At 59.8% G+C, this 57,257-nt stretch carries 52 protein-coding genes (1 of these 52 running past the window's edge); 33 read left to right on the forward strand and 19 right to left on the reverse strand.

Translation table 11 applies throughout. The features are described 5' to 3' along the window. Positions 1–562: 562 nt before the first annotated feature. The 3 genes from HU743_RS16455 (at position 563) to HU743_RS16465 (ending at position 3,271) form a co-directional block, all read left to right on the forward strand. Positions 563–2,008 carry a cytochrome ubiquinol oxidase subunit I gene (locus HU743_RS16455; protein ID WP_186649837.1) on the forward strand — a complete coding sequence of 482 codons (1,446 nt, stop codon included), beginning with the start codon at positions 563–565 and terminating at the stop codon, positions 2,006–2,008. A 3-nt stretch (positions 2,009–2,011) separates the two neighbouring features. Continuing rightward, positions 2,012–3,019: a cytochrome d ubiquinol oxidase subunit II gene (cydB, locus tag HU743_RS16460; protein ID WP_186546843.1), complete on the forward strand. Its 1,008-nt coding sequence runs from the start codon at positions 2,012–2,014 to the stop codon at positions 3,017–3,019. 84 nt (positions 3,020–3,103) lie between these two features. Next, complete coding sequence (locus tag HU743_RS16465) at positions 3,104–3,271, forward strand: DUF2474 domain-containing protein (protein ID WP_095048725.1); 168 nt, start codon at positions 3,104–3,106, stop codon at positions 3,269–3,271. A 71-nt stretch (positions 3,272–3,342) separates the two neighbouring features. Here HU743_RS16465 and HU743_RS16470 read toward each other — a convergent pair whose 3' ends face one another. After that, complete coding sequence (locus tag HU743_RS16470; RefSeq protein ID WP_186649840.1) at positions 3,343–4,467, reverse strand: class I SAM-dependent methyltransferase; 1,125 nt, start codon at positions 4,465–4,467, stop codon at positions 3,343–3,345. 175 nt (positions 4,468–4,642) lie between these two features. After that, entirely contained in the window at positions 4,643–5,356 is a 714-nt protein-coding gene (locus HU743_RS16475) for an autoinducer binding domain-containing protein (protein WP_186649843.1), read from the reverse strand. Between the two features lie 298 nt (positions 5,357–5,654). On the opposite strand from HU743_RS16475, the gene HU743_RS16480 reads away from it, so the two are divergent. Beyond that, the gene (locus tag HU743_RS16480; protein ID WP_186649847.1) at positions 5,655–6,431 is read left to right on the forward strand and encodes a ferredoxin--NADP reductase; all 777 of its coding nucleotides are present in this window, start codon (positions 5,655–5,657) and stop codon (positions 6,429–6,431) included. Between the two features lie 43 nt (positions 6,432–6,474). Here the strand turns inward: HU743_RS16480 and mscL are convergent, their stop codons facing one another. Continuing rightward, entirely contained in the window at positions 6,475–6,888 is a 414-nt protein-coding gene (mscL, locus tag HU743_RS16485) for a large-conductance mechanosensitive channel protein MscL (protein ID WP_186631103.1), read from the reverse strand. Between the two features lie 285 nt (positions 6,889–7,173). On the opposite strand from mscL, the gene katB reads away from it, so the two are divergent. The 3 genes from katB (at position 7,174) to radA (ending at position 10,727) form a co-directional block, all read left to right on the forward strand. Continuing rightward, a complete protein-coding gene (gene katB, locus HU743_RS16490) occupies positions 7,174–8,715 on the forward strand; it encodes a catalase KatB (RefSeq protein ID WP_186649850.1) in 1,542 nt (513 codons plus the stop codon). A gap of 61 nt (positions 8,716–8,776) precedes the next feature. Next, positions 8,777–9,313 carry an ankyrin repeat domain-containing protein gene (locus HU743_RS16495; protein ID WP_186649853.1) on the forward strand — a complete coding sequence of 179 codons (537 nt, stop codon included), beginning with the start codon at positions 8,777–8,779 and terminating at the stop codon, positions 9,311–9,313. A 46-nt stretch (positions 9,314–9,359) separates the two neighbouring features. Beyond that, a complete protein-coding gene (gene radA / locus HU743_RS16500) occupies positions 9,360–10,727 on the forward strand; it encodes a DNA repair protein RadA (protein ID WP_003228407.1) in 1,368 nt (455 codons plus the stop codon). A gap of 119 nt (positions 10,728–10,846) precedes the next feature. On the opposite strand, the gene HU743_RS16505 is transcribed toward radA, so the two are convergent. Beyond that, complete coding sequence (locus tag HU743_RS16505) at positions 10,847–11,215, reverse strand: PilZ domain-containing protein (protein WP_186649856.1); 369 nt, start codon at positions 11,213–11,215, stop codon at positions 10,847–10,849. 159 nt (positions 11,216–11,374) lie between these two features. Here HU743_RS16505 and HU743_RS16510 point away from each other — a divergent pair, with 159 nt between their 5' ends. The 3 genes from HU743_RS16510 (at position 11,375) to yjiA (ending at position 14,795) form a co-directional block, all read left to right on the forward strand. Further along, positions 11,375–13,441, forward strand: coding sequence for a carbon starvation CstA family protein (locus HU743_RS16510; protein ID WP_186546850.1), 2,067 nt, complete (start codon positions 11,375–11,377; stop codon positions 13,439–13,441). Positions 13,442–13,456: 15 nt separating this feature from the next. After that, complete coding sequence (locus HU743_RS16515; protein ID WP_003228401.1) at positions 13,457–13,654, forward strand: YbdD/YjiX family protein; 198 nt, start codon at positions 13,457–13,459, stop codon at positions 13,652–13,654. Between the two features lie 163 nt (positions 13,655–13,817). Beyond that, on the forward strand, positions 13,818–14,795 hold the full coding sequence (gene yjiA / locus HU743_RS16520) for a GTPase (protein WP_186649859.1): 978 nt from the start codon (positions 13,818–13,820) through the stop codon (positions 14,793–14,795). A 114-nt stretch (positions 14,796–14,909) separates the two neighbouring features. Here yjiA and HU743_RS16525 read toward each other — a convergent pair whose 3' ends face one another. The 5 genes from HU743_RS16525 to morA all read right to left on the reverse strand — a co-directional run bounded on the left by HU743_RS16525 (position 14,910) and on the right by morA (position 23,394). Then, entirely contained in the window at positions 14,910–15,614 is a 705-nt protein-coding gene (locus HU743_RS16525) for a GntR family transcriptional regulator (protein WP_186649862.1), read from the reverse strand. A 17-nt stretch (positions 15,615–15,631) separates the two neighbouring features. Next, the gene (locus HU743_RS16530; RefSeq protein WP_186649864.1) at positions 15,632–16,336 is read right to left on the reverse strand and encodes an FCD domain-containing protein; all 705 of its coding nucleotides are present in this window, start codon (positions 16,334–16,336) and stop codon (positions 15,632–15,634) included. A 49-nt stretch (positions 16,337–16,385) separates the two neighbouring features. After that, positions 16,386–17,699, reverse strand: a complete 1,314-nt coding sequence (locus HU743_RS16535) for a C4-dicarboxylate transporter DctA (RefSeq protein ID WP_186649866.1) — start codon at positions 17,697–17,699, stop codon at positions 16,386–16,388. A gap of 338 nt (positions 17,700–18,037) precedes the next feature. After that, positions 18,038–19,291, reverse strand: a complete 1,254-nt coding sequence (glyA, locus tag HU743_RS16540; protein ID WP_186649869.1) for a serine hydroxymethyltransferase — start codon at positions 19,289–19,291, stop codon at positions 18,038–18,040. A gap of 254 nt (positions 19,292–19,545) precedes the next feature. Further along, positions 19,546–23,394, reverse strand: coding sequence for a cyclic di-GMP receptor MorA (gene morA, locus HU743_RS16545; protein ID WP_186649870.1), 3,849 nt, complete (start codon positions 23,392–23,394; stop codon positions 19,546–19,548). 285 nt (positions 23,395–23,679) lie between these two features. Between morA and ettA the strand changes: the two genes are divergently transcribed. Continuing rightward, a complete protein-coding gene (gene ettA, locus HU743_RS16550) occupies positions 23,680–25,344 on the forward strand; it encodes an energy-dependent translational throttle protein EttA (RefSeq protein ID WP_186623954.1) in 1,665 nt (554 codons plus the stop codon). A gap of 348 nt (positions 25,345–25,692) precedes the next feature. Further along, positions 25,693–27,030, forward strand: a complete 1,338-nt coding sequence (gdhA, locus tag HU743_RS16555; protein WP_186649873.1) for an NADP-specific glutamate dehydrogenase — start codon at positions 25,693–25,695, stop codon at positions 27,028–27,030. Here gdhA and HU743_RS16560 read toward each other — a convergent pair. From HU743_RS16560 to HU743_RS16575, 4 genes are all read right to left on the reverse strand, one after another. Continuing rightward, entirely contained in the window at positions 27,027–27,521 is a 495-nt protein-coding gene (locus HU743_RS16560) for a GreA/GreB family elongation factor (protein WP_186622423.1), read from the reverse strand. The two genes, gdhA and HU743_RS16560, sit on opposite strands and share 4 nt — an antisense overlap. Positions 27,522–27,590: 69 nt before the next feature. Next, positions 27,591–27,947, reverse strand: coding sequence for a hypothetical protein (locus HU743_RS16565; RefSeq protein ID WP_186649874.1), 357 nt, complete (start codon positions 27,945–27,947; stop codon positions 27,591–27,593). Between the two features lie 220 nt (positions 27,948–28,167). After that, on the reverse strand, positions 28,168–30,021 hold the full coding sequence (locus HU743_RS16570; protein ID WP_186649877.1) for a DUF4105 domain-containing protein: 1,854 nt from the start codon (positions 30,019–30,021) through the stop codon (positions 28,168–28,170). Between the two features lie 258 nt (positions 30,022–30,279). Then, positions 30,280–30,768 (reverse strand): DUF3015 domain-containing protein, encoded by a 489-nt coding sequence (locus HU743_RS16575; RefSeq protein ID WP_186546862.1) that lies wholly within the window; start codon positions 30,766–30,768, stop codon positions 30,280–30,282. Positions 30,769–31,067: 299 nt separating this feature from the next. Here HU743_RS16575 and HU743_RS16580 point away from each other — a divergent pair, with 299 nt between their 5' ends. Both HU743_RS16580 and HU743_RS16585 read left to right on the forward strand, forming a co-directional pair. Beyond that, positions 31,068–33,506 carry an ATP-binding protein gene (locus tag HU743_RS16580; RefSeq protein ID WP_186546863.1) on the forward strand — a complete coding sequence of 813 codons (2,439 nt, stop codon included), beginning with the start codon at positions 31,068–31,070 and terminating at the stop codon, positions 33,504–33,506. A gap of 326 nt (positions 33,507–33,832) precedes the next feature. Further along, on the forward strand, positions 33,833–34,153 hold the full coding sequence (locus tag HU743_RS16585) for a hypothetical protein (protein WP_186546864.1): 321 nt from the start codon (positions 33,833–33,835) through the stop codon (positions 34,151–34,153). Here HU743_RS16585 and HU743_RS16590 read toward each other — a convergent pair. Next, positions 34,150–35,979, reverse strand: a complete 1,830-nt coding sequence (locus tag HU743_RS16590) for a hypothetical protein (protein ID WP_186649880.1) — start codon at positions 35,977–35,979, stop codon at positions 34,150–34,152. The genes HU743_RS16585 and HU743_RS16590 overlap by 4 nt on opposite strands. A 165-nt stretch (positions 35,980–36,144) precedes the next feature. Between HU743_RS16590 and HU743_RS16595 the strand changes: the two genes are divergently transcribed. The 3 genes from HU743_RS16595 to HU743_RS16605 all read left to right on the forward strand — a co-directional run bounded on the left by HU743_RS16595 (position 36,145) and on the right by HU743_RS16605 (position 37,816). Next, the gene (locus HU743_RS16595; protein WP_090286455.1) at positions 36,145–36,633 is read left to right on the forward strand and encodes a TIGR00645 family protein; all 489 of its coding nucleotides are present in this window, start codon (positions 36,145–36,147) and stop codon (positions 36,631–36,633) included. 138 nt (positions 36,634–36,771) lie between these two features. Beyond that, a complete protein-coding gene (locus HU743_RS16600; protein WP_186649883.1) occupies positions 36,772–37,077 on the forward strand; it encodes a DUF6482 family protein in 306 nt (101 codons plus the stop codon). A 121-nt stretch (positions 37,078–37,198) separates the two neighbouring features. After that, positions 37,199–37,816: an FKBP-type peptidyl-prolyl cis-trans isomerase gene (locus tag HU743_RS16605; RefSeq protein WP_016773117.1), complete on the forward strand. Its 618-nt coding sequence runs from the start codon at positions 37,199–37,201 to the stop codon at positions 37,814–37,816. Between the two features lie 143 nt (positions 37,817–37,959). On the opposite strand, the gene HU743_RS16610 is transcribed toward HU743_RS16605, so the two are convergent. The 3 genes from HU743_RS16610 to HU743_RS16620 all read right to left on the reverse strand — a co-directional run bounded on the left by HU743_RS16610 (position 37,960) and on the right by HU743_RS16620 (position 39,917). Next, on the reverse strand, positions 37,960–38,217 hold the full coding sequence (locus HU743_RS16610; protein ID WP_186546867.1) for a hypothetical protein: 258 nt from the start codon (positions 38,215–38,217) through the stop codon (positions 37,960–37,962). Between the two features lie 204 nt (positions 38,218–38,421). Next, a complete protein-coding gene (locus tag HU743_RS16615; RefSeq protein WP_186546868.1) occupies positions 38,422–38,763 on the reverse strand; it encodes a zinc ribbon domain-containing protein YjdM in 342 nt (113 codons plus the stop codon). A gap of 185 nt (positions 38,764–38,948) precedes the next feature. Continuing rightward, the gene (locus tag HU743_RS16620; RefSeq protein ID WP_186546869.1) at positions 38,949–39,917 is read right to left on the reverse strand and encodes a polyprenyl synthetase family protein; all 969 of its coding nucleotides are present in this window, start codon (positions 39,915–39,917) and stop codon (positions 38,949–38,951) included. Positions 39,918–40,157: 240 nt separating this feature from the next. Between HU743_RS16620 and rplU the strand changes: the two genes are divergently transcribed. From rplU to HU743_RS16645, 5 genes are all read left to right on the forward strand, one after another. Then, positions 40,158–40,472: a 50S ribosomal protein L21 gene (rplU, locus tag HU743_RS16625; RefSeq protein ID WP_007950961.1), complete on the forward strand. Its 315-nt coding sequence runs from the start codon at positions 40,158–40,160 to the stop codon at positions 40,470–40,472. Positions 40,473–40,507: 35 nt separating this feature from the next. Then, positions 40,508–40,765, forward strand: a complete 258-nt coding sequence (rpmA, locus tag HU743_RS16630; RefSeq protein ID WP_003176049.1) for a 50S ribosomal protein L27 — start codon at positions 40,508–40,510, stop codon at positions 40,763–40,765. Positions 40,766–40,958: 193 nt separating this feature from the next. Further along, positions 40,959–42,182, forward strand: a complete 1,224-nt coding sequence (gene cgtA / locus HU743_RS16635) for an Obg family GTPase CgtA (protein ID WP_016773122.1) — start codon at positions 40,959–40,961, stop codon at positions 42,180–42,182. A 137-nt stretch (positions 42,183–42,319) separates the two neighbouring features. Next, the gene (gene proB / locus HU743_RS16640) at positions 42,320–43,438 is read left to right on the forward strand and encodes a glutamate 5-kinase (protein WP_186546870.1); all 1,119 of its coding nucleotides are present in this window, start codon (positions 42,320–42,322) and stop codon (positions 43,436–43,438) included. A 10-nt stretch (positions 43,439–43,448) separates the two neighbouring features. Further along, a complete protein-coding gene (locus HU743_RS16645; protein WP_186546871.1) occupies positions 43,449–43,916 on the forward strand; it encodes a CreA family protein in 468 nt (155 codons plus the stop codon). 181 nt (positions 43,917–44,097) lie between these two features. Here the strand turns inward: HU743_RS16645 and rpsT are convergent, their stop codons facing one another. After that, positions 44,098–44,370 carry a 30S ribosomal protein S20 gene (gene rpsT / locus HU743_RS16650; RefSeq protein WP_003228351.1) on the reverse strand — a complete coding sequence of 91 codons (273 nt, stop codon included), beginning with the start codon at positions 44,368–44,370 and terminating at the stop codon, positions 44,098–44,100. Between the two features lie 252 nt (positions 44,371–44,622). On the opposite strand from rpsT, the gene murJ reads away from it, so the two are divergent. The 6 genes from murJ (at position 44,623) to ispH (ending at position 52,175) form a co-directional block, all read left to right on the forward strand. Further along, positions 44,623–46,161, forward strand: a complete 1,539-nt coding sequence (murJ, locus tag HU743_RS16655) for a murein biosynthesis integral membrane protein MurJ (protein WP_186649886.1) — start codon at positions 44,623–44,625, stop codon at positions 46,159–46,161. Positions 46,162–46,290: 129 nt separating this feature from the next. Next, positions 46,291–47,229 carry a bifunctional riboflavin kinase/FAD synthetase gene (gene ribF, locus HU743_RS16660; protein WP_186622416.1) on the forward strand — a complete coding sequence of 313 codons (939 nt, stop codon included), beginning with the start codon at positions 46,291–46,293 and terminating at the stop codon, positions 47,227–47,229. Between the two features lie 13 nt (positions 47,230–47,242). Beyond that, entirely contained in the window at positions 47,243–50,074 is a 2,832-nt protein-coding gene (gene ileS, locus HU743_RS16665) for an isoleucine--tRNA ligase (protein WP_186649889.1), read from the forward strand. Next, positions 50,067–50,579, forward strand: coding sequence for a signal peptidase II (gene lspA / locus HU743_RS16670; RefSeq protein WP_186546874.1), 513 nt, complete (start codon positions 50,067–50,069; stop codon positions 50,577–50,579). The genes ileS and lspA overlap by 8 nt, the downstream gene beginning before the upstream one ends. Then, the gene (gene fkpB / locus HU743_RS16675; protein ID WP_186546875.1) at positions 50,572–51,024 is read left to right on the forward strand and encodes an FKBP-type peptidyl-prolyl cis-trans isomerase; all 453 of its coding nucleotides are present in this window, start codon (positions 50,572–50,574) and stop codon (positions 51,022–51,024) included. The genes lspA and fkpB overlap by 8 nt, the downstream gene beginning before the upstream one ends. Before the next feature lie 206 nt (positions 51,025–51,230). Next, complete coding sequence (gene ispH, locus HU743_RS16680) at positions 51,231–52,175, forward strand: 4-hydroxy-3-methylbut-2-enyl diphosphate reductase (RefSeq protein ID WP_186546876.1); 945 nt, start codon at positions 51,231–51,233, stop codon at positions 52,173–52,175. On the opposite strand, the gene HU743_RS16685 is transcribed toward ispH, so the two are convergent. Then, positions 52,132–52,701 carry a GspH/FimT family protein gene (locus tag HU743_RS16685; protein ID WP_186649891.1) on the reverse strand — a complete coding sequence of 190 codons (570 nt, stop codon included), beginning with the start codon at positions 52,699–52,701 and terminating at the stop codon, positions 52,132–52,134. The two genes, ispH and HU743_RS16685, sit on opposite strands and share 44 nt — an antisense overlap. A 130-nt stretch (positions 52,702–52,831) precedes the next feature. On the opposite strand from HU743_RS16685, the gene HU743_RS16690 reads away from it, so the two are divergent. The 5 genes in view from HU743_RS16690 to HU743_RS16710 are tightly spaced (at most 10 nt apart) and all read left to right on the forward strand, a layout consistent with a single transcriptional unit that may run on beyond the window. Beyond that, entirely contained in the window at positions 52,832–53,305 is a 474-nt protein-coding gene (locus tag HU743_RS16690; protein WP_186622410.1) for a GspH/FimT family protein, read from the forward strand. Beyond that, on the forward strand, positions 53,302–53,751 hold the full coding sequence (gene pilV, locus HU743_RS16695; RefSeq protein WP_186546879.1) for a type IV pilus modification protein PilV: 450 nt from the start codon (positions 53,302–53,304) through the stop codon (positions 53,749–53,751). The genes HU743_RS16690 and pilV overlap by 4 nt, the downstream gene beginning before the upstream one ends. Beyond that, positions 53,748–54,461 carry a prepilin-type N-terminal cleavage/methylation domain-containing protein gene (locus tag HU743_RS16700; RefSeq protein ID WP_186649894.1) on the forward strand — a complete coding sequence of 238 codons (714 nt, stop codon included), beginning with the start codon at positions 53,748–53,750 and terminating at the stop codon, positions 54,459–54,461. Before pilV ends, HU743_RS16700 begins: the two co-directional genes overlap by 4 nt. Positions 54,462–54,471: 10 nt before the next feature. Next, entirely contained in the window at positions 54,472–54,948 is a 477-nt protein-coding gene (locus HU743_RS16705; RefSeq protein WP_186649897.1) for a PilX N-terminal domain-containing pilus assembly protein, read from the forward strand. Next, positions 54,935–57,257 carry the 5' portion of a PilC/PilY family type IV pilus protein gene (locus HU743_RS16710; protein ID WP_186649900.1) on the forward strand. 767 nt of this gene lie beyond the right edge of the window, so 2,323 of the gene's 3,090 nt are visible here — the first part of the coding sequence; it begins with the start codon at positions 54,935–54,937; its stop codon lies off the right edge, out of view. The genes HU743_RS16705 and HU743_RS16710 overlap by 14 nt, the downstream gene beginning before the upstream one ends.

Raw genomic sequence — 57,257 nt, forward strand, 5'->3', positions numbered from 1 at the left:
CACAGGGGCTGCGTCGCCGGGCGGGAGCAAGCTCCCTCGCCACAGGGGCTGCGTCGCCGGGCGGGAGCAAGCTCCCTTGCCACAGGGGCTGCGTCGCCGGGCGGGAGCAAGCTCCCTTGCCACAGGGGCTGCGTCGCCGGGCGGGAGCAAGCTCCCTCGCCACAGGGGCTGCGTCGCCGGGCGGGAGCAAGCTCCCTCGCCACAGGGGACTGTATCGCCGAGCGGGAGCAAGCTCCCTCGCCACAGGGGACTGTATCGCCGAGCGGGAGCAAGCTCCCTTGCCACAGGGACTGTGTCGCCGAGCTGCTGCGGCAATGAGACAACTTGTCACGCGGCAAACGACCACGCAGTTCATCGGCGAAAATGGGACTACTCTTTTAACGTTGCTTGATCCAGATCAAGACCGCTCGCGCAATTGATCTGACGGCCAGTTGGCCAGACTCCCTGCGTTGCGATGGTTGTAAAAAAAGAACGAATCCGAATTCGCCGCACTCCATATCCGTGGGGGCAGTGGTGCAGGCCTCCGGGTCCGCCACCCGTACTACCTGACAGAGGAAGCCATATGTTCGGTTTAGAGGCTCTCGATCTCGCCCGAATTCAGTTCGCGTTTACCATCTCGTTCCACATCCTGTTCCCGGCGATCACCATCGGCCTGGCCAGTTACCTGGCGGTGCTCGAAGGCCTGTGGCTGAAGACCCGCAACGACACCTACCGTGACCTCTACCATTTCTGGTCGAAGATCTTTGCCGTCAATTTCGGCATGGGCGTGGTCTCCGGTCTGGTCATGGCGTACCAGTTCGGCACCAACTGGAGCCGCTTCTCGGATTTCGCCGGGGCGGTCACCGGACCGTTGCTGACCTATGAGGTGCTCACGGCGTTTTTCCTCGAAGCCGGTTTCCTCGGGGTGATGCTGTTCGGCTGGAACAAGGTCGGGCGCGGCCTGCACTTCTTCTCGACGGTGATGGTGGCCGTGGGCACGCTGATTTCGACGTTCTGGATTCTGGCGTCCAACAGCTGGATGCAGACGCCGCAGGGCTTTGAGATCGTCAACGGCCAGGTCATTCCGACCGACTGGCTGGCCATTATTTTCAACCCGTCATTCCCTTATCGCTTGATGCACATGGCCACCGCCGCGTTCATCGCAACGGCGTTCTTTGTCGGCTCTTCAGCGGCCTGGCACTTGCTGCGCGGCCGGGACAACCCGGCGATTCGCACCATGTTGTCGATGGCGATGTGGATGGCGCTGATCGTCGCGCCGATTCAAGCGGTCATTGGCGACTTCCATGGCCTCAACACGCTCAAACACCAGCCGGCGAAAATCGCTGCGATCGAAGGCCACTGGGAAAACATTGGCGACGAAGCCACGCCGCTGATTCTGTTCGGCTGGCCGGACATGAAAGAAGAGCGCACCAAATTTGCCGTGGAGATTCCTTACCTGGGCAGCCTGATCCTCACCCACTCGCTGGACAAGCAGGTGCCGGCGCTCAAGGAATTCCCGCCCGAAGACCGGCCGAATTCGACCATCGTGTTCTGGTCGTTCCGGATCATGGTCGGCCTTGGCTTCCTGATGATTTTCACTGGGCTGTGGAGCCTGTGGCTGCGCAAGCGTGACGCGCTCTACACCTCGCGACCGTTCCTGCATCTGGCGTTGTGGATGGGGCCGTCCGGCCTGATTGCGATACTTGCCGGTTGGTTCACCACCGAAATCGGTCGTCAGCCGTGGGTGGTCTACGGCTTGATGCGAACGGCGGATGCCTCGTCCAATCACAGCTTCATGCAGATGAGCATCACCCTGATCATGTTCGTCGTGGTGTATTTCGCCCTGTTCGGCGCGGGCCTGGGCTACATGATGCGCCTGGTGCGCAAGGGGCCGAAGATCAGCGAAGGCAGCGATACGCCGGACGGTGGTCCGGGCCAGAAACGTACACCGGCGCGTCCACTGTCTGCGGCCGACGATCCGGGCGACGGCGAACACGAAGACAACACTCGCTTGACCAAGGAGATTTGACTCATGGGTATTGATCTTCCGCTGATCTGGGCCGTGATCATCATCTTCGGCATCATGATGTACGTGGTCATGGACGGCTTCGACCTGGGCATCGGCATTCTCTTCCCGTTCGTCCCCGGCAAGACCGACCGCGACGTGATGATGAACACCGTCGCCCCGGTCTGGGACGGCAACGAAACCTGGCTCGTGCTGGGCGGCGCTGCGTTGTTCGGGGCGTTTCCGCTGGCCTATTCGGTGGTGCTGTCGGCGCTATACCTGCCGCTGATCTTCATGCTGATGGGGCTGATTTTCCGCGGCGTGGCCTTTGAGTTTCGCTTCAAGGCCAAAGATGAAAAACGCCATCTGTGGGACAAGGCATTCATCGGCGGCTCGATCGCGGCGACCTTCTTTCAAGGCGTGGCGCTCGGTGCATTCATCGACGGTTTGCCCGTGGTCAATCGGCAGTTCGCCGGTGGTTCGCTGGACTGGCTGACACCGTTCACGCTGTTCTGTGGCGCCGCACTGGTAGTGGCGTATGCGTTGCTCGGTTGTACCTGGCTGATCATGAAGACCGAAGGCAAGCTGCAAGAGCAAATGCATGATCTGGCGCGGCCGCTGGCATTCGTGCTGTTGGCGGTGATTGGTATTGTCAGTATCTGGACGCCACTGTCGCACCCGGAAATCGCCTCACGCTGGTTCAGCATGCCGAACCTGTTCTGGTTCATGCCGGTGCCGATTCTGGTGCTGGTCACCTTGTACGGCCTGATCCGCGCGGTTGCGCGCAATGCCAACTACACACCGTTCCTGCTGACGCTGGTACTGATCTTTCTCGGCTACAGCGGCCTGGGCATCAGTCTGTGGCCGAACATCGTGCCGCCGTCGATCTCGATCTGGGACGCTGCCGCACCGCCGCAAAGTCAGGGCTTCATGCTGGTTGGCACGCTGTTCATCATCCCGTTCATCCTGGGTTACACCTTCTGGAGCTATTACGTGTTCCGCGGCAAGGTCACCCATGAAGACGGTTATCACTAGTCTGCTGCTGGGCTTCCCTTGTGGGAGCGAGCCTGCTCGCGAAGGCGTCCTCAGTGACGCCTCTGCTTAACGGAGATCGATGCAATGACCGGCAAACATTCCCTGCACGACATTGAAGAAGCCGAAAAAAAACCGCTGTGGCAGCGGCTCGGCTGGTTGGCGCTGATCTGGGTCGGCAGTGTGGGCGTGCTGTTTATCGCCGCCAGCCTGATGCGCCTGTTCATGAACGCGGCCGGCTTGACCACGCACTGAAACACCCCGTCCCGGCGCCTTCGGGAACGGCTTTGCAACCCTCCTTGCGGAGGGTTTTTTTTGTCCGTGAGTTACTTGCGCGCTTTGAGAATTACGAATTTTGGCGTGGCTGCGACTTGTTCGACACCGCGGAACAGGCGCGCCAGTTTGCTGTGATAACCCAGGTGACGATTGCCGACGATGTACAGCGCACCGCCCACCACCAGCGCCTCACGCGCCTGCTGGAACATGCGCCAGGCGAGGAAGTCGCCAACCACTTGCTGTTGATGAAAGGGCGGATTGCACAACACCACGTCCAGCGATTGCGGTGCTTGCCCGGCCAGACCATCGTCAGCCCGCACGGTCACTTCGCGATCACCCAGCACGGCCCGCCAGTTTTCTGCGGCCGATTGCACGGCCATGAACGATTCGTCGACCAGCGTGTAGTGCGCCTGGGGATTGTCCAGCGCGCTGACGATTGCCAGTACCCCGTTGCCGCAGCCGAGGTCGGCAACGCGCGCACCGCCAAGGTTTTTCGGCAAATGCGCGAGAAAGGCTCGCGTGCCGATGTCCAGGCCGTCACGGCAAAATACGTTGGCATGATTGCGCAGTTCGATTGCCGGTTCGTCGAGCCGATAGGTCGAAGGGTAGGGCGAAACGGCCGGTGCCTTGGCTTCGGGTGTCGCGATCAGCAGACGGGCCTTTTTCACCGCCAGTGAGGCTTGTACCGGTCCGATATAGCGCTCCAGCAGATCGCCGGCCGCACGTGGCAGGTGTTTGACCATGGCCGCCGCGATCACTTCAGCGCCGGGGGCCAGTTGGCCATGCAGGCGGATCAATTGTTCTTCGAGTAGCGCCAGGGTTTTCGGCACGCGGATCAGCACGCGGTCGAACGGCCCGACCACGGGCTCGCTGGCGGGAATCGGGCGGATTGCATCAAACGCGTGACCGTTGCGCTGCAGGTTCTTTTCCAGCCCCAGAAACCCCAGGTACGAATCGCCACTGTTGCTGACGTCGACCTTGCCCAGCAGGCTCGCCGCCAACGCGCCGAAGCTGTCGTTGAGCACCAGAACCCGCGTGCTCGCCGGCGGTTGCTGCGCCGCCAGATAGTTGAGCAAGTATTCATCGGCCGCATCGAACGCCTGCAGCGGTTCGTTCTGCTGTTCGGGTTGGCGGATCAAATCGAGTTGGGCGAAGGGCGTATCGAGCAAAGGCATGGGGCGGGGACTCTGATAATCGGCGGGTTCGCGCAGCCAGGCTGTGGCGCGGCGCAACCTGGCCGAGTGGACTGCGATGCAAGCGGTGTGCGTCATCACTCGGAGAGGGCGTAAATGTTACTTTTTTTTCTTGGTAAATACCCGCAAGTTTTCATTTCGATGCCAGGCGCAGGGATCAGAGGAAGCCGGCTTTGGCAGCCTTGAGGACTGCGGAAATCTTGTTGCAGGCGTCGAGCTTTTCCATCAGGTTTTTCACGTGATAATTCACCGTACGCTCGCTCAGGTTGAGGATCTTTGCGATCTCGTAGGCAGTCTTGCCGACGGCTGACAGTTGCAAGACCTCCAGCTCCCTGGGCGACAGGCGTGGGTGGCAGGGCCTGGCGGGACATTTTGGCATTGACCGCATAAACAGCTCACTGAAGTGGCTGGCGGCATAAAAGATGTAGCCGAAGTGTTCATACAGCTCAAGTGCACTGATCGGACAGCTGTGTCGGGCCAGGCTGATGACGCTGCACAACCCGCTTTCTTCGTGATGAAAGGCCTGTGACCAGCCATGCTGCAAGCCATGTTGCTGTAATGCCTGCCAAAGTTCAGGCGTGCCGGAAAAAGCCGACTGCTCCCAGACGATGGGCAGCGTTGAATGATTGCAATGAGCTACTATTGGGTCGATACATTTAAAGTTCTGTTTGTCATATTGCAAGTTCCACTCTTTGGGGTAGTTGTTGATTCGCAAGGTGTCCAGAAGTACTTCCCGACGGGGTGAACTGACCGAAATTGCGCAATAGTCGAAACCGAGGTTTTCGGCGAATCTCTGCAGGATCGGGTAAGCGGCATCTATTCCCTTGGCATAAGACAGTAGTTTCAGCTGCGATTCTTTCCACGTTTCCATACCTACTCTCCATTTTTTTACAGTTGCATCTTGGATCCATTAAGCGGCACGCAACGGAGTGTAGGATGTTTCCTGCGAGTAGCTGTGGATTTTTTCGCAATTGAAACTACTGCCGTTTGGCTTAAAGGTTATGAGTCTTTCGTTAATATTTAACCTGTCATCTTAAGCTCAGGATTAAAGTCCATTCACTGCTAATCACAAACGATGCAGGCGCTGTACTGAATGCCATTACCAATCATCGGTGTTTAGGCCGGCCAATTTGCGGGACACTGTAGGCAGATCTTCGTAGGAGACGCCCATGACCGCCAGTGCAGAGAAATACACCATTCAGACCTTGCTCGATGTGCAGCCATTGACACCGGGCCTGTTCACCCTGCGCACGACCCGCGATGCGGGTTTTCGTTTTCGCGCCGGACAGTTCGCCAGGCTTGGCGTGACCAAGGCTGATGGCAGCATAGTCTGGCGGGCGTATTCGATGGTGTCGTCGCCATTTGACGAGTTCCTTGAGTTTTTCTCCATCGTGGTGCCGGGCGGTGAGTTCACCAGTGAGCTGAGTCGGCTGCAGGTGGGCGATACGCTGCTGGTCGATCGCCAGGCGTTCGGCTACCTGACCCTGGATCGCTTCAACGATGGCCGGGATCTTTGGTTATTGTCCACAGGTACGGGGGTGGCGCCGTTTCTGTCGATCCTGCAGGACTTCGAAGTCTGGGAAAAATTCGAGCGCATTATTTTGGTCTACAGCGTGCGCGAAGCTCGGGAACTGGCGTACCAGCCGCTGATCGCCGGCCTGAAGCAGCGCGAGTACCTGAGTGAATACGCCCACAAATTGCAGTTCATCCCCACGGTAACGCGGGAGGCATCGGCAGGGGCGCTGAACGGGCGTATCACTGCACTCATCGAAAACGGCGAGCTGGAGCGGGTCGCTGGCGTGGAGCTGAGCCCTGAGCATTCGCGGGTCATGCTGTGTGGCAATCCGCAAATGATCGATGACACCCGTGCGCTGCTGAAAAAGCGCCACATGAGCCTGAGTCTAACCCGTCGGCCCGGGCAGATTGCGGTGGAAAACTACTGGTAGAAAAACGGCACCTCGCGGGTGCCGTTAGCGGTTGTGACGACCTTCAGGGCTGATTGTTCTGTGCCTTGAGCAGGTCGCGAATCTCGCCCAGCAGTTCCTCTTCCTTGGTCGGCACCGGCGGCAGCGTTGGGGCTACCGCCTCTTCGCGTTTCAGACGGTTGATGGCTTTGACGCCCATGAAAATCGCGAAAGCCACGATTACGAAGTCCAGAACGCTCTGGATGAACTTGCCGTAGGCCAGCATCACCGCGGGCGCATTGCCCTCGGCAGCCTTGAGCGTGATGGCTAAATCACTGAAGTCGACCCCGCCGATCAGCAGGCCGATTGGCGGCATGATGACGTCACCGACAAACGACGAAACAATCTTGCCGAAGGCGGCACCGATGATGATACCGACGGCCATGTCGACCACATTGCCTTTGACCGCAAAGGCCTTGAACTCACTTAGCACGCCCATAGGTTATTTCCTTGTTACAGATGAGGTTGGTGTAGCAGTGTAAATCAGCCAAACGCGTCCTGCGCGAAACACCTCCTTACAATGCCCGTTTTTATCGACACATTAATTTTCGATTAGTTTGCAAAGTGCCACTAATCGCGCGCGAAATACGCCGTAACCGGCTGATCGGATAGCTATTTTTTTCAATCATGACCTTACGAACTTTCTATTTATGTTTGCCGGCTCAGCCCTCTAGCCTCTGGTTGGCGCACCTGGATGCGCCCAAAACAACCAGAGGAACCTGATATGACTCCCACTCTTGGCCTCGGGGCTTTTCCCCATCGCCGCACCCTCGGCGTACTCACCGCCAGCCTGTTGACGTTCTCCGTGCATGCCGCGCCCCTGACGCGCGATAACGGCGCTGCGGTCGGCGACAATCAGAACTCGCAAACCGCCGGTGCCAACGGCCCGGTGCTGCTGCAGGATGTGCAGTTGATCCAGAAGCTGCAGCGATTTGACCGTGAACGCATTCCCGAGCGCGTGGTGCATGCGCGCGGCACCGGTGCCCACGGCACCTTCACCGTGACCAACGACCTGAGCGACCTGAGCAAGGCCAAGGTCTTCGCCGCAGGCCAGAGCACCCCGGTGTTTGTGCGCTTTTCGGCGGTGGTGCATGGCAACCACTCCCCGGAAACCCTGCGCGACCCACGCGGTTTTGCCACCAAGTTCTACACCGCCGACGGTAACTGGGACCTGGTCGGCAACAACTTCCCGACCTTCTTCATCCGCGACGCAATCAAGTTTCCGGACATGGTGCATGCGTTCAAGCCCGACCCGCGCACCAACCTCGACGATGACTCGCGTCGATTCGACTTCTTCTCCCACGTGCCGGAAGCCACGCGCACGCTGACCGAGTTGTATTCCAACTCGGGAACGCCAGCCAGTTATCGGCAAATGGACGGTAACGGTGTTCACGCCTATAAGTTGATCAACGCCAAGGGCGAAGTGCATTACGTGAAGTTCCACTGGAAGAGTTTGCAGGGGATCAATAACCTCACGCCGAAAGAAGTCAGCAACGTTCAGGGTCAGGACTACAGTCATATGACCAATGACTTGGTGACTCATATAAACAAGGGCGACTTTCCGAAGTGGGACTTGTACGTTCAAGTATTGAAACCGCAAGATTTGTCCAAGTTTGATTTTGATCCGCTGGATGCAACCAAGATATGGCCGGGTGTTCCAGAACGAAAAGTTGGACAAATGGTATTGAACCGTAATCCAGCCAATGTGTTCCAGGAAACCGAACAAGTGGCAATGGCACCGGCCAATATTGTTCCCGGCATCGAGCCGTCAGAAGATCGTTTGTTGCAAGGTCGGGTGTTCTCTTATGCCGATACGCAAATGTACCGCTTGGGCGCCAATGCTTTGCAATTGCCGATCAATGCCGCGAAAGTTGCAGTCAATAACGGCAATCAGGATGGCGCGATGAACTTCGGGGCCAGCCGCTCCGGGGTCAATTACCAGCCGAGCCGCCTGCAACCACGGGAAGAGACCGAGACGGCACGTTACAGCCAGCTGGCACTGACGGGCAGCACCCAGCAGGCGAAGATCCAGCGCGAGCAGAACTTCAAGCAGGCCGGTGATCTGTATCGCTCGTTCAGCCAGCAGGAGCGTCGTGACCTGATCGATAGCTTCGGCGGCTCTCTGGCCACCACCGATGATGAGAGCAAGCACATCATCCTGTCCTTCCTTTATAAGGCCGATCCGGAATACGGCAGCGGCGTGACCAAAGTGGCCAAGGGTGACCTGAGCCGGGTCAAGGCACTGGCGGCAAAACTCACCGACTGATTGTCGCGGCCATGCCATGCGGGGCCTGAATCGGGCCCCGTTCTGTTCAAGGAGACGGCGTATGCGTATTTATCTGTTATTGCTGCTCGGCAGCCTGTCCTGGTCGGCGCTGGCCGAACAGAGTCCCGAGTCGGTCAAGGCGCAGTTGCAGGATTATCTGTTCGATGCCGCCCGGCGCGGCGACGTACCGATGCTCGAGACGTTTATCGAGGCCGGTTATCCCCTCGACACCCGCGACAGCAAGGGCTACACCGCGTTGATCCTCACGGCCTATCACGGTCAGGCGCCAGCGGTGGAGCGCTTGCTTGCTGCCGGAGCGGATGCCTGCGCTCAGGATCAGCGCGGCAACACGGCGCTGATGGGGGCGATCTTCAAAGGCGAGGTGCAGATTGCCCGACGTTTGATGGCCACCGATTGCAGCCCTGACCAGCGCAACGGCGCGGGGCAGACCGCTGCCATGTATGCAGGTTTGTTCAAGCGCCTGGAGCTGCTTGACGCGCTGAAAGCCAAAGGTGCCGACCTCAATGCCGAAGATCCGCTGGGCAACAGCGCCGCACGTCTGGCCAGCGGCGAAATCCGCAGCGCTGCACCGCGCTGATCGGCGATGGCTGCGTTATCATCGCGGTTTTTGCCGGGGGATCGAGATGGCCAAGGCCAAGCGCATGTACGGTTGCACCGAGTGTGGCGCAACCTTTCCCAAGTGGGCCGGCCAGTGCGGTGAGTGCGGTGCCTGGAACACCCTGACCGAAACCATGATCGAAAGCGGCGGCGCCACGGCACCCACCGGGCGCACTGGTTGGGCCGGGCAGCAGGCGCAGATCAAGACGCTGGCCGAAGTCAGCATCGAAGAAATTCCACGTTTTTCCACCGCTTCCGGTGAACTGGATCGTGTCCTTGGCGGCGGTCTGGTCGATGGTTCGGTGGTGTTGATCGGCGGTGACCCGGGGATCGGCAAGTCGACCATCCTGCTACAGACCTTGTGCAACCTCGCCAAGAGCATGCCGGCGCTGTACGTCACTGGCGAAGAATCCCAGCAACAAGTGGCGATGCGCGCACGCCGTCTCGGGCTGCCCCAGGATCAGTTGCGGGTGATGACCGAAACCTGCATCGAAACCATCATTGCCACCGCCCGCCAGGAAAAACCCAAGGTGATGGTGATCGACTCGATCCAGACGATCTTCACCGAGCAGCTGCAATCGGCGCCGGGCGGCGTGTCCCAGGTGCGTGAGAGTGCGGCGCTGCTGGTGCGCTATGCCAAGCAGAGCGGCACGGCGATTTTCCTCGTCGGCCACGTCACCAAGGAGGGCGCGCTGGCCGGTCCCCGCGTGTTGGAGCACATGGTCGACACTGTGCTGTATTTTGAGGGCGAGTCCGATGGCCGGCTGCGCTTGTTGCGTGCGGTGAAAAACCGTTTCGGTGCGGTCAACGAACTGGGCGTGTTCGGCATGACCGACAAAGGCCTGAAAGAAGTCTCCAACCCGTCGGCGATTTTTCTCACCCGCGCCCAGGAAGAAGTCCCTGGCAGCGTGGTCATGGCGACGTGGGAGGGCACCCGGCCGATGCTGGTCGAAGTGCAGGCACTGGTCGATGACAGCCATCTGGCCAATCCACGGCGGGTGACACTGGGGCTGGATCAGAACCGTTTGGCGATGCTGCTCGCGGTATTGCACCGTCATGGCGGCATTCCGACCCATGATCAGGATGTGTTTCTCAACGTGGTCGGTGGTGTCAAGGTGCTGGAAACCGCGTCCGATCTGGCATTGATGGCGGCGGTGATGTCTAGCTTGCGCAACCGGCCGTTGCCGCATGATTTGCTGGTGTTTGGCGAAGTCGGCTTGTCCGGCGAAGTGCGCCCGGTGCCGAGCGGGCAGGAGCGCTTGAAGGAAGCGGCCAAGCATGGTTTCAAGCGCGCCATCGTGCCCAAGGGCAACGCCCCGAAGGAAGCGCCGGCGGGGTTGCAGATCATCGCAGTGACGCGCCTCGAACAAGCCCTCGACGCGCTTTTCGAATAACCACGATTCCCCTGTAGGAGTGAGCCTGCTCGCGATAGCGGTATATCAGCCAATGATTGGTTGAATGACAGACCGCTATCGCGAGCAGGCTCACTCCTACATTTGATCGGTGGTGATTTCTAGATCTCGATCAGCGCAGCCAACTCGCGCTCAAGTTCCGCTTCATCCGCCAGGTTCAGCTCGATCAATCGCCGCAGACGCTGGATCGATTCCAGGCTGATATGGCGACAGATGAATCCCAAGTGGCCGTCTTCCTCATGGGCCAGGTGCACGTCCATCTTGATATCGACGTCTTCGCTCAGATGAATGTCGACGAAAAAGTCCTGTTCACGATCTCCCAGCCACGGCTCCGGCCGTTCGATCAGCAATCCCTTGAGCGACAGGTCAATCAGCGTGACCGGCCAGATGTACTCGCCCTGACTCAGCTCGGTGCGGGCATCGAACGCAATACGTTTGAAGCGACGGCGATTGGCGGGGTGCTCACTCATGGCGTAATCCTCATGAAGGTTCGCTGACTATAGACCCCGAAAGCGGCGGCCAGCCAATCAACCAGGCGTCTAGACCAATGTCGGGGTATGGCCTTTGGCGCCGTAAGCGCTAAACTCGGGGTGGCTGTCTTTCTTGTCCACCCTGGCTGGAATAAAAAAATGAAAAATAATAATAGCCTGCTACGCCACTTACCCTGGCTAGTGCTGGCAATCGTAGGAGCGTGCGCCCTGGGCGTAGTGGCATTGCGCCGAGGCGAGGCGATCAACGCCTTGTGGATTGTGGTCGCTGCCGTGGCCATTTATCTGGTTGCGTACCGTTACTACAGCCTGTTCATCGCCAACCATGTGATGCAACTGGATCCGCGTCGGGCCACCCCCGCCGTGCTCAACAACGATGGTCTGGACTATGTACCGACCAACAAACACATTCTTTTCGGTCACCACTTCGCGGCCATCGCTGGCGCGGGGCCACTGGTCGGCCCGGTATTGGCAGCGCAGATGGGCTATCTGCCCGGCACGCTCTGGCTGATTGCCGGTGTGGTGCTGGCGGGCGCGGTGCAGGACTTCATGGTCCTGTTCATGTCGACCCGACGCAACGGCCGTTCCTTGGGCGACATGGTGCGTGAAGAAATGGGCCGGATTCCCGGTACCATCGCGCTGTTCGGCTGCTTCCTGATCATGATCATCATCCTTGCGGTGCTGGCGCTGATCGTGGTCAAGGCGCTGGCCGAGAGTCCTTGGGGCATCTTCACCGTAATGGCGACCATCCCGATCGCGATGTTCATGGGCATTTACATGCGCTACATCCGTCCGGGGCGCATCGGCGAAATCTCCGTGGTCGGTGTGTTGCTGCTGCTCGGTTCGATCTGGCTGGGTGGGCAGATTGCCGCCGATCCGGTATGGGCCAAGGCGTTCACCTTCACCGGCGTGCAGATTACCTGGATGCTGGTCGGTTACGGTTTTGTGGCAGCGTCGCTGCCGGTCTGGCTGATTCTGGCACCGCGTGACTACCTGTCGACGTTCCTCAAGATCGGCACCATCGTTGCGCTGGCGATCGGCATTCTGGTGACCATGCCCGAGCTGAAAATGCCGGCGCTGACGCAGTTTGTCGACGGCACAGGCCCGGTGTGGAAGGGCGGTCTGTTCCCGTTCCTGTTCATCACCATCGCCTGCGGTGCGGTATCGGGCTTCCATGCGCTGATCTCGTCGGGCACTACGCCGAAGCTGCTGGATAACGAAACCAACGCTCGCTACATCGGTTACGGCGGCATGTTGATGGAGTCGTTCGTGGCGATCATGGCCATGGTTGCCGCTTCGGTGATCGAGCCGGGCGTGTACTTCGCCATGAACAGCCCGGCAGCCGTGGTCGGCAGTGACGTTGTTTCGGTCGCGCAGGTCGTTACCAGTTGGGGCTTCGCGATTACGCCGGATGCGCTGCAAGCGGTGGCCAATGACATCGGTGAAACCACCATTCTGGCTCGCGCCGGTGGTGCGCCGACCCTGGCGGTAGGTATCGCGCAGATTTTGCACAGTGTCCTGCCGGGTGAAAACACCATGGCGTTCTGGTACCACTTCGCGATCCTGTTCGAAGCGCTGTTCATCCTTACCGCTGTCGACGCCGGCACCCGTGCCGGACGCTTCATGCTGCAGGATCTGCTTGGCTCCTTCGTACCGGCGCTCAAACGTACCGAATCCTGGACTGCCAACCTGATCGCCACCGCCGGTTGTGTCGCGATGTGGGGCTGGTTGCTGTATCAGGGCGTGATCGATCCACTGGGCGGCATCAACACCCTGTGGCCATTGTTCGGCATCTCCAACCAGATGCTCGCCGGTATCGCGCTGATGCTCGGCACCGTGGTCCTGATCAAGATGAAGCGCCAGCGCTACATTTGGGTCACCCTGTTGCCGGCCACCTGGCTGCTGATCTGCACCACAACGGCAGGCTTCATCAAACTGTTCGACGCCAACCCGGCGATCGGCTTCCTGTCCCTGGCGAAGAAGTACAGCGATGCGCTGGCCAACGGTCAGGTGCTGGCACCGGCAAAAAGCGTTGAGCAGATGCAGCACGTGATCTTCAACGCCTATACCAACGCAACGCTCACGACGCTGTTCCTGTTCGTGGTCTTCAGCATCCTGTTCTATGCGCTCAAGGTTGGCATCGCCGCCTGGGGCAAAAAAGAGCGTACGGATAAAGAATCGCCATTCCAGGCCCTGCCGGATGCGTAACCAGAGGATTGCACCATGTTCAATGACCTGAGTCGCCTCGGTAAATACCTCGGTCAGGCCGCGCGCCTGATGGTCGGCATGCCCGACTACGACACCTACGTCGAGCATATGCAAACCAAACACCCGGACAAACCGGTGATGAGCTACGAGATGTTCTTTCGCGAACGTCAAGAAGCCCGTTACGGTGGCAAGGGTGGGCCCAAGTGCTGTTGAGCTGACAGCCTCGGGTTGATGCAATCCCCCTGTGGGAGCGGGCTTGCTCGCGAAAGCGCAGTGTCAGTCGATGATGGTGTTGACTGATCCACCGCCTTCGCGAGCAAGCCCGCTCCCACATTTGTTTTTGTGTTGTCCATTCATTTTGTGAAGGAGAAAGCATTTGTCCTCTCCCATACCGGTCACGGTACTCAGCGGCTTCCTTGGCGCCGGCAAGACCACGTTGCTGCGTCATCTGCTCAAAGCCGAGCACGGCCTGAAAATCGCCGTGATCGAAAACGAATTCAGCGACGCCGGTATCGATACTCAGTTGCTGGGTGACGAGCCGGTGCAAGTCATGACACTGGCCAACGGCTGTGTCTGCTGCACCATTCACACTGATCTGACCAAGGCGCTGTATTTACTGCTCGAGCGCCTGGACAGCGGCGAGATCGCTTTCGACCGACTGGTGATCGAGTGCACCGGTCTGGCCGACCCGGCGCCCGTGGCGCAGACGTTTTTCATCGACGAAGAGTTGCGCGAGCGTTACCTGCTCGACGGCGTCATCACTCTGGTCGACGCCGCCCACGCCGACGTGCACCTGACCCAGACCATCGCTCAGGCGCAAATCGGTTTTGCCGACCGTTTGCTGGTGAGCAAGACCGATCTGGTCGACGCAGCGACGTTCGACGCATTGAGCGAGCGGCTGACGCGGATCAACCGCCGCGCGCCGATTCGTGTGGTCGAGCATGGCAACATTGATCTGGCCGAATTGCTCGATGTGCGCGGCTTTAACTTGAATGCCGATCTTGGCGGTGGATTGAGTCTGCGTCCGGTGGGCAAGGCCCCGTCCATCGACCGCATTTCCAGTGTGGTGCTGCGCACCGATCAGGCGCTGGATATCGATCAGCTCAGCGAGTTCATGAATGAGCTGCTGGAAGAACACGGCAAACAATTGCTGCGTTACAAAGGCGTGCTGAACATTGCCGGTGAGGATCGGCGCCTGGTGTTTCAGGGCGTGTTGAAACTCTATGGTTTCGACTGGGACAGCGAATGGGCCGAGGGTGAGGCGCGGGAAAGCGTGATCGTGTTTATTGCCGATGAGTTGCCGGAAGAGAAGATTCGGGTGGGGTTTGCCAGGGTGGCTGCGCAGCAGAGCTGAATATTTGCAGGCTGGAAGGGCCTCTTCGCGAGCAAGCTCGCTCCCACAATGGATCCGCATTCCTACTGACAGAACGCAGTCCACTGTGGGAGCGAGCTTGCTCGCGAAGGCGATCTAACCGGCAGCACAGTGTTTGATCGTTGAACCCAGCAGTGTCTGTGCCAGCTGATCCAAATGCTGATTCATCAAAAACTCTGCGTTCACCGCATCGCCGCGTTCAACGGCATCAGCAATTGCTGAATGCTCCTGCCACGCGCAGCAGCTATGCGTCTGGCCCGCACTTCGCGCAACCGCCAATGACGTAACAGGTACAAGGCTGCCAAGAAAATTCGCCAACGGCACATTCCCCGCCATCCGCGCCAACTGCAGGTGAAACTCCCCCGACAAACGAATCGCCGCCCCCCGCCGGTCCTGCTCGACGGCGCGCTTCTCGCGTTCAACCGAGGTGCGCAAGCATTTCAATTCATTTACCCGCGGACGCTGACACGCCAACCGTACCAACGTGATCTCAGCCAGCCGCCGTGCATGCAGGGTCTGCCTGATCAATTCCCGATCAGGCGCCGCCACGCGCGGCCGATGATTGGCCCGCAGCACTACGATCTGCTCATGGGCCAGTTGCGTCAGCACTCGCCGGACATCGGCACGACTGGCACTAAACATATCCTTCAGGCTGTCCTCGGTGAAACGGCTGTCGGCATCGATACGCTGCTCGAGAATCGCATCGAACAGTCGTGGGTAAAGGTCCTCCACCGGCATCCGCAGGCGCGAGAAGGGCAGGGCGGTCGAGTGCGGGTGCGGCGCGGAAGCGAAACTGTTCATGGCCGGTCTCCAAAGGATCAGTGGGGCAGGTTGTCATCCGGGATATTCAGCTCAATGCCCATGCGCCGACCTTCACGCAGAATGTGCCGACGCATTTCGGCGCTGGCCTGGGCGCTGTTCTTGCTGCGAATCGCGCGGACCACGGCTTCGTTTTCCTCCAGCCGCTCGGCCAGATGTTCCGGTGAATTGCGCAGCACTTCGGCGCTCTGCTTGAGGGCGTTGCTGGTCTGCTGCACCACGCTCTGGAAAATCGGATTCGAGGTCAGTGCGAACAGCTCTTCGTGGAAGGCGATGTAGGCGCTGACCCCGGCTTCGCTGTCGCCGGCCTCGAGGGCTTCGCGCATGTCCATCAGGGTCAGGCGCAACTGGCCAACTTCCTTGCTGCTGATCGATTGCGCGACCAGCCCGACAATGAACGGCTCCAGGGTGTAGCGCAGTTGCAGCACGTCTTCGAGGCTCGCGCCGGCGACTGCGCTGTCGTGGCTCTGGCTGTCGATCAGTTGCGCGTCGAGGACGACCACGCCTTTGCCCGGCATCGAGCGCACCAGGCCGAGGGTTTCCAGAACAATCACCGCCTCGCGCAGGCTCGGGCGGCTGATGCCCAATTGTTCGGCCAGTTCGCGCTGGCCCGGCAGCATATCGCCGGAGCGCCATTGCCCGCGGGCCAGGGCGGCGCGCAGTTTTTCCACCACTGAGTTGACGACGGTTGATGAAGTAATCACGTATTGGCTCCATTCGCCGTGCCTGCGGTCTGGCAGGCACGGCGCTCATTCAAAATTCTTTCGCCGCCGCTTGGGCGACCGTTTTTCTCGGTTGAAAGTTATAGCCTTGCTCGCCATTGAGCACCTTGTTCGCACGCTGCACGTCGATGTCCTTTTCCCAGCGAGCGATGGCCACGGTGGCGACGCAGTTGCCGATCAGGTTGGTCAGCGCGCGACCGATGCCCATGAACCAGTCCACCGCCAGCACCAGCACCAGTCCGACCACGGGAATGGCCGGGATTGCCGTCAGGGTTGCCGCAAGAATCACCAATGCCGAACCGGGGATGCCGTGGGCGCCCTTGGAGGTAATCAGCGAGACCAGCAAAATCGTCAGCAGATCGGCCATGGCCAGCGGTGTACCGGTAGCATTGGCGATGAAGACGATAGCGAGGGTCAGGTAAATCGAAAAACCGTCGAGGTTGAAGGAGTAACCGGTCGGAATCACCAGCCCTACCGTCGAACTGCCGATGCCCAAGTGTTCGAGCTTGCGCATGATCTGCGGCAGCACTGCATCAGAGGAGGCGGTGCCCATGACGATCAGCAATTCTTCGCGCAGGTACTTGAGCAGCGGCCACATGCGCAGGCCGGAGACGCGCATCACCAGACCGAGAATCAGCGCGACGAAGGCGATGCAGGTCAGGTAGAACAAGCCGACCAGACTGCCCAGATGCTGCAGCGAATCGAGGCCATATTTGCTGGTAGTGAAAGCGATGGCGCCGAACACGCCGATCGGCGCCAAACGTACGATCATGCCCATGATGCGGAAGATCACATGGCTCAGTTCGTTGATCAGCCGCGAGATTCCGGAAGCCGCTTCGCCAACCAGATTCAACGCACTGCCGAACAGTACCGAGAACAGCAGCACTTGCAGAATGTTGTTGTCGGCGAAGGCGCCGATCACCGAGGTCGGGATCAGGTCCATCAAGAATTGCGTGGTGGTGTGCAGGTGCTGGCCGCGCTCGGCGAGGTCGCCCATGTCGGCGGTGGAGAGTTGCTCCAGATGAATATTCGCGCCGCTGCCGATACCGGTGCTGAAGGCGAACACCAGGCCGATAATCAGCGCGAGGGTAGTCAGCACTTCGAAATAAATGACCGATTTGAGACCAATGCGCCCGACCTTCTTCAGATCGCCTGCGCCGCTGATGCCGCTGACCACCACGCAGAACACGATCAGGCCGATGAGCATCTTGATCAGTTTGATGAAACCGTCGCCGAGCGGTTTGAGCTGGGCCGAGTATTCAGGAAGGGTCAGCCCGCAGACGATGCCGAGCATCAGTCCGAGAACCACTTGGAGGAAGATTGAACGCGAGCACCATCTGAGCATGGGAGGAATCCTGGGTCGGTGTCCTGGCTGCCGCACGCTTGGCGCATCGGATTCAGGACTTAATTATTGTGGTCTTACCGGTATGTCCAGTGCAGGCGCAGTCTAGGCTTGGGTTTTTCCTGTTTACAAGAGGGAAAGATGAAATTGGCATGGCCGGTCTTACCGGTGATCCAAAAGCAATGATCGCAGCCTCCGGCAGCTCCTACGTTTGAAATGCGATTTCCCTGTAGGAGCTGCCGAAGGCTGCGATCTTTTGATCTTTTGATGTTTCATTCAGCCGAAAAAAAACCGGCCAATCACTTGGCCGGTTTTTCATGCTGCGGGTTTAACGTTGCGATTTACGCGCCGTATACCGGCAGTTTCTTGCAGATGGCTTTGACTTTCTCACGAACGGCGTCGATCACCGCTTCGTTGTTCAGGTCTGCCAGAATGTCGCAGATCCAGCCGGCCAGCTCTTTGCACTCAGCTTCTTTGAAACCACGAGTGGTCACAGCCGGGGTGCCGAAGCGCAGGCCGGAGGTGACGAACGGCGAGCGTGGATCGTTAGGCACGGAGTTCTTGTTCACGGTGATGAACGCTTTGCCCAAAGCGGCGTCGGCGTCTTTACCGGAGATTTCCTGCTTGATCAGCGACAGCAGGAACAGGTGGTTTTCGGTACCGCCGGAAACCACGTCGAAACCGCGCTCGATGAACACGCCGGCCATGGCCTTGGCATTCTTCACCACTTGTTGCTGGTAAACCTTGAACTCAGGCTGCAGCGCTTCCTTGAAGCAGATCGCTTTGGCGGCGATCACGTGTTCCAGCGGGCCGCCTTGGGCGCCCGGGAATACTGCGGAGTTGAGCTTCTTCTCGATCTCGGCGTTGGCGCGCGCCAGGATCAGACCGCCACGTGGACCGCGCAGGGTCTTGTGGGTGGTCGTGGTCACGACGTCAGCGAACGGCACCGGGTTCGGGTAGACGCCAGCGGCGACCAGACCGGCCACGTGGGCCATGTCGACGAACAGGTAGGCGCCGACTTTGTCAGCGATTTCGCGGAAGCGCGGGAAATCGAGAATCTGCGAGTAGGCAGAGAAACCGGCCACGATCATTTTCGGCTTGTGTTCTACCGCCAGGCGCTCGACTTCGTCGTAGTCGATCAGGCCGTTGGCGTCGATACCGTACTGGATGGCGTTGTACAGCTTGCCCGACGAGGAAACGCTGGCACCGTGGGTCAGGTGACCGCCGTGGGCCAGGCTCATGCCCAGAATGGTGTCGCCGGCCGACAGCAGGGCCAGGTACACAGCGGCGTTGGCTTGCGAACCGGCGTGCGGTTGAACGTTGGCGTAATCGGCGCCGAACAGCTCCTTGGCACGGTCGATCGCCAGTTGCTCAACCACGTCGACGTACTCGCAACCGCCGTAGTAGCGCTTGCCCGGGTAGCCTTCGGCGTACTTGTTGGTCAGAACCGAACCTTGAGCCTCCATCACCGCTGGGCTGGTGTAGTTTTCCGAAGCGATCAGCTCGATGTGTTCTTCCTGGCGCTGAGCTTCTTGCTCCATGGCGGCAAAAAGATCGGCGTCGTACTTGGCAATAGTCAAATCACGGCTGAACATGGCGGTCCTCAAGGATCGGGGGGGCAGAAAAGGGGGGCATTCTAACCCAACCGCTTTTATAAGGGCTATGAAACACAGTCAGGTTGTGGATAAGCGGGCTTCAAGCTTCAAGCTTCAAGCTGCAAGCCACAAGCCACAAGCCACAAGCTGCAAGCCACAAGCGGCAAGCAAAAGCTGATTCGCTCTTGCTTGTAGCTTGCTACTTGAAGCTGGCAGCTTTCTTCATGTTCGATTGATCGGAGCTGTTAGCTCCATCAATCGAACATGAAGAGCGCATCATTGCTGAACTGCGCCTCAAACCGCCCGGCCGGCATCGGCCGCCCGAACAGATACCCCTGAACCTCATCACAACCATGTTCACGCAGGAAGTCCAGTTGCTCATGGGTTTCCACACCCTCGGCGATCACCGCCAGGTTCAGGCTGTGGGCCATGGCGATGATGGCCCGGGCGATTTGCGCGTCTTGCTCGCCGGATGGCAAGCCATCGACGAAGGTGCGGTCGATCTTCAGCACGTCGATCGGGAACTGCTTGAGATAATTCAGCGACGAGTAACCGGTGCCGAAGTCATCGACCGCAATGCTCAGTCCGAGATTTTTCAGTCCGGCAAGAATCTGCATCGCCTCGCTGACTTCGCGCATCAGGATGCTTTCGGTCAGTTCAAGCTCCAGGCAGGCCGGCGGCAGGCCGGTTTCGCGCAGGATCGTGGCGATCCGCGTGCCCAGTTGGCCGTCGGAGAACTGCCGTGCGGAAATATTCACCGACACCTTCGGCACGCGCACGCGGTTCTGATGCCAGGTTTTCAGTTGCCGGCAGGCCTCGCTGATCACCCAGTCGCCCACGTCGACCACCAGACCGAGTTCTTCCAGCACCGGAATGAAGTCGCCCGGCGGCACCAGCCCGCGCCGCGGGTGCCGCCAGCGCAACAGCGCCTCGGCGCCGGTCAGGCGTTTGCCGTCGCCGCTGAACTGCGGCTGGTAATACAGGACGAATTCGTTCTGCTCCAGGGCATGGCGCAAATCGCTTTCCAGCTCCAGGCGCTCCAGTGCACTGGCGTTCATGTCGGCCTGATAAAACTGGAAGTTGTTCTTGCCGCGCTCCTTGGCGTGGTACATCGCCGTGTCGGCGTTCTTCATCAACTGGCTGAGTTCGTTGCCGTCCTGCGGACTGAGGGCGATGCCGATACTGGCGGTGACAAAGAACTCGCGACCCTCCAGGACGAACGGGCGCACCAGGCTGCCGAGGATTTGCTCGGCGACGTGGATCGCCCGGTTCAGGGCCAGTTCGCGGCTTGAACGGTGTTGCAGCAGCAGGGTGAACTCATCGCCGCCCATGCGCGCCACGGTGTCGTCTTCGCCGACGCAGGCCAGCAGGCGCGTGGCCATGTCCTTGAGCATGCGATCGCCGGCGGCGTGGCCGAGGGAGTCGTTGATCGGTTTGAACCGGTCGAGATCGAGGAACATCAGCACCACCCACGATTTCTGCCGTTCGGCCGCTTGCAGCGCGGTGTGCAGGCGATCCTGGAACAGCGTGCGATTGGGCAGATGGGTCAGGGCGTCGTAGTAGGCGAGGCGGTGAATGCGCTGTTCGCTGGCCTTGCGTTCGCTGATGTCGCTGAAGAAACACACGTAACTGGCCAGGTCGCCCTCGTCGTCGAGCACCGCAGTAATCCCGACCCACGCCGGGTAGTGCTCGCCGTTACGGCGCTTCATCCAGACTTCGCCTTCCCAGGTGCTGTGCTCGTGCAGTTGCTTGAGCACGTAGCGCAGGTGTGCGTCCTGCTGTTCGTCGACGGTGAGCATGTTCGGCAGTTGATCGAGCACTTCGCTGACGGCATAGCCGCTGACCCGGCTGAAGGCTTCGTTGGCCTGGACAATGTAGCCGGCCGGGTCGGTGATCAGGATCGCCGAGGTTGAATGCTCGAAAACCGTGGCGGCCATGCGCAGGTCTTTTTCCGCGCGGCGCTGCTGGCTGATATCACGGCCGACGCCCAATACGCCTTCGAACGCGCCGTGTTCGTCCCACACCAGCACCAGGCGCAGTTCGATCGGGATCTTGCGGCCGTCCGCACGCAGGCAGTCGAACAGGAACAATTGCGTCTGCACCTGACTGCGCAGCAGGGCCAGTTGCTCGGGCTTGTCCAGCGCTTTGCTGACGCGGTCCATCAGGCTGTAGATGCCGTTCAGTTGCCCCGGGTTGGCGATGGTCGATTGCCAGCCGTTCTGGAAAATCCATTCGGCGTTGTAACCCAGCACCGCCTGCACCGACGGACTGACGTAGTTCAGCGAGAGCTTGCTGTCGGTGGAAAAAATCACATCGCTGATGCTCTCGGCGAGCATGCGGTAGCGCTGCTCGCTGTCGCGCAGCGATTCACTGGCTTCAATCTGTTCGGTGATGTCCTTGGCCACGCCGATGATCCGCGTGACCTGATCGTGCTTGTCGCGGGCCAGCGCCTGTTCGCGAATGTCGAAGCGCCGCCACTTGCCGTCGCGATGGCGGAAACGCAACTGGCATTGCAGCAACTGGCTGTAACCGGCGTGGCGCTGCATTTGCCGTGAGCGATGGTAATAGTCGGCGTCTTCCGGATGCAGAAGGATTTCCCAGAAATACTCGCCCATCTGGTGCAGTTCGCTGCGGTTGTAGCCGAGGGTCTGGCCGAGGTGGTGGTTGCTGAAAATCATCCGCTGGCTGATCACGTCCTGCACATACAGATGATCGGGCACGGTGCGCACCACGTCCGACCAGAAACCTTCGCGTTCCAGCAGGGACAATTCGATCAGCTTGCGGCTGGTGATGTCGTTGATGCTCAGGATGACCGCTTTATAGTCGTGTTGCTCCTGCGGCAAGCGCAGCACCATCCACAGGTGTTGGTCGCGACCGTTGGGGTGCGGCAGCTTGATTTCCAGCTCCAGTTGTTTCTGCTGGAGCAGTACGGCATCGAGTATCTGATTGCCGATCGCACAGTGCGGGTGCGGCTGGCCGTCGATCAGCAACTGCCAGGCCTGGTCGCAGGAATGGACGTCGAGCAGTTGCAGCGCCACCTGATTGACCTCGGTGACGCGCAACTCCTGCAGCAGTTGTTGGCGCTGGCGGGGCTGGTCGAGCCAGGCCTTGAGCTGATCGCCGGTCTGGATCTGCGCCTTGTCAAAAAACTGCTTGAGCCCGGACAGGTCGAGGACGCACAGGGCGACGCCGGTGCCTTCGAAAATATCCTGATAACGTCGCCGGCCTTCGTGCAACTGACGCTGACGACGGCGCATGTTCAGCAGCGCAATCACCGGCAGCATTGAGAATGCCAGGCCCAGCAGGCATTTGCCGATGAACGCCGGCAGCAGTTCTTCGAGCACGCGCTGGCGGTCGAACAGCCCACGCAATTGCCAGTCGCTGCTGCTCAGCGGCACGGTCAGGACGGTGTTGGCCAGATCGTCCGGGGTCAAAACCCCGGGCCTGGCCGAAGGCTGGGCGTCGTCGCGGCTGATGATTTGCTGGTTGACGCGGTTTTCCACCAGCCACAGCGGACGCAGGCCGGTTTCGCCCTGTTGGGTCAGTGAGTCGAAGAACGTCGGCGTCAACCGCAACGCCCAGTAGCCGCGCGTGCTGCCGCTGGCTTGGCGCAGTAGCAGATGCACCACCGAGCCGTCGCTGGCGTTGCTGAAGTAGTGCGCCTGGGCGCGGCTGCGGCGCACCAGTTCGGCGAGATAGTCGGCGTCGGGGCTGTCAGCAGCGCTGTCGCTGATGATTTTTCCCGATGGGCTGAGCAAGGCCATGCTGCGCAGGTCCGGCAGCGATTGCTGCAGCTTGCGCAGCAACACCTGCTGTTCGTCGGTTGTCTGCGGTTGCTCGACGATCGGTAGCAGATTCAGTGCGATCTGCGCGTTCAACGCCATGTTCAGACTGACCTGGGCGGCCAGGTCGGCGGTGTAATCGATGGTGTACTGGCGCTGGTTCTTCTGGGTTTCGCGCAGTTGGTCGAGCAGTTGCCAGAACAATAACGCCAGCAACAGCAACACCAAAGTCGCCAGCGCACCCTTCAATGTCCCGCGCAGGGGCGAGCCGGGCGCCGGTTGGGCGCTGCTCACAGAGGCGGGCGGACTGACATTGGACAAGCTGTGATCCTGCGGATTGGCTGGACTGGCGCGACGTGCACTATAAGCCGGACGCCCAAAGGGCGGCTAGCATGCCTTGAGTCGTGGCGAAGTGCCAGCCCTGCGCGGCTGGACTGCCTTTCATCATTAAGGTAGCTTTGCCGGTTACGCGGGAGCGTTCCAGCTCCTAGACTCAGACTTTTTCCGCGCGCGCGCATTGATAACCATCACGTGAACGGCGCGCATGGTCTGGCCAGGCATCGCCTGTGCTGCAATCATTCATCTGTCACTGACCCAAGGTTCTCCATGGCTCAATACGTCTTCACCATGCATCGGCTGGGCAAAGTTGTTCCGCCGAAGCGGGAAATCCTGAAAAACATTTCGCTGTCCTTTTTTCCCGGCGCCAAGATCGGCGTGCTCGGCCTCAACGGTTCGGGTAAATCCACGCTGCTGAAAATCATGGCCGGCGTCGACACCGAATTCGAAGGCGAAGCCCGTCCGATGCCGGACCTGAACATCGGTTACCTGCCGCAAGAGCCACAACTGGACCCGGCCAAGACCGTGCGTGAAGTGGTCGAGGAAGCGGTCAGCGTGATCAAGGATGCGCAAGCGCGTCTGGACGAGGTCTACGCGGCCTACGCCGACCCGGATGCCGACTTCGACAAGCTCGCCGCCGAACAGGCCAAGCTCGAAGCGATCCTGCAGGCCAGCGACGGCCACAACCTTGAGCGCCAACTGGAAGTCGCCGCCGATGCGTTGCGCCTGCCGGCGTGGGACGCCAAGGTCGAATTCCTCTCCGGTGGTGAAAAGCGCCGTGTCGCCCTCTGCCGTCTGCTGCTGTCCGCCCCGGACATGCTGCTGCTCGACGAACCGACCAACCACCTGGATGCCGACTCCGTGGCGTGGCTGGAGCATTTCCTCCACGACTTCCCGGGCACTGTGGTCGCGATCACGCACGACCGCTACTTCCTCGACAACGTCGCCGGCTGGATCCTGGAACTCGACCGCGGCGCGGGCATTCCTTACGAGGGCAACTATTCGGGCTGGCTCGAAGCCAAGTCCGATCGTCTGGCCCAGGAATCCAAGCAGCAGTCGGCCCACGAAAAGGCTATGAAAGAAGAACTGGAGTGGGTGCGCAAAGGCGCCAAGGCTCGTCAGTCGAAATCCAAGGCCCGTCTGCAACGCTTCGAAGAAATGCAATCGCAGGAATTCCAGAAGCGCAGCGAGACCAACGAGATCTATATCCCGGCCGGCCCACGTCTGGGCGATAAGGTCATCGAGTTCAAGAACGTCACCAAGGGCTATGGCGATCGCGTGCTGATCGACAACCTGTCGTTCTCCATGCCCAAGGGCGCCATCGTCGGCGTGATCGGCGGTAACGGTGCCGGTAAGTCGACGCTGTTCCGCATGCTGATGGGCAAGGAAACGCCAGATTCGGGCAGCATCGAAATCGGCGAAACCGTGCAACTGGCCTGCGTCGACCAGAGCCGCGAAGACCTCGACGGCAGCAAGACCGTGTTCCAGCAGATCTCCGACGGCTCTGACCAGATCCGCATCGGCAACTACGAGATCCCGTCGCGCACCTACGTCGGTCGCTTCAACTTCAAGGGCGGCGACCAGCAGAAGTTCGTCAAGGACCTCTCCGGTGGTGAGCGCGGGCGTCTGCACCTGGCGCTGACGCTGAAGGAGGGCGGTAACGTCCTGCTGCTCGACGAACCGTCCAACGACCTCGACGTGGAAACCCTGCGTTCGCTGGAAGAAGCCCTGCTGGACTTCCCGGGCGCGGCCATTGTGATCTCCCACGATCGGTGGTTCCTGGACCGTGTCGCCACGCACATCCTGGCGTACGAGGACGACTCGCAAGCGGTGTTCTTCGAAGGCAACTACACCGAGTACGAAGCCGACCGCAAAAAGCGCCTCGGCGAAGCGGCTGCCCAGCCACACCGGGTACGTCATAAGAAACTGGCCTGATATCGGGCTGGTTGCAGAAAGAGCGGAGCCTTCGAGCTCCGTTTTTTTTTTGAGTTTTTTCAGCTGAACCGTGGTGGGGCTATCGCGAGCAGGCTCACTCCTACAGGGGGAACGCATTCCCAATTGTAGGAGTGAGCCTGCTCGCGATAGCGGTATCCCTGATAGTGCGAAACCAGAATTGGTAATCCCTGTTCCGTGCAAAATCCCCCAAAAACGCCGCTGATTTATATCCTGTGCACCATTTAATTTCATAACTGCGACATTTTGCTCTATTCCTGTGCGCAATGCGTTTGTTACAGTCCGGCTCAATCTCCTCCAACGACAACAAATTTGCCGAGACTTTTGCCCATGATCGAATCCGTCGAATCCTTCCTTGCGCGCCTGAAAAAACGCGACCCGGATCAACCCGAATTTCATCAGGCCGTCGAAGAAGTGCTGCGCAGTCTGTGGCCGTTTCTCGAAGCCCATCCGCATTACCTGACGTCGGGGATTCTGGAGCGCGTCTGCGAGCCGGAGCGTGCGGTGGTGTTTCGCGTGTCGTGGGTCGACGATCTGGGCAAGGTCCAGGTCAATCGCGGTTTCCGTATCCAGATGAACAGCGCCATCGGCCCGTACAAGGGCGGCTTGCGTTTCCATCCATCGGTGAACATGGGCGTGCTGAAATTCCTCGCCTTCGAACAGACTTTCAAGAATTCCCTGACCTCGCTGCCCATGGGCGGCGGCAAGGGCGGGTCGGACTTCGATCCGAAGGGCAAGAGTGACGCCGAGGTCATGCGTTTCTGTCAGGCGTTCATGAGCGAGTTGTATCGCCACATCGGCGCTGACGTAGATGTACCGGCCGGCGATATTGGTGTCGGTGCGCGTGAGATCGGGTTCCTGTTCGGCCAGTACAAACGCCTGAGCAACCAGTTCACCAGTGTACTGACGGGCAAAGGCATGACCTATGGCGGCAGCCTGATCCGTCCGGAAGCCACCGGTTTTGGCTGCGTGTATTTCGCTGAGGAAATGCTCAAGCGACGCGGGCTGAGCGTGGAGGGCAAACGCGTGGCGATTTCCGGTTCCGGCAACGTCGCGCAATACGCGGCGCGCAAGGTAATGGACCTGGGCGGCAAGGTGATTTCCCTGTCCGACTCTGAAGGTACGTTGTATTGCGAAGCCGGATTGACCGAGAAGCAGTGGCGGGCGCTGCTGGAATTGAAGAACGTCAAACGCGGGCGCATCAGTGAACTGGCGGACGCCCATGGTCTGGAGTTCCGCGCCGCACAGCATCCTTGGTCGCTGCCGTGCGACATCGCGTTGCCATGCGCCACGCAGAACGAGCTCGACGCCGACGCCGCACGCACATTGCTGCGCAACGGCTGCGTCTGTGTGGCCGAGGGCGCGAACATGCCGACTACGCTTGCGGCTGTGGATATCTTTATCGAGGCCGGGATTTTGTTTGCGCCGGGCAAAGCTTCCAATGCAGGCGGCGTCGCGGTGAGCGGTCTGGAGATGTCGCAAAACGCCATGCGTCTGCTGTGGACAGCGGGCGAGGTGGACAGCAAGCTGCACGCGATCATGCAGTCGATCCACCACGCCTGCGTGCATTACGGCGACGAAAACGGCCAGGTCAATTACGTCAAAGGCGCGAACATCGCCGGTTTCGTCAAAGTCGCCGATGCGATGCTGGCCCAGGGCGTGGTTTAAGCCGGTTCGATGCGGATCACTTCAATCAATTGATCGCCGGCAGGACGCTGCCACAACACTTCATCGTTGCGCCGGGCGCCGAGCAAGGCCCGGCCCAGCGGTGAAGCCCAATTGATCAGGCCCTGACTGGCGTCGGCCTGATCTTCACCGACCAGTTGCACACGATGTTCCGTGTCGTGTTCGTCGGCGAAAGTCACCCGGCTGCCGATCTGCACTTTGTCGGTCGAGGTCGCGGCAAGCGCCACTTGGGCACTGCTCAGGCGCTGAGTGAAGTAGCGCAGATCCCGTTGCAAATCCGCCAGCCGCTGTTTGTCGGCCTGTTCGCCCCTGGCGGTTTGCTCGGCGTGCAAGGTTTGCAGCTCGGCGACTTTCGCCTGCAATTGCGCCAGCCCTTGTGGGGTGACGTAATTGGGCTGCGTGCTGACCTGACGCTCGACGGGCTGATCGGCTTGTGCGGCGGCGTTATCTTCGTTAACAAAAGCGCGGCTCATGGTGTCCTCCTCTATGAGGTTTGGGCCATGCTCGCAGGTATTTGGTTTCACCGGATATCTGCCAGCGACCTAGGGCGAGCGATAAGCCCGCCCGGCGTCCTGGTCTTTCTGCTGCTGCCAGGCGCGCTCGCGCTCGTCCCAATGCGCGTTGCGATATTGCTCGCGATCGCGGTTTTCGAGCATCGCCTGACACTGGCGAAAACCGTCGCTCCAGCCTTCGGCGTACTGCTCGTCCTTGAGATAGCGCGGCACGTTCTTGCGAAATTCGCCGCTGATTGAGCCGGCCGCCTGGCGGCCACTGATGCAACCGTCATCAAAACCGTCGGCGAAGGCGGGTGGATAACCCTTGGCGATCAGATCTTCATGAGTGGTCTGGCAACCGCCCAGCACCAGTAAAACGCCCAACACACTCACGCACCGCCACATCGCATTCTCCCGCGCCGGTTTTTGACTGATAAGGGAAGTCTAGAAGGGGATTGGTCGGACGCTGGTGAAAGGCATGTCAGTAATTTGTTGAACAGCACAAATGCAAATATGGGAACGGGCTTGCTCGCGAAGCGGTGTGCCAGTCAATATTTGAGTTGCCTGACACGACGCCTTCGCGAGCAAGCCCGCTCCCACAGGGGGATTTGTGCTGTGTTCTGGATCAATAGTGATACCACTTCACTTCCAGCATGACTTCAGTCTCAGGGCTGGCGAGCTGGCTGAACTCGCGCTGCGCACTCAAACGCAATCCCAGGTTGCGCGACAGTTCCCACTGCTGATTCAGGCTCAGGCTGCGGCGCACTTCACCGTTGAAAAAATAATCGCCCTTGGCTTCCAGGCTCAAGTTGCCCAGCGGGTTTTTCCACAGCACGCCCGTGTTGAAACCGCCCGCTGGGGAGACGAATTCGGCGAAGTCATTGTTGTGTTCCACCCGCACCGTGCCGAGGGCAAACCCGAGCACGTCTTCGCCTAACTGCCACGTACCGCCGCCGCCGCCGTTGACGTGGCTGACCAGCGTTTCGTCATCATGCTTGCCGGGCACCCGCTCAAGACCGCCGGTAACTTGCCACGACCACGGTTGCAGCAGCTCGTTGCGCGGTGTCAGCGAACGAATCGTCGCCAGATCCAGTTGTTGCAACTGCCAGTCGTTGCCTTCGTACTGGCGCAGTTTCAACTGCAGGATTTCAATCTGCGCACCGAGGGGGAAACTTTCAGCGTTGTCGTTGAGGTCGTGATAGGCCATGCGCAAGCCGTACTCGCCAAACGCGCGATCGCCGCGAGTACCGAGGCCAGCCTGCCAGGTGCGAGATTCATGGCCGTCTTCGGGCAGACCGGGCTGCGGGATGTCCAGCTCCGGTGTCGGATTTTTGTTGATCGCGCGCAACAGTTCGAAACTGCGCTGCGCTCGTTGCGGGTCGCGTTCCTGGCCGTTGGCGCGGTAACGCTCAAGGCGATAGGCGGCATCGACGATCAACGCCTGACGATCGCGGGGCAGCGCTTTGAACGTCGCCTCCTGCAAGACTTGTTGATCGGCGCTGACTTTCAGCACCCACTGCTGTTCGTCGTCGCTCAACGGCTCGGCGCGACTGAGCAATTCACGCTCGCGAGACGGCCGGTATTCGATGTGCTCGACCAGTCCGGCCTCTTTCACCGCTTTGACGGTGTCGGTGGGGATCGCGGTCAGCGGGAACTGTTCGGTCAGGCGCAGGCTCGGCCGCGCCACTTGCAGCAGTTCGAGCAAGCGATACGAGCAGTTTTCATCGAAGAAGAAATAGTCGAACTGAATCTGCTTCAACTCCCACACATGCTCGACCATGCGGGCGGTTTCTTCCTGAGTCAGGTTGAGCCGGTATTCCCACAGGTCGCGGTTTTCCAGGCTGCGGTATTCGGAGAGTTTTTCCTGATAGGGCACCAGCGCGAACAGCCCGGGGTAGCCGCCCATCAGGCCTTTCCAGGCATAGAGAATGCTGTTGTCGGAGCCTTCGATATAGGCGCCGAAGTTGATTGCGTAGCTGAGCAGCGAAGTCTTGTCGGCTTGCACGTCGGCCTGATCGATGCGCAGCAGGGTATGGCCGAACATCGACGAAGGGCTGTTGAGATACGCCGCCGGGAAAATCATCACTGCGCTGTGCGGCGAGACGTCCTTGAACCATTTCTTGTACTCGACGCAGGCCGGCGTCGGCAGATCGGTCAGGTTGAGCTGCGCCTTCAGCCAGCGCGTACGCGCCGGGTAAACGCATTGCGCGTGTTGCTCGCCGAGGCTGGCCGGGGCGTACAACGCCTGCACGGTGGCGGCGAGTTCGCGCTCGGGATGCTCGTTGCCATCGGGCGCCAGAAAGAACTTTTTATCGCTGACATAGCTGCGCCAGCCGCCGAGCTTGGCGGTTTCGTAATGACCGAGGGAAATCCAGAAGCGGTCGTTGGCCAGTTGCTGCAAACGTTGAGGATCGATGTGAGGCGCGGCGGACAGCGGGGCGCAGACACAGAGCGCCAGCCAGGCAAGGCGTTTGAGCATAGGTGGCAACTTATCGAAAGAAAAACAAAGATCCCAAGCCGTAAATACCGTTCAGCCGCTGTGGCGAGCGAGCTTGCTCGCGCTGGAGTGCGCAGCGCTCCCTGTTTTTTCAAGAGCGGGGCCGCTTCGCATCCCAGCGGGAGCAAGCTCCCTCGCCACAGGGTACAGCGCATGTCTTCGACTGAGCTGGCATCGCTAAAAAAGGGCGGGCCATAAAAAATAAAACCCGCTTCCCGAAAGAAGCGGGTGGGGTCGAGCTTAAGCCTGAGTTGCGTACTTGGCCAGACGTGGGTCTGCCTTGAGTACCGCCAGGGTGTTGGTATGCACGTCTTCAGCGGTCACGTCAGCTTTGCTGAAGATCTGCTGGAAGTGCTGGTGAGTCACTTGCGCAAAGTGCGCGCGATCTTCCGGTGCTACGCCCAGTACCACGGCATAAGTCGTCAGCGCTTCGCCGTTGCCTTTGGCCATGTCTTCGGACAGCTCGTTCATCATGCCATTCATGGCGAACCAGGATTTGCCGCCATAAGTCAGCGACGCGTTGGTCGAGCAACCGTTGGTGCCGGAAGTCATACCGAACGTGGCGTTACCGGAAGTGCCGTTGGTGGTAGAAGCAAGGAAGTGCGCCGGAGTGCCACGCTGACCTTCGAACAGCATGTTGCCCCAACCGCAATCCGGGCCGCCCGGGGCTTGCGCCATTGCGTTGATGGATACAGCGGTGAAGAGAGTACCGAGAAGAATCCGTTTCATAGCTTTGTTCTCTTTATGTGCATACCAATGGACAGGGTTCTGGCCCTTTTGACGCGGTCTGCGACAGCGCCAAAAGTGTCAGGGGGCCGGTATTAGTTCCAGCCGCGCAGTTTGGAGTTTAGGCACGTTCCAGCGGTTCCGTGATTTTTTACAAAATATTTGGAATAAACCCCGGTTTCAAGGGGCGCGTCGCAGGCCCGGCCACTTGTCTATGCTTTGTTGGTGGCGCGCCTTGCCAGTAGGGCACGGGCAGCGCCAGAATGCCGCTACTTGCCCCGCCTGATTGTTAAGGAAGCCCGATGCCTGATCCTGTTGCTGCCAGCCTGCGTCTTGCGCCCGAAGCGCTGACTCGTCCGTTTTCCGCTGAACAGTTCAGCTTCACTACCACCAATGATCTGGAGCCCTTTCGCGGTGTGCTCGGCCAGGAACGTGCGGTCGAAGCCTTGCAGTTCGGTGTGGCCATGCCACGCCCCGGTTACAACGTATTCGTCATGGGCGAGCCCGGCACCGGGCGCTTCTCGTTCGTCAAACGCTACCTGAAGGCCGAAGGCAAGCGCCTGCAGACCCCGGCAGACTGGGTCTACGTGAACAATTTCGATGAGCCGCGCGAACCGCGCGCACTGGAGTTGCCGTCCGGCAGCGCCGCCTCGTTCATCGGCGACATCAACGGTCTTATCGACAACCTGCTGGCGACTTTTCCGGCGGTCTTCGAGCATCCGTCCTACCAGCAGAAGAAAAGCGCCATCGACCGCGCCTTCAACCAGCGCTACGACAAGGCGCTGGATATCATCGAGCGCCTGGCCCTGGAAAAAGACGTCGCCCTGTACCGCGACAGCAGCAACATCGCCTTCACGCCGATGCTTGAAGGCAAAGCGCTGGACGAAGCCGAGTTTGCCCAGTTGCCGGAAGCCGAGCGCGAGCGTTTTCACACGGATATTTCCGGCCTCGAAGAGCGCCTGAACGAAGAACTCGCCAGCCTGCCGCAGTGGAAGCGCGAATCAAACAATCAACTGCGCCAGCTCAACGAAGAGACCATCACGCTGGCCTTGCAGCCATTGCTGGCGCCGCTGTCGGAAAAATACGCTGAAAACGCTGCCGTCTGCGGGTACTTGCAGGCGATGCAGGTTTACTTGTTGAAAACCGTGGTCGAGCAACTGGTCGACGACAGCAAGACCGATGCCGTCGCCCGCAAGTTACTCGAAGAGCAATACGCGCCAAGCCTGGTGGTCGGTCATCCGGCCAGCGGTGGCGCGCCGGTGGTGTTCGAGCCGCACCCTACTTACGAAAACCTGTTCGGCCGCATCGAGTACACCACCGACCAGGGCGCGCTCTACACCACCTATCGGCAGCTACGCCCGGGCGCACTGCATCGGGCCAACGGCGGCTTCCTGATTCTGGAAGCGGAAAAAATGCTCAGCGAGCCGTTCGTGTGGGATGCGCTCAAGCGCGCCCTGCAATCGCGCAAGCTGAAAATGGAATCGCCGCTGGGCGAGATGGGCCGTTTCGCCACCGTGACCCTCAACCCGCAGCACATTCCGTTGCAGGTCAAAGTCATCATCATCGGTGCGCGTCAGTTGTATTACACGCTGCAGGACCTCGATCCGGACTTCCAGGAAATGTTCCGCGTGCTGGTCGATTTTGACGAAGACATTCCGATGGTCGATGAAAGCCTCGAGCAGTTCGCCCAGTTGCTGAAAACCCGCACCTCGGAAGAAGGCATGGCGCCTTTGACGGCCGATGCGGTGGCGCGCCTGGCGACCTACAGCGCGCGGCTGGCCGAGCATCAGGGGCGTTTGTCGGCGCGCATTGGCGACCTGTTCCAATTGGTCAGCGAGGCGGATTTCATTCGTCACTTGGCCAGCGATGAAATGACCGATGCCGGCCACATCGAACGCGCGCTCAAAGCCAAGGCCACCCGCACCGGGCGCGTATCGGCGCGGATTCTCGACGACATGCTTGCCGGAATCATCCTCATCGACACCGACGGCGCGGCAGTCGGCAAGTGCAACGGCCTGACGGTGCTTGAGGTCGGCGACTCTGCATTCGGCGTACCGGCGCGGATTTCCGCCACGGTCTACCCGGGCGGCAGCGGCATTGTCGACATCGAGCGCGAGGTCAACCTCGGCCAGCCGATCCACTCCAAAGGCGTGATGATCCTCACTGGTTACCTGGGCAGCCGTTACGCGCAGGAATTCCCGCTGGCGATTTCCGCAAGCATCGCGCTGGAGCAATCCTACGGTTACGTCGATGGCGACAGTGCATCGCTGGGCGAGGCGTGCACGCTGATCTCGGCGCTGTCGAAAACCCCGCTCAAGCAGTGTTTTGCGATTACCGGCTCGATCAACCAGTTCGGTGAAGTGCAGGCGGTCGGCGGAGTCAACGAGAAGATCGAAGGCTTCTTCCGTCTCTGCGAGGCACGCGGGCTGACCGGCGAGCAAGGCGCGATCATCCCGCACGCCAACGTCGCCACGCTGATGCTCGATGAGAAAGTCTTGGCGGCGGTGCGCGCCGGGCAATTCCATGTCTACGCCGTGCGTCAGGCCGACGAGGCGCTTAGCCTGCTGGCCGGCGAACCGGCGGGCGAGCCAAATGCCGACGGCGAATTCCCGGAAGGCAGCATCAATGCACGGGTGGTCGAGCGCCTGCGCGACATTGCCGAGATGATCAGCGAAGAGGACTTGAAGGAGGCCGAGAAAGAACTGGCGCAGGAGGCCCTCGCCGAAGCGAAACCGGCTTGACAGGCTTGCAGTGAACTTTGTGGGAGGGGGCTTGCTCCCGAAAGCGGTCTATCAGTTGACGAATCTGTTGCCTGACATACCGCTTTCGGGAGCAAGCCCCCTCCCACAGTTGTTTTGCCTCAATTGTTTTTTGTGGTGATCTTCGGGGAAAACGCCACTACTCTGGCGTCAAACTTCACACAATGACCATTCGGCGCCTTCTGGTTTCATTTGGCGTGCGCCGGACACTTTTCTTCTATTCTCAGGTCAAGGATATCGACAGTATCACTGGATCGAGCCAGTCCTCCCGTGGGGGCTGAATACCGGCTTCACCGAGGGTCGCCGCCATGTCGCGCAACCTCTGTCTCACCCGTCAATGCCTGGGTCTGGTGACCCGGATCGAATGCGCCGTCAAGCCGTTGGCCGGCGATAACGGCCTCTGGACGCTGCTCTTCGCCGCCGGCATGGCCGGCGAACAACCTTCCGCGATCAAAGCCCAGGGCCCGTTCCATGGGCCGGTCGCTGCCGAGTCGATTCTCGACACCATCGTCGAAAGCCTGACCCTGCATGGCTACGAACTGGCCGATGATCCGCAGATCTGGAGTCTGCACCTGCAAGCTCAGTTGCGGCAGATCAATGGCGGCCGCGGGCGCAGTCTCAACGGTTAAGGGGCCGCTTCGTCCACCGGCGCCTTGTCGAGCTTGACCTCGAAGCCGTATTGCACGGTGGTCAGGTCGGTGCGCTGATAGGTTTCCACGCGGGTGGGGTGGCCATAGAAATAGTGCACGCCGAGCAACGCCGGGCCTTCTGCGCTGGCGTCGTGGCTGACCGACAGCATCTGCTTGAGATAGTGGCCGCTGTCATCCTTGACGAAAAAACGCCACTCGTTGGCCGGGAACGCTTTCAGGTCTACCACCAGCGTGTTGTCCTTGATCGCCAGGCCTTTGGGCAATGACTTGGCGTCATGGGACTGCTTTGCGATCGTGGCCAGAAACAACGGCATCGAACCCACGGCAATCGCCGGGGTTTCCGGGAACAGGTTCAGATCGTAAGTAATGGTCGCTTGCAGCGGATCGACCTGATACGCCTCGGGCGGCAGTTCGATCGGCTCGTCGAGTTTGCCGCCGCGCTTTTCAGTAAAGAATGTCACCGGGCTGACGCCGGGATTGAGTTCATCGCCGAGCAATTCGTCATTGAAGGTGCGGCGGTGGGAAAACTCGATGCGCGCCGCGCTCGGCTCTTCCACCGATTGATGGATACGCACGCCAGCCTTCAGTTGCTCTTGCGTCAGGTCCGCGCCTTTGAGCCAGTTTGCGGCCAGATCGTCGTAAACCACTACCGGCAGGTCCAACGGCTGAACGGCTTTTGCGGTGGTGTGCGGGTTGAAGGTGCGAATCGGCAGGTCCAGGGTTTTGCGCGTTACCGTCGCCGCGGAGAAATCGAGCACGCTGACTTCCAGCGTTTCGATCGGTCCGTGAAAGTAAACCTTGTTGTAGCGACGCGGATGCGCTTTTTCAAAGGCTTGCTGATCGTCGCCGAGCTGTTTCTCCAGCGTATCGCTCCAGCTCTTTTGCTGTTGCAACTGCGCCAGTTGTTTGCGGTAGAACGCGACCTGCTCCGGGCTTTCGTTGATCGCACCGGCGCGTACCAGATACTGGCCGCTGGCGTCGCGGGCCTGGACAATCAGCGGATTGATGCGCGTCTCGGCGACTTCCGGGGCCAGCGGCAGGCTGTTGCTGACTTCGACCTCGGCGTAGTTCTTTTCAAGTTTGAGCAGTTTGACGCTGAGGTTATCGTGGGTGCGAGTCTGGCCAACGTCTTTGTGCGTCAGATCGAAGCTGTACAGGCGCCGTGGCGCGATGACTTCGACCTCACCTTGCAGGCTGACCGGCTGCGGCAGGCTTTTTTTGTCCACGTTGAGGCCGTCGATGAACGGGTAGGTCACGGTCAGGTCATCGGGGTTGGTTACGTTGGAACTGGAAGGGCTGAGCTGAATGCCGGGATCGGTTTCCGACCACTCTGGCTGAAAGGCAATGACGCGTTTGTTGCTCAGCGTCACCGAACGCCACTCGATGCCATGGGGGAACAGAAACCCGCCGGGGATGTTCAGGTTGAAGGGGAACACGGGTTGCAGATCGGTGAGGTAATCGGAGCTGGCGTCCTTGTGCAGCACGAACAGGCCATTGATAAACGTATCGACCAACGCCTGTGGAGTAGGGTAGTGCTTTAGCACGGCAAGGGCGTCTGCGCCGTATTCGGTGTGCGGCGCGATGTCATCGAGCTTGAGTTGGGCTCTTTCCAGCAACAGCAGCGAACCGCCGAGTTCGGTGATCGCGTCCTTGAGCTTCGGATCGCCGATGGCGTCCAGTGACTGTTCGAATGTAGCGGTTTTTTCCTCGAGCTTCGCCACGTGCTTTTCATCGCCGGGCGAGCAGCCGCCCACCAGCAGGGCAAGGCAGATTCCGGCGGTCGTCATTGGCAATCGCACATCCATTTCCACGCGTCCTGTCCACTGTCGCTGGGCTGTCGATGACTTGGACACTAGCAGAAAAACTTTGTCACACACACGCCCGCAGGTGGCGGATTTTTCGGCGGTTTCTGGCTGTCACAGGGGACTGTTATACTCGTCGCCATTTCCAGCCCCCTTGTGTGAGATTCAATGGAACGCTTTATCGAAAATGCAATGTACGCCACGCGCTGGCTGCTGGCGCCGATCTACATCGGCCTGTCCCTCGGTCTGCTGGCGCTGGCATTGAAGTTTTTCCAGGAAATCGTCCATATCCTGCCCAACGTGTTTGCGATGGCCGAATCGGAACTGATTCTGGTGCTGCTGTCGCTGATTGACATGGCGCTGGTGGGCGGTCTGCTGGTGATGGTGATGATTTCCGGCTACGAGAACTTCGTCTCGCAACTGGACATCGACGAGGGCAAAGAGAAGCTCAGCTGGCTGGGCACCATGGACTCCTCGTCGCTGAAGATGAAAGTCGCCGCCTCGATCGTGGCGATTTCCTCGATTCACCTGTTGCGCATCTTCATGGATGCCAAGAACGTCGATCCCGAGCACTTGATGTGGTACGTGATCATTCACATGACGTTTGTGATCTCGGCATTCGCCATGGGTTACCTCGACAAGGTCACCAAGCACTGATCGACAGCCGATCAAGGCTGCAAGGAAACCGCCCGTCTGTTGCGAAACAGACGGGCGGTTTCGTTTGTGGCTTGTGCTTTGAGGCACGTCGGCCTATCCCTGTAACGGTACGATTCGCCAACGGTGTGAGGTGCGCTCATGAACCTGCAAGAGTTGAATGCGTTTGCCGTCGCCGGCAAGGTCGATGAATTGAATCTGATCTCCATGGAAGGCGGGATCTATCTGCTTGAAGCGCGGATGCACGGGGCGGCATATCCGTTGAACGGTCCGCTGGGGAAAACTCTCACCCTGCGTTCGGTCGAGCATGCGCGGGACGTGTTGCACGCTTTTCCGGTGCTGCCCTTCAATCTGGTCCATACCTCGGTGCACGATGAAATGTGTGGCCTGGGCGGTGGCATCAATGAAAGTCTGAAAGTACCGCTGGCCTGGCGCTCGGCCCTGTAGGCACGGCCCCAATGCCTGGGTATCTGTGCTAGTCTGCTCGCCCTTTTGGTTCCGGGCGCGCCGGGACGCGCTGTGCACGCACGGCAAGTCTTTTTGGCCGTCCGCACAGCGGAGCAGTGTCATGTCCGAAGTAAATCTGTCCACCGACGAAACCCGCGTCAGCTACGGTATCGGCCGTCAGTTGGGTGACCAGCTGCGCGACAACCCGCCACCGGGCGTCAGCCTGGACGCGATTCTGGCCGGTCTGACCGACGCTTTCGCCGGCAAGCCAAGCCGTGTTGGCCAGGAAGAAATGTCCGCCAGCTTCAAGGTGATCCGCGAAATCATGCAGGCCGAAGCAGCAGCCAAGGCTGAAGCGGCTGCTGGCGAAGGCTTGGCATTCCTGGCTGAAAACGCCAAGCGTGACGGCATCACCACCCTGGCCTCCGGCCTGCAATTCGAAGTGCTGACCCAGGGCGACGGCGCCAAGCCGACCCGTGAAGATCAAGTGCGCACTCACTACCACGGCACGCTGATCGACGGCACCGTGTTCGACAGCTCCTACGAGCGCGGCCAGCCTGCCGAATTCCCGGTTGGCGGCGTGATCGCTGGCTGGACCGAAGCCCTGCAACTGATGAATGCCGGCAGCAAATGGCGTCTGTACGTGCCGAGCGAACTGGCTTACGGCGCTCAAGGCGTTGGCAGCATCCCGCCGCACAGCGTTCTGGTATTCGACGTCGAGCTGCTGGACGTTCTGTAATCCCGAGCCTGTCGCGATGATGGGCTAATGTGGGAGCGAGCCTGCTCGCGAAGGCGGTGTGTCATTCAACGATGATGTTGAACGTTATGGCCTCTTCGCGAGCAAGCCCGCTCCCACAGGGCTCGCTCCGACATGTTGCCGTTTCATATTTCAATCTTGTTGTGCAGCTCAGTGGTCGGGCGCAACGCCCGGGCATAGCAGAACAGGAACAGATTGCGCACCAACTCCTTAAGTACCAGCGGCTCGCTGGAGTTCAGGCTGCTGACGTCCAGATCCCCCTGGTCTTGCAATTCATGCAGGGCTTCTTCTTCAAGCACCGCACAGACCTCTCCGGTTTCCCGATGAAGGATTCTGAGGTATGGGTGTGGGCGATCCAGCCAGGCGTCGATCAAATAAGTCATGGGTCTCATCTCCTTGAAAGGTTTCAATGAGAATAATTCTTATTCATCAAATAGCAAGTGCCTATTGGCGGATCGTGATTTTTTCTGCGGGAGTCCTGTGGGAGCGAGCCTGCTCGCGAAGGGGGCAAAATAGGGATTCATTGAGGCAAAGCGGGGAAGGCGAAGCTCCATCCCACGGCTGGCGCGGGATGGATGACGCAAGGCTCAGACTTTTCTGACGAACTCGGATTTGAGTTTCATCGGGCCGATGCCGTCGATCTTGCAGTCGATGTCGTGATCGCCGTCGCACAGGCGGATGTTCTTGACCTTGGTGCCGACCTTGACCACCAGGGACGTGCCCTTGACCTTCAGGTCCTTGATCACGGTGATGGTATCGCCGTCCTGCAGAACGTTACCGACCGAATCTTTTTTCACAGCATCATCGGACGCCACTTCGGCTTCGCCGCTGGCGGACCACTCGTGGGCGCACTCCGGGCAGACCAGTTGGCTACCGTCTTCGTAGGTGTATTCGGAATTGCATTTCGGGCAGGGTGGCAACGTGCTCACTAAGATTCCTTGGGTATCAGGAGGGCTAAAGGGCGCACATTGTATAGGGTTTTATTGCGAGGCGGGTGATGAGGGGCTTTTGTGGCGAGGGAGCTTGCTCCCGCTGGGCTGCGAAGCAGCCCTGTTGACCGTGCGGTCGCTGCGCAACCGAGCGGGAGCAAGCTCCCTCGCCACAAAGCTCGCAATCAGTGCGTGCGGGCTACCGCGAACTCGCTCAGTTCCACCAGCGCATCGCGATACTCGCTGGCTGGCAGTGCTTCGAGGCATTTGATCGCACGGGCTACGTAATCGCGGGCCAGTTGCGCGGTATATTCCAGCGAACCGGAGGCTTCAACGGCGATGCGGATACTCTCCAGATCTTCGATCCCGCCTTTCTGGATCGCCTGGCGCACCAGCGCCGCCTGTTCAGGCGTGCCCTCGCGCATGGTGTAGATCAGCGGCAGGGTCGGCTTGCCTTCGGCCAGATCGTCGCCAACGTTCTTGCCCAGGGTTTCTGCGTCACCCTTGTAGTCGAGCAGGTCGTCGACCAGTTGGAAGGCCACGCCCAGGTGATCGCCGAAGGTACGCAAGGCTTCAGCCTGTTCAGGGCTTGCCTCGCACAGGGCCGCCGCGCTATGGGTCGAAGCCTCGAAGAGCATCGCGGTCTTGCCGCGGATGACTTCCATGTAGGTTTCTTCGGTGGTGCTGGCGTCGCGCACCTTGGACAGTTGCAACACTTCGCCCTCGGCGATGATGCGCGTGGCCTGGGAGAGGATTTTCATCACGGGCATCGAGCCCAGCTCGACCATCATTTCGAACGAGCGCGAATAAAGGAAGTCGCCGACCAGCACGCTCGGAGCGTTACCCCACATGGCGTTGGCGGTGGAGCGGCCACGGCGCATGCCGGACATGTCGACGACGTCGTCATGCAGCAGGGTTGCGGTGTGCAGGAATTCGATGGTGGCGGCCAGCAGGCGCAGATCGTCGCCTTCGCGACCCAGGGCCTTGCCACACAGCAAAACTAATAAAGGACGCAGGCGTTTGCCGCCAGCCGAGGTGATGTAATCGCCGATTTTCGATACCAGCGGCACTCGAGACGTCAGCTGCTTCTTGATGATGCCGTCGACGGCGCTAAAATCGTCCGCCACCGCGCGGTAGAAAGCTTGGGGTTGCATCAGCGAGAGTCGCTCCAGAAGGGTTGCGCGGCATGCTAGGACCCCCATCCGGACCTGTCAAGGCGCGATGGACGGCTACTTGCAAGCGTACGGCGGCTTGCGTACAATCGCGCACCCTGAACTTCCTGGGCAGCACCTGCCTTACGCAATTGCTAGCGGGCCTTCCAGCCCCATGCAGCCATGCCAGCCAATACCTCTTCCTATAAAGAGCTGGGTGAGCAGGATTATCGGAGAAATACCATGTCTTATGCAGTAATCGTTACTGGCGGCAAGCAATACAAGGTCGCCCCAGGTGAATACCTGAAGATCGAAAAACTGGAAGTCGCTACCGGCGAATCCGTTACCTTTGATCGCGTTCTGTTGGTTGCCAATGGCGACGACGTGAATATCGGCGCTCCAGTTGTTGCTGGTGCTACCGTTGTGGCTGAAGTGATCTCCCAAGGTCGTCACGATAAAGTCCGCATCATCAAGTTCCGTCGCCGTAAGCACCACATGAAGCGTATGGGCCACCGCCAGTGGTACACCGAGATCAAAATCACCGGTATTCAGGCTTAATTACAGCCTAATTCCTCACTAGGAGAATTGAACTCATGGCACACAAAAAAGCTGGTGGTAGTACCCGTAACGGTCGCGACTCAGAAGCCAAACGCCTTGGCGTCAAGATGTATGGCGGCCAGAAAATCATTCCGGGCAACATCATCGTGCGTCAGCGCGGCACCCAATTCCACGCCGGTTACGGTGTAGGCATGGGTAAGGATCACACCCTCTTCGCGAAAATCGAAGGCGTGATCAAGTTTGAAGTAAAAGGCGCGTTCAACCGCCGTTACGTGAGCGTTGTCGCAGCCTAACTGCGAGATCGCTGGAAAAGCCCTGTCTCGCGACGGGGCTTTTTCGTTTGTGGGGTGAGTCTCTTGCAAAGCTGTTTGTATGGGCTGTCGGCGTGCGATGCAGGTCGTGTTTTGGGGTCGCTGCGCTCATTTTTGCAAGAGTCTTATGTCTTGATTGTTTTTCGGCTCGTCCGTACGGCGAGAGGCGTTGGTTATGAAGTTTGTTGATGAAGTATCGATTCGTGTAAAGGCTGGCGACGGTGGCAATGGCGCCATGAGTTTCCGCCGTGAAAAGTTCATTGAAAACGGTGGCCCGAACGGCGGTGACGGCGGTGACGGCGGTTCCATCTACATGATGGCCGACGAAAACCTCAACACCCTGGTCGACTATCGTTATACCCGCCACTTCGATGCCGAGCGTGGCTCCAATGGTGGCAGCACCGACTGCACCGGCAAGAAGGGTGAAGACCTGATCCTGCGTGTGCCGGTCGGCACCACGGTGATCGACTCTGCCACTCAGGAAGTCATCGGCGACCTGACCAAGGCTGGTCAGAAACTGATGGTGGTGCAGGGCGGCTGGCACGGTCTGGGCAACACCCGTTTCAAATCCAGTACCAACCGTGCGCCGCGTCAGACCACGCCGGGCAAGCCGGGCGAGCAGCGCGATCTCAAGCTGGAAATGAAAGTGCTGGCCGACGTCGGTCTGCTGGGCTTGCCGAACGCCGGTAAAAGTACCTTTATCCGTTCGGTGTCGGCTGCCAAGCCGAAAGTCGCCGACTACCCGTTCACCACGCTGGTGCCGAACCTGGGTGTGGTCAGTGTCGATCGCTGGAAAAGCTTCGTCATTGCCGACATTCCGGGTCTGATCGAAGGCGCTTCCGACGGTGCCGGCCTGGGTATTCGCTTCCTCAAGCACTTGGCGCGTACGCGTTTGCTGCTGCACCTTGTCGATATGGCGCCGCTGGACGATTCCAGTGCTCCGGACGCGGCAGAAGTGATCGTCAACGAGCTGATCAAGTTCAGTCCGTCGCTGGCTGAGCGTGATCGCTGGCTGGTGCTGAACAAGTGCGACCAGATTCTTGAAGAAGAGCACGATGCCCGCGTCAAGGAAATCGTTGATCGTCTGGAGTGGACCGGCCCGGTTTACGTGATCTCGGCCATCGCCAAGATCGGTACCGAGCGTCTGTGCCACGACATCATGCGTTACATGGAAGACCGTGCCGACCGTCTGGCCGCAGACCCTGCGTACAAGGAAGAGCTGGCCGATCTCGATCAGCGCATCGAAGACGAGGCGCGTGCGCAGTTGCAAGCGCTGGATGACAAGCGTGCCCTGCGTCGCAGCGGCGTGAAGTCGGTCCATGACATCGGCGACGATGACTGGGACGAAGAAGATGTGGATGACGAAGACGGTCCGGAAATCATTTACGTGCGTGACTGATCTGTTGCGATAAACTTGAACGCCGCTCAATCGAGCGGCGTTTTAGTATCCGAAAATCGATCGTTGGTCACCAATAACCACGATTAACGTCACGGGCAGTGCTGGGTCGCGCTGTCCTCAAGCTAAGGTTGAAGATGATGCGGAGCAAGGTGACAGGTGCGCAGCGTTGGGTCGTGAAGATCGGCAGCGCGTTGCTGACGGCTGATGGCAAAGGGCTGGATCGTGCGGCAATGGGTGTCTGGGTCGAGCAGATGGTGGCCTTGCACGAGGCGGGCGTCGAGTTGGTGCTGGTGTCCTCCGGGGCAGTGGCGGCGGGCATGAGTCGCTTGGGCTGGACCGCGCGACCCAGTGCGATGCACGAGCTCCAGGCGGCCGCCGCAATTGGTCAGATGGGGCTGGTGCAGGCGTGGGAATCGAGCTTCGCCGAGCATGGCCGGCACACCGCGCAGATTCTCCTGACCCACGACGACCTGTCCGACCGCAAGCGCTACCTGAACGCCCGCAGCACCTTGCGCGCACTGGTCGAGCTGAAAGTCATCCCGGTGATCAACGAAAACGACACCGTGGTCACCGATGAAATCCGTTTCGGCGACAACGATACCCTGGCGGCGCTGGTGGCCAACCTGGTTGAGGCGGATCTGCTGGTGATCCTCACGGATCGCGACGGCATGTTCGATGCCGATCCGCGCAACAACCCTGATGCGAAGATGATCTTTGAGGCGCGCGCCGATGATCCGACGCTGGATGCAGTGGCGGGCGGTACCGGCGGTGCGCTGGGGCGTGGCGGCATGCAGACCAAGTTGCGCGCGGCGCGACTGGCGGCACGTTCCGGGGCGCACACGATTATTGTTGGTGGGCGTCTTGAGCGAGTGCTTGACCGTCTGAAGGCTGGCGAGCGCATCGGCACCTTGCTCTCGCCTGAGCGTGGCATGCTGGCGGCGCGCAAGCAGTGGCTGGCCGGGCATCTGCAAACCCGCGGTACGCTGGTGCTGGACGATGGCGCAGTGTCGGCGCTGTCCCAGGGTAACAAGAGCTTGTTGCCGGTCGGCGTCAAGCTGGTGCAGGGCAGCTTCCGTCGTGGCGAAATGGTGGTTTGCGTGGCGCCGGACGGTCGTGAGATCGCCCGTGGCCTGGCCAACTACAGTGCGCTGGAAGCACAAAAAATCATCGGTCAGTCGTCGGATGCGATTGTCGGTTTGCTCGGTTACATGGCGGAGCCGGAACTGGTTCACCGTGACAACCTGATTCTGGTCTAAGGAAAACTCGATGCGCGTAGCAAAAGGATTGTTGGCCTTGCTGATGGCAATGCCATTGCTGGCTTCGGCCGAGGAAATCGGCCAGGTATCGACAGTGTTCAAATTTGTCGGGCCGAATGACCGGATAGTGGTCGAGGCATTCGATGATCCGAAAGTTGAAGGTGTGACCTGCTACCTGTCGCGCGCCAAGACCGGCGGTGTGAAGGGTGGGCTGGGTCTGGCCGAAGATCGTGCTGAAGCGTCGATCGCATGCCGGCAGGTCGGCCCGATCAAATTCAAAGGCGAGCTGAAGGATGGCGATGAGGTGTTCAAGGAGCGCACCTCGCTGGTGTTCAAGACCATGCAAGTGGTGCGCTTTCTCGACAAGAAGCGCAATACGCTGGTGTACCTGGTCTACAGCGATCGCCTGATCGAGGGCAGTCCGCAGAATGCGGTCACTGCCATTCCGATTCTGCCGTGGGTGCCGGTCCAGCAATAACCACCACCAATCCAACTGTAGGAGTGAGCCTGCTCGCGATAGCGGTGTGTCAGATAGAAATCTTCATCTGAGACACCGCTATCGCGAGCAGGCTCACTCCTACATTTTTTAGCGTCGCATTCACCAAATCACAGGCAATAAAAAACCGACCCTGAGGTCGGTTTTTTAATGACTACGTCGATTAAGCAGCTTCTTTCAGCGCTTTGACGTGGCCATTCAGACGGCTCTTATGACGAGCAGCCTTGTTCTTGTGGATGATGCCTTTATCGGCCATGCGGTCGATAACTGGCACAGCCAGAACGTATGCAGCTTGAGCTTTTTCAGCGTCTTTTGCGTCGATGGCCTTAACTACATTCTTGATGTAGGTACGAACCATGGAACGCAGGCTGGCGTTGTGGCTGCGACGCTTCTCAGCCTGTTTTGCACGTTTTTTGGCGGAAGGTGAGTTGGCCACCGTCGAGCTCCTCGAAAGACTTTTTAGGAAATAGCAAACAAAATAGGCCGCGAATCATGCCGATGAAGACTTGTCTTGTCAAGGGCACTTGAATCGTTCCGCTAAGTGGTAGGTATAAAGAGGCGGGATATTTATTTCCGGCGCTTGACCTGTAAACTCGCGAGCTTTGGCTCTGTGCTGCTGCGGCGCGGAGTATCGCACAAGTAGGCGCATTGTTCGCCTGCTGTTTATCGACAGGCACAAACTCTCTCAATGAATCTGCTCAAATCGTTGGCCGCCGTCAGCTCTATCACGATGCTTTCCCGGATTCTGGGCTTTGTTCGTGACACGCTGATCGCACGGACATTCGGCGCCGGGATGGCCACGGACGCCTTCTTTATTGCCTTCAAACTGCCCAATCTGCTGCGGCGGATCTTTGCCGAAGGGGCTTTTTCCCAGGCCTTCGTGCCGATTCTCGCCGAGTACAAAAGCCAGCAGGGCGAAGAGGCGACGCGCACTTTTATTGCCTATGTGTCGGGCTTGCTGACCCTGGTGCTGGCAGTGGTCACCGTGCTGGGCATGATCGCCGCGCCTTGGGTGATCTGGGCCACGGCGCCGGGTTTTACCGATACGCCAGAAAAATTCCAGCTGACTTCCGATCTGTTGCGGGTGACCTTTCCTTATATATTGCTGATTTCCCTGTCCTCGCTGGCCGGTGCGATTCTCAATACCTGGAACCGGTTTTCGGTGCCGGCCTTCGTGCCGACCCTGCTCAATGTCAGCATGATCGTGTTTTCGCTGTTCCTGACGCCGTACTTCGATCCGCCGGTCATGGCCCTCGGCTGGGCGGTATTGGTCGGCGGCCTGGCGCAATTGCTTTATCAACTGCCGCACCTGAAAAAGATCGGCATGCTGGTGTTGCCGCGGCTGAATCTGCGCGACAGCGGCGTGTGGCGGGTGATGAAGCAAATGTTGCCGGCGATTCTCGGTGTGTCGGTCAGCCAGATTTCGTTGATCATCAACACCATCTTCGCCTCGTTTCTGGTCGCCGGCTCAGTGTCGTGGATGTACTACGCCGACCGCTTGATGGAACTGCCGTCTGGCGTATTGGGCGTGGCACTCGGCACGATTCTGCTGCCGACGCTGGCCAAAACTTACGCCAGCAAGGATCGCCACGAGTATTCGCGGATCCTCGATTGGGGCCTGCGCCTGTGCTTCGTGCTGGTGCTGCCGTGCGCATTGGCATTGGGGATTCTGGCTGAGCCGCTGACCGTTTCGCTGTTTCAGTACGGCCAGTTCAGCGGCTTTGACGCCGAGATGACCCAGCGCGCGCTGATTGCTTATTCTGTCGGGCTGCTGGGGATTATCGTGATCAAGGTGCTGGCGCCGGGCTTTTATGCGCAACAGAACATCCGCACGCCGGTGAAAATCGCAATCTTCACCCTGGTCTGCACGCAACTGTTCAACCTGGCGTTGATCGGGCCGCTAGCTCACGCCGGTCTGGCGCTGGCGATCAGTGCTGGCGCCTGCCTGAATGCCGGTCTGCTGTTCTATCAGTTACGCAAGCAGAACATGTATCAGCCACAACCGGGTTGGGGCAAATTCGCTTTCAAGCTGGTTGTCGCCGTGACTGTGATGTCGGCGGTGTTGCTGGCCGGCATGCATTTCATGCCGGCCTGGGACGAGGGCCACATGCTCGAGCGATTCCTGCGTCTGGGGGCCTTGGTGGTGGCGGGTGTGGTGGCGTACTTCGGCATGTTGCTGCTGCTCGGTTTCCGCCTGCGCGACTTTAATCGCAAGGCTTTGAGCTGAGGTTTTAGCGATTAAGGCCAGACGCCGGCCGGCAGTTTTGTCGGCTCGATCACTTTGCGTTACGGTGTTGCCTGTCGCCGACCGTCGGGTGTGGTTATAATCGACCACTTTATGAGCAAGAAGCGCGTTATGCAGCTGGTTCGAGGCCTCCACAACTTGCGCCCCCAGCATCGGGGCTGCGTCGCCACTATTGGCAACTTTGACGGTGTTCACCGTGGTCACCAGGCAATCCTGGCCCGACTGCGTGAGCGTGCGCTCGAGTTGGGCGTACCCAGCTGCGTGGTGATTTTCGAGCCGCAGCCAAGGGAATTCTTTGCTCCCGAGACCGCACCGGCACGGCTGGCGCGCTTGCGTGACAAACTGCAATTGCTGGCCGCCGAAGGCGTCGACCGGGTCTTGTGCCTGGCGTTCAACCAGCGCCTGAGCAAGCTCAGCGCCAGTGAGTTCGTCGATACCATTCTGGTCGACGGTCTTGGCGTACAGCATCTGGAGGTCGGTGACGATTTCCGTTTCGGTTGCGACCGCCTCGGTGATTTCGATTTCCTGCTGCAAGCCGGGCAAATGCACGGTTTTACCGTGGAAGCTGCGCAGACCGTCGAGCTGGACGGCCTTCGCGTCAGCAGCACGCAAGTGCGCAACGCCTTGGCCGCTGCCGATTTTGCCTTGGCCGAACGCTTGCTCGGCCGTCCGTACCGGATTGCCGGTCGCGTGCTGCACGGCCAGAAGCTGGCCCGGCAACTGGGTACGCCCACTGCCAATGTTCAACTCAAGCGCCGTCGCGTACCGTTCACCGGGGTGTATCTGGTGAATGTCGACATCGACGGCAAAACCTGGCCCGGCGTCGCCAACATCGGCGTGCGGCCCACGGTACAAGGTGACGGCAAGGCCCACCTTGAGGTCCATCTTTTAGATTTTGCCGGCGATCTGTATGACCGGCGTTTGACGGTGGTTTTCCACCAAAAGCTGCGTGAAGAGCAGCGATTCGCCTCCCTGGAGGCGCTGAAAACGGCGATCAACGCGGATGTCGCCGCCGCCCGTGCACTAGCCGCACCTAGCGCCCATCGCTAATGAAGAGCCTTAAATGACCGACTATAAAGCCACGCTAAACCTTCCGGACACCGCCTTCCCAATGAAGGCCGGCCTGCCACAGCGCGAACCGCAGATCCTGCAGCGCTGGGACAGTATTGGCCTGTACGGAAAGTTGCGCGAGATTGGCAAGGATCGTCCGAAGTTCGTCCTGCACGACGGCCCTCCGTACGCCAACGGCACGATCCACATCGGTCACGCACTGAACAAGATTCTCAAGGACATGATCATCCGCTCGAAAACCCTGTCGGGTTTCGACGCGCCGTATGTGCCGGGCTGGGACTGCCACGGTCTGCCGATCGAACACAAGGTTGAAGTGACCCACGGCAAGAATCTGGGCGCGGATAAAACCCGCGAGCTGTGCCGTGCCTACGCCACCGAGCAGATCGAAGGGCAGAAATCCGAATTCATCCGCCTCGGCGTGCTGGGCGACTTCGCCAACCCGTACAAGACCATGGATTTCAAGAACGAGGCCGGTGAAATTCGCGCCCTCGCCGAAATCGTCAAGGGTGGTTTCGTGTTCAAGGGCCTCAAGCCGGTGAACTGGTGCTTCGATTGCGGTTCGGCCCTGGCTGAAGCGGAAGTCGAATACGAGAACAAAAAGTCCTCGACCATCGACGTGGCGTTCCCGATCGCTGACGAGGCCAAACTGGCTGCCGCCTTCGGTCTGGCGTCGCTGAGCAAACCTGCTGCGATCGTGATCTGGACCACCACCCCGTGGACCATCCCGGCCAACCAGGCGCTGAACGTGCACCCGGAATTCAACTACGCCCTGGTCGATATCGGCGACAAGCTGCTGGTGCTGGCTGAAGAGCTGGTCGAAGCCTGCCTGGCGCGCTACGGCGTGCAAGGTTCGGTCATCGCCACCACCACCGGTAAAGAACTGGAGCTGATCAACTTCCGTCACCCGTTCTACGATCGTTTGTCGCCGGTATACCTGGCTGACTACGTCGAACTGGGCGCTGGCACCGGCGTGGTTCACTCCGCCCCGGCCTACGGCGTCGACGACTTCGTGACCTGCAAAAAATACGGCATGGTCAACGACGACATCCTCAACCCGGTGCAGAGCAACGGCGTGTACGTGCCGTCGCTGGAATTCTTTGGCGGCCAGTTCATCTGGAAGGCCAACCCGGCGATCGTTGAAAAACTGACCGAAGTCGGTGCGCTGATGCACACCACCGTCATCGAACACAGCTACATGCACTGCTGGCGCCACAAAACCCCGCTGATCTACCGCGCCACCGCGCAGTGGTTCATCGGCATGGACAAAGAGCCAACCAGCGGCGATACCCTGCGCGTGCGCTCGCTCAAAGCCATCGAAGACACCAAGTTCGTTCCGGCCTGGGGCCAGGCGCGCCTGCACTCGATGATCGCCAACCGCCCGGACTGGTGCATCTCGCGTCAGCGCAACTGGGGCGTGCCGATCCCGTTCTTCCTCAACAAGGAAAGCGGTGAGCTGCACCCACGCACCGTCGAGCTGATGGAAGAAGTCGCCAAGCGCGTTGAAGTCGAAGGCATCGAAGCCTGGTTCAAGCTCGACGCCGCCGAACTGCTGGGCGATGAAGCGCCGCAGTACGACAAGATCAGCGACACCCTGGACGTCTGGTTCGACTCGGGCACCACGCACTGGCACGTCCTGCGTGGTTCGCACCCGATGGGTCACGAGAGCGGCCCGCGCGCCGACCTGTACCTGGAAGGCTCCGACCAGCACCGTGGCTGGTTCCACTCGTCCTTGCTGACCGGTTGCGCTATCGACAACCACGCACCGTACCGCGAACTGCTGACCCACGGCTTCACCGTCGACGAGTCCGGTCGCAAGATGTCCAAGTCGTTGGGCAACGTGATCGCTCCGCAGAAAGTCAATGACACCCTGGGCGCCGACATCATGCGTCTGTGGGTTGCATCGACTGACTACTCCGGCGAAATGGCGGTGTCCGAGCAGATTCTGCAGCGCAGCGCGGATGCCTATCGGCGCATCCGTAACACCGCGCGTTTCCTGCTTTCCAACCTGACCGGTTTCAACCCGGCCACCGACCTGCTGCCGGCCGAAGACATGCTGGCGCTGGATCGCTGGGCAGTGGATCGCACACTGTTGCTGCAACGCGAACTGCAAGAGCACTACGGCGAATACCGTTTCTGGAACGTCTACTCGAAGATCCATAACTTCTGCGTGCAGGAGCTGGGTGGTTTCTACCTCGACATCATCAAGGACCGCCAGTACACCACCGGTGCCGACAGCAAGGCGCGTCGCTCGTGCCAGACCGCGCTGTTCCACATCTCTGAAGCGCTGGTGCGCTGGATCGCGCCGATCCTCGCCTTCACCGCCGACGAACTGTGGCAATACCTGCCGGGCGAGCGCAACGAGTCCGTCATGCTCAACACCTGGTACGAAGGCCTGACCGAGCTGCCGGAAGGCTTCGAGCTGGGTCGCGCCTACTGGGATCGCATCATGGAAGTGAAAGTCGCGGTCAACAAAGAGATGGAAATCCAGCGCTCGGCGAAAGCCGTCGGTGGCAACCTGCAGGCCGAAGTGACGTTGTTTGCCGAAGAGGCGCTGAGCGCCGATCTGGCCAAGCTGAGCAACGAACTGCGCTTTGTATTGATCACTTCGACGGCAAGCGTTGCGCCATTTGTGCAGGCTCCGGCCGATGCGGTGGCAACCGAAGTCAGCGGTCTGAAACTGAAGATCGTCAAGTCGGCCTTCCCGAAGTGCGCCCGTTGCTGGCACTGCCGCGAAGATGTCGGCGTGAACCCGGAGCATCCGGAAATCTGCGGTCGCTGCGTCGACAACATCAGCGGCGCTGGCGAGGTTCGTCACTATGCCTGATGCCGTTGGTCGTTTCGGACGGCTGAGCTGGCTGTGGTTGAGCTTGCTGGTACTGGTCATCGACCAGGCCAGCAAGTTCTACTTCGAAGACAAGCTCGAAATGTTCCAGCAGATCGTGATCATTCCCGATTACTTCAGCTGGACCCTGGCCTACAACACCGGCGCTGCGTTCAGCTTCCTGGCTGACAGCTCCGGCTGGCAGCGCTGGCTGTTCGCGCTGATTGCGATTGTGGTCAGTGCGGTGCTGGTGGTCTGGCTCAAGCGCCTGGGGCGCAACGAAACCTGGCTGGCCGTCGCCTTGGCGTTGGTGCTGGGTGGCGCGCTGGGTAATCTGTATGACCGCATTGCCTTGGGCCATGTTGTCGACTTCATCCTGGTGCACTGGCAGAACCGCTGGTATTTCCCGGCGTTCAACTTCGCTGACAGCGCGATCACCGTTGGCGCGATCATGCTGGCACTGGACATGTTCAAACCGAAGAAAACCGAAGAGGCTGCTCATGACTGAACAGGTATCGGCTGAGCAACGCATCGGCCAGAACACGGAAGTCACTTTGCACTTTGCCTTGCGCCTGGAAAACGGCGACACCGTCGACAGCACGTTCGACAAGGCACCGGCTACCTTCAAGGTGGGCGATGGCAACCTGCTGCCGGGTTTCGAAGCGGCGCTGTTCGGTTTCAAGGCGGGCGACAAGCGTACGCTGACCGTCGAACCGGAAAACGCCTTCGGCCAGCCGAACCCGCAGAATGTACAGATCATCCCGCGCTCGCAGTTTGTCGACATGGAGTTGTCGCCGGGTTTGCTGGTGATCTTCAATGATGCGGCCAATACTGAACTGCCGGGTGTGGTGAAAGAGTTCGACGACGCGCAAGTGACCATCGACTTCAACCACCCGCTGGCAGGCAAAACGCTGACCTTTGACGTGGAAATCATTTCCGTCAAAGCGATCTGAAAATGTGAGAGTGAGCCTCTGTGGCGAGGGGATTTATCCCCGCTGGGGTGCGAAGCGCCCCCAGACCAGTCAACGCGATTCTGAAATGAGTCCGTTGACGGTCTACGACTGCTACGCAGCCGAACGGGGATAAATCCCCTCGCCACAGAAGCAGACTCCCACAGTTTGTTTTCCATTGTTTTCGCGCGCAAGACACGAGGCACAGCATGCAAATCAAACTCGCCAACCCCCGTGGCTTCTGCGCCGGTGTGGACCGGGCGATCGAAATCGTCAACCGCGCTCTGGAAGTCTTCGGGCCGCCGATCTATGTGCGCCATGAAGTGGTGCACAACAAGTTCGTTGTTGAAGACCTGCGCAGCCGTGGCGCGATCTTCGTCGAAGAGCTCGATCAGGTACCCGATGACGTTATCGTCATTTTCAGCGCCCACGGTGTTTCGCAAGCCGTGCGTAACGAAGCCGCCGGTCGTGGCCTGAAAGTGTTCGACGCCACCTGCCCGCTGGTAACCAAGGTGCACATCGAAGTGGCCAAATACAGCCGCGACGGTCGTGAGTGCATCCTGATCGGCCACGCCGGTCACCCGGAAGTCGAAGGCACCATGGGCCAGTACGACGCCAGCAATGGCGGCGCGATCTACCTCGTCGAAGACGAGCAAGACGTGGCCGAGTTGCAGGTGCGTAACCCGGAGAAACTCGCCTTCGTTACGCAGACGACTCTGTCGATGGACGACACCAGTCGGGTTATCGATGCGCTGCGCACGCGCTTTCCGGCCATCGGCGGTCCACGCAAGGACGACATCTGCTACGCCACGCAAAACCGTCAGGACGCGGTCAAGCAACTCGCCGACGAATGCGACGTGGTATTAGTGGTCGGCAGCCCCAACAGCTCCAATTCCAATCGTCTGCGTGAGCTGGCTGAGCGCATGGCGACCCCTGCCTACCTGATCGACGGCGCCGAAGACCTGCAAAAGAGCTGGTTCGATGGCGTCGAGCGCATCGGCATTACCGCCGGCGCCTCGGCTCCTGAAGTTCTGGTGCGCGGCGTAATCCAGCAATTGCAGGCCTGGGGCGCAACCGGTGCCGATGAGCTGGCCGGTCGAGAAGAGAACATCACATTCTCGATGCCGAAAGAGCTGCGCGTTCGTTCGATCTGACGTTTCTGTGTCTGTCGCAAAGCGCCTGTTCGGTCTCCTGACTGCCCAGGCGCACGCGACCGGTCGCCGCCAGCACAATCTGGCGCTGGCTGACCGGTTCGCGCGGTGAGCAGATGTGCAACGTCCCCGCCTGAAACCGCCGTCCGGGCATCAGCGGTTGCCCCAGATGACTGAACCGCACATAGCGGCTCACCCACCAGTTGCCGACAATCGGCACCTTCGCCTCACTGGCGCGCTCCACCAACAGCGGATTGCTGCTGTCTTGCGGTCCTTTGCCGCTGATGTCCAGAATGATCCGCCAACCCTGACTCCAGTCGCCGTCGATGCCATGGATCACCACGCTCTGATTGTGCGTGATGGCCAATGTGCGTGCATGGCGGATACCTTCGATCAGTGACTGCGCCGCGTGGTCGCGCTGAGTCGCTTGCTTGAGCGCGGCGAAGGCCGGGCTGACCAGCAGCAGAACAATTGCGCCAATCGCCAGTCCCATAAGCAGTTCAATCAGGCTGAAACCGTGTTGCGGCATGAAAAATCCCTCCGTGGAATGGTGTGAACGGCGCATTCCGTGCGCCGCGCAGGGCAAATCAGTCGGCGCGTGCCGAGCGAATGTTCTAGCGTGTAGAAGCAGGTATAGCCGACGGCAACGGAGGGCATCGATGGATCTTCGTACAAAAGGTTTCACGCTGGTCGAGTTGCTGATCGCCATCGCGGTGTTGTTGCTTCTCGTCACCTTGGCGGTGCCGGCCTTTACCCGAACGATTCAGAGCAGCAAGGCCGATACCGAAATGGGCGACCTGCAGCGTGCGATCAATTTTGCTCGCCTCGAAGCCATCAACCGCGGGGTGACGACTCGCCTGCGCCCGACTGCGGGCGGCAGCGTCTGGACCGGTGAGCTGGCGGTTTACGACAGTACTGGCAATCCGGCCAATGTGTTGCGGGTTGTTCCAGCGATGAGCAGCGGCGCGACTCTGACGCTAACCTCAGGAGTGACCGCGCTCGATTTCAATAATCTGGGTGGTCTGGCGGCACCGTCGACGGCGGTGGTCATCGCTTACACGCTGGGCACGCAAAGCAGGACGCTGAACGTGTGTTTGAACGGACGCATTCAATTGGGTGGAAATTGCGGATGAGGGCAGGGAGCAAAAAAGCACAGGAGGGCATGACGCTGATCGAAGTGCTGGTCGCGTTGCTGATTCTGACCGTCGGGCTGTTGGGCGCGGCGGCGGTGCAACTCAATGCGCTGAAGTACACCGACAGCTCGCGCATGACCAGTCAGGCCAGTTTCATCGCCTACGACATGATGGACCGCATTCGCGCCAACTCCGGCGCCAACTACACCGTCACGCCGCCCACCTCGGGCAACCTCAGCGTAACGCGAGACCAGGATCTCTACGACTTCACCACCAATATCGCCAACTTCGGCGGTCCGACCGCGACGGGCAGCATCACCCTCAACCAGCGGGTCTACACCATTACGATTACCTGGAGCGATGCCCGTGCGGCCAACACCGCAAGTGCGCAACGCAGTTTCGTGCTGACCAGCCGGGCGACGGTCGATCCGGTGGCGACACCATGAAGCGTTCCAGTCGTGGTTTCGGCCTGATCGAGTTGCTGGTCGCATTGGCCTTGGGACTGATCGTCGTGCTCGGAGTGGTGCAGATTTTCATCGCGGCGAAGAACACTTACGTCAGTCAGAACAGCGCCGCTGCGATGCAGGAGGACGCGCGCTTCGTTCTCAGCAAGATGATTCAGGAAATTCGCATGGTCGGCATGTTCGGCTGCCTTGGCACCATCGTCGACTCCAGTTCGGCAGGGGATTTCAATGCGGCGCAGCTCACTCCGATCAGTTGGGATAATGCCAATCTCAAACTGACCCTGGTGACGGCCGATGTCGGCAACGGCGGGGGGACGCCGACCTGGACGGTGATTTCCGACTGTCGCAACAGTGCGGTTGCCTACAGCGGATTGCGTAGCCCGACCACGGGGCAGATTGCTTTCCCGATCCGGCGTCTGCTCTACAGCTTCAGCAATAACCAGATCCTCATGGGCACCGGCGGCGGCAATCCGGCGCAGCAAGTGCTGGTGAACAACGTCAGCGCCTTCAACGTCACCTTCGGTCTGGCCAGTTCCGCGACGGATGTGGCGGCCTCGACCTACAGCAGCAATCCTGGCGATCCGGCGCGCATCCGCAGCGTCCGCCTGAGCCTGACCCTCACCGACCCGAACAATCGGGTGCGCAATCAAACCTTCAACGTGGTTGCCGCTTTGCGCAACCGCTTGCCGTGAGGGCGCGGCGATGAGGATTTCCTTGCATCGGCGGAAAACACAGCACGGCATGGTCTTGCTGGTCAGCCTGGTGTTTTTGCTGTTGCTCACCTTGATCGGACTGTCATCGATGCAAAGCGCCAACCTGCAGGAAAAAATGGCCGGCAGCGTGAGTCTGCGCAATCAATCGTTCCAGTCCGCCGAAGCGGCGTTGCGTGTCGGTGAGAGCGCAGTGCAACTGGACAGCTACGCATTGCCAGTGTGCAGTGGCACCCAGTGTTTGCCGCCGGCCGAGTCATCGGTGGTCAGTGCGGCGGGGTTCAATTCGGCGTCCGGCGTAACCTGGATCGCCGCCGGTAATGGCTTTTACGGGGTGCAGAACATCGGCACGACCGTCACCGCGGTGAACGTGCCCAGTAATACCTCGACCACTCTGTATCGAGTGACCGCGGTCGGGATTGTCGGCACTTCGCGCAGTGTGGTGGAGAGTGTCTATGCGAAGTATTGAGCGCTACAGAGGGCTGCTGCTCGGCATGCTGGCGAGCCTCTATCTGGCGGCGCCGGCCTGGGGGTTCACGCCGTCCGAATCGCCGCTGTTGAGCGCCGCGGCGGTGGCGCCGAACGTGATGCTGCTGATCGATGATTCCGGCAGCATGAACAGCATTATCTACGACACGGATTTCAATCCTGCCATCAATCGCACGCCGGCCCGGGAATGCAATGCCTTCCTGGGATTGTGCTCTGCGCTGAATGCGCCGCAGATTACCGGCGACACCGTATTCTTATCGAGCCTGCCGACCTCCGGCTGCTCGGGGGGCGCCTATGCGTTCTACAACAACAGCCCGGTGCCGTTGTGCCTGAAACTGCCAGACCCGGTAGGCAACGAGAACACCCGTTATTCCGCCGATTACATTGCCTGGATCGTCAGCCAGGCCATCAGCACCGGAACCCGTGACTTCACCACCGGTGCAATTCCCAACGATTACCGCATGAACGTCGCGCGCAACGTTTCCACCGCACTGGTCAGCAGCAACCGTACCTTGCGCATCGGCTTGTCGACGTTCAATCCGGCCAACAGCACCAACCCTGGCAATGGCGGTTTCATTGCCCGCTCGATCAGCGATTTGTCGCCCGTCTCCGGAAGCGTCACCCAGGCGCAGGCTGACACCAACTACAACGCACTGATTTCATCGATCAACGGCTTGAATGCCGTGGCCAATACGCCGCTGGCCGAAACCTATTACGAAGTCAGCCGCTACATGCGCGGCATGGCGCCTTATTACAACGGTACACCGGGCACGTACACCAGCCCGATTCAGTACCGCTGCCAGAAAAATTACGGCGTGGTGGTTACCGACGGCTTGCCGACCTACGATCGCACCTTCCCGGGCAATGACCCGCTGGGTGGCAATCGCTTGCCGAACTGGGACGGCCTCAGTAATGACGGCGATAACCTCAGCGGCGATGGCGAAAACGACACGCTGTATCTGGACGACATTGCCAAATTCGCTTTCGACATTGATATGCGTTCGACCGGTACCGATGCGGCCGGCAAAAGCTGGAACGCGGTGGACTTCCCCAGGCAGAACATGAACACCTACACCGTAGGCTTTGCGGCTGACAACGATATGCTGTCGGATGCCGCCAGTTACGGGCAGGGCAGGTACTACCAGGCCACCGACAGCACCGGACTGAATGCTGCGCTGTCGTCGGCACTCAGGGATATCACGTCCAGGGCCGGTTCCGGCGGCAGCGGGGTGACCAGCGGCACAACGCTGGCCAGCGGCACCAGTTATTTCCAGACCAGTTACGACCCCAGGGATTGGCGCGGAACGATCAAGTCGTTCGGCTTCACTGCGGCAGGCGCGGTCAATACTTCGGCGACGCTCTGGAGCACCGATACGACCATTGTCCCGAGCGCCACCGCGCCAACCTTCCAGTCCTGGAACACCGCGAACAACGCGGCGGTCACGCTGGCCTTTGGCAATTTTTCCCCTGCCCAGCAGACCGCGCTCGGCCAGGGCCTGCCCACGGGCGTCAGCGGCATCGACCTGGTGGAGTGGAGCAAAGGCACCAACAAGACCGGGCTCAAGGTGCGCAGTGTGCTGTTGGGCGACATCATCAACTCGCCGCTGGTGCTGGCCTCGCCCACCGACCAAACCGCCTCTGACTTGGCGGGTGATACCTCCTACAGCGCCTACCTGACGACCAAGGCCACGAACATGAGCGCCAGTCTGGTGGTGAACGCCAACGACGGCTTCGTCAATGTCATCAACGCGGCCAACGGTACCCGTCGTTACGCCTACATGCCGTCCAGTGTATTGCCGTCGCTGCGATTCATTGCCGATCCGAACTACGTCAACGGCGTCAGTCACAAGTTTCTCGTCGACGGTCAGCTCGGCGTGTACGACGCGCAAATCAGTGGCGCGTGGAAAACCCTGGCCATCGGCGGCACGGGCGCCGGCGGCAAAACCTTTTATGCATTGCAACTGTATGACGCGTCGGCGGGCAACGTTGTGCGCGCGTTGTGGGAGGTCAGTGCACCGACGACCGCCAGCACCAGCAACGCATTCAATGATCTGGGTTATGCCTACGCGCGACCGGAAGTGGCACGCTTGGCCGATGGACGCTGGGCGGCGTTCATAGCCAACGGTTACGGCAGCAATTCGGGCGTCGCCGCGCTGTATGTGCTGGATGTGCGCGACGGTTCGCTGATCCGCAAGATTGTCGTCGACAGCACTGAAACCACCAATGGCCTGTCCTCGGTCAAGCTGCGGGTCAATTCGCAGAACGTAGTCCAGGCGGCTTATGGCGGCG

Source organism: Pseudomonas sp. SWRI99 (assembly GCF_014270125.1).
GTDB lineage: Bacteria > Pseudomonadota > Gammaproteobacteria > Pseudomonadales > Pseudomonadaceae > Aquipseudomonas > Aquipseudomonas hamedanensis.

Excerpts from the sequence above, each read along its gene's own strand:
- HU743_RS16455 (WP_186649837.1), top strand. The coding sequence starts at position 563 with ATGTTCGGTTTAGAGGCTCTCGATCTCGCCCGAATTCAGTTCGCGTTT.
- cydB (WP_186546843.1), top strand. The coding sequence starts at position 2,012 with ATGGGTATTGATCTTCCGCTGATCTGGGCCGTGATCATCATCTTCGGC.
- HU743_RS16465 (WP_095048725.1), top strand. The coding sequence starts at position 3,104 with ATGACCGGCAAACATTCCCTGCACGACATTGAAGAAGCCGAAAAAAAA.
- HU743_RS16470 (WP_186649840.1), bottom strand. The coding sequence starts at position 4,467 with ATGCCTTTGCTCGATACGCCCTTCGCCCAACTCGATTTGATCCGCCAA.
- HU743_RS16475 (WP_186649843.1), bottom strand. The coding sequence starts at position 5,356 with ATGGAAACGTGGAAAGAATCGCAGCTGAAACTACTGTCTTATGCCAAG.
- HU743_RS16480 (WP_186649847.1), top strand. The coding sequence starts at position 5,655 with ATGACCGCCAGTGCAGAGAAATACACCATTCAGACCTTGCTCGATGTG.
- mscL (WP_186631103.1), bottom strand. The coding sequence starts at position 6,888 with ATGGGCGTGCTAAGTGAGTTCAAGGCCTTTGCGGTCAAAGGCAATGTG.
- katB (WP_186649850.1), top strand. The coding sequence starts at position 7,174 with ATGACTCCCACTCTTGGCCTCGGGGCTTTTCCCCATCGCCGCACCCTC.
- HU743_RS16495 (WP_186649853.1), top strand. The coding sequence starts at position 8,777 with ATGCGTATTTATCTGTTATTGCTGCTCGGCAGCCTGTCCTGGTCGGCG.
- radA (WP_003228407.1), top strand. The coding sequence starts at position 9,360 with ATGGCCAAGGCCAAGCGCATGTACGGTTGCACCGAGTGTGGCGCAACC.
- HU743_RS16505 (WP_186649856.1), bottom strand. The coding sequence starts at position 11,215 with ATGAGTGAGCACCCCGCCAATCGCCGTCGCTTCAAACGTATTGCGTTC.
- HU743_RS16510 (WP_186546850.1), top strand. The coding sequence starts at position 11,375 with ATGAAAAATAATAATAGCCTGCTACGCCACTTACCCTGGCTAGTGCTG.
- HU743_RS16515 (WP_003228401.1), top strand. The coding sequence starts at position 13,457 with ATGTTCAATGACCTGAGTCGCCTCGGTAAATACCTCGGTCAGGCCGCG.
- HU743_RS16525 (WP_186649862.1), bottom strand. The coding sequence starts at position 15,614 with ATGAACAGTTTCGCTTCCGCGCCGCACCCGCACTCGACCGCCCTGCCC.
- HU743_RS16535 (WP_186649866.1), bottom strand. The coding sequence starts at position 17,699 with ATGCTCAGATGGTGCTCGCGTTCAATCTTCCTCCAAGTGGTTCTCGGA.
- glyA (WP_186649869.1), bottom strand. The coding sequence starts at position 19,291 with ATGTTCAGCCGTGATTTGACTATTGCCAAGTACGACGCCGATCTTTTT.
- ettA (WP_186623954.1), top strand. The coding sequence starts at position 23,680 with ATGGCTCAATACGTCTTCACCATGCATCGGCTGGGCAAAGTTGTTCCG.
- gdhA (WP_186649873.1), top strand. The coding sequence starts at position 25,693 with ATGATCGAATCCGTCGAATCCTTCCTTGCGCGCCTGAAAAAACGCGAC.
- HU743_RS16560 (WP_186622423.1), bottom strand. The coding sequence starts at position 27,521 with ATGAGCCGCGCTTTTGTTAACGAAGATAACGCCGCCGCACAAGCCGAT.
- HU743_RS16565 (WP_186649874.1), bottom strand. The coding sequence starts at position 27,947 with ATGTGGCGGTGCGTGAGTGTGTTGGGCGTTTTACTGGTGCTGGGCGGT.
- HU743_RS16570 (WP_186649877.1), bottom strand. The coding sequence starts at position 30,021 with ATGCTCAAACGCCTTGCCTGGCTGGCGCTCTGTGTCTGCGCCCCGCTG.
- HU743_RS16575 (WP_186546862.1), bottom strand. The coding sequence starts at position 30,768 with ATGAAACGGATTCTTCTCGGTACTCTCTTCACCGCTGTATCCATCAAC.
- HU743_RS16580 (WP_186546863.1), top strand. The coding sequence starts at position 31,068 with ATGCCTGATCCTGTTGCTGCCAGCCTGCGTCTTGCGCCCGAAGCGCTG.
- HU743_RS16585 (WP_186546864.1), top strand. The coding sequence starts at position 33,833 with ATGTCGCGCAACCTCTGTCTCACCCGTCAATGCCTGGGTCTGGTGACC.
- HU743_RS16590 (WP_186649880.1), bottom strand. The coding sequence starts at position 35,979 with ATGGATGTGCGATTGCCAATGACGACCGCCGGAATCTGCCTTGCCCTG.
- HU743_RS16595 (WP_090286455.1), top strand. The coding sequence starts at position 36,145 with ATGGAACGCTTTATCGAAAATGCAATGTACGCCACGCGCTGGCTGCTG.
- HU743_RS16600 (WP_186649883.1), top strand. The coding sequence starts at position 36,772 with ATGAACCTGCAAGAGTTGAATGCGTTTGCCGTCGCCGGCAAGGTCGAT.
- HU743_RS16605 (WP_016773117.1), top strand. The coding sequence starts at position 37,199 with ATGTCCGAAGTAAATCTGTCCACCGACGAAACCCGCGTCAGCTACGGT.
- HU743_RS16610 (WP_186546867.1), bottom strand. The coding sequence starts at position 38,217 with ATGACTTATTTGATCGACGCCTGGCTGGATCGCCCACACCCATACCTC.
- HU743_RS16620 (WP_186546869.1), bottom strand. The coding sequence starts at position 39,917 with ATGCAACCCCAAGCTTTCTACCGCGCGGTGGCGGACGATTTTAGCGCC.
- rplU (WP_007950961.1), top strand. The coding sequence starts at position 40,158 with ATGTCTTATGCAGTAATCGTTACTGGCGGCAAGCAATACAAGGTCGCC.
- rpmA (WP_003176049.1), top strand. The coding sequence starts at position 40,508 with ATGGCACACAAAAAAGCTGGTGGTAGTACCCGTAACGGTCGCGACTCA.
- cgtA (WP_016773122.1), top strand. The coding sequence starts at position 40,959 with ATGAAGTTTGTTGATGAAGTATCGATTCGTGTAAAGGCTGGCGACGGT.
- proB (WP_186546870.1), top strand. The coding sequence starts at position 42,320 with ATGCGGAGCAAGGTGACAGGTGCGCAGCGTTGGGTCGTGAAGATCGGC.
- HU743_RS16645 (WP_186546871.1), top strand. The coding sequence starts at position 43,449 with ATGCGCGTAGCAAAAGGATTGTTGGCCTTGCTGATGGCAATGCCATTG.
- murJ (WP_186649886.1), top strand. The coding sequence starts at position 44,623 with ATGAATCTGCTCAAATCGTTGGCCGCCGTCAGCTCTATCACGATGCTT.
- ribF (WP_186622416.1), top strand. The coding sequence starts at position 46,291 with ATGCAGCTGGTTCGAGGCCTCCACAACTTGCGCCCCCAGCATCGGGGC.
- ileS (WP_186649889.1), top strand. The coding sequence starts at position 47,243 with ATGACCGACTATAAAGCCACGCTAAACCTTCCGGACACCGCCTTCCCA.
- lspA (WP_186546874.1), top strand. The coding sequence starts at position 50,067 with ATGCCTGATGCCGTTGGTCGTTTCGGACGGCTGAGCTGGCTGTGGTTG.
- fkpB (WP_186546875.1), top strand. The coding sequence starts at position 50,572 with ATGACTGAACAGGTATCGGCTGAGCAACGCATCGGCCAGAACACGGAA.
- ispH (WP_186546876.1), top strand. The coding sequence starts at position 51,231 with ATGCAAATCAAACTCGCCAACCCCCGTGGCTTCTGCGCCGGTGTGGAC.
- HU743_RS16685 (WP_186649891.1), bottom strand. The coding sequence starts at position 52,701 with ATGCCGCAACACGGTTTCAGCCTGATTGAACTGCTTATGGGACTGGCG.
- HU743_RS16690 (WP_186622410.1), top strand. The coding sequence starts at position 52,832 with ATGGATCTTCGTACAAAAGGTTTCACGCTGGTCGAGTTGCTGATCGCC.
- pilV (WP_186546879.1), top strand. The coding sequence starts at position 53,302 with ATGAGGGCAGGGAGCAAAAAAGCACAGGAGGGCATGACGCTGATCGAA.
- HU743_RS16700 (WP_186649894.1), top strand. The coding sequence starts at position 53,748 with ATGAAGCGTTCCAGTCGTGGTTTCGGCCTGATCGAGTTGCTGGTCGCA.
- HU743_RS16705 (WP_186649897.1), top strand. The coding sequence starts at position 54,472 with ATGAGGATTTCCTTGCATCGGCGGAAAACACAGCACGGCATGGTCTTG.